Origin of the sequence: Streptomyces sp. Y20, assembly GCF_043195475.1 — a bacterium.
Lineage (GTDB): Bacteria > Actinomycetota > Actinomycetes > Streptomycetales > Streptomycetaceae > Streptomyces.
Genome location: NZ_JBIDDP010000017.1, coordinates 111,283 through 164,803 on the forward strand (window position 1 = coordinate 111,283; position 53,521 = coordinate 164,803).

Consider the following 53,521-nt stretch of genomic DNA (forward strand, 5'->3'; position numbering starts at 1 on the left):
GCGGCGCCCAGTACCCCGTACGGGACCGGGAGTCGCGGTCCATGTTCCGCAAGTGACAGACGCCGGTGCGGGCCGGGTTCGAAGCCGGCCGCGCGGAGGGCGGCGACCGGCTCGCGGGCCAGATGGCAGCCGCCCGTCAGCGCGGGCCACACGGTGCGGTCCAGGGCCTGCTGGGTCAGCGTCATCACCCGGCCGCCACCCCGCCCGTGCTCCAGGAACCGCACCTCGCCGCCGGGCCGCAGCACCCGCCGTACCTCGCGGAGCGCCCGCGCGACATCCCGCACGCTGCACAGCACCAGCGACAGCACCGCCGCGTCGAAGCCCTCGCTCCCCGGCCGGCAGGTCCTCCGCCACGCCCGGCACCACGTCCACCGGCACCCGGGCGCGCAGCGCGGCCTCCAGGGCCAACCGCCTCAGCACCGGCTCCGGTTCCACCGCCACGACCTCATCGACCGTCCCGGGACAGTGCCGGAAGTTCAGTCCGTTGCCCGCGCCGACCTCGATGACCCGCCCGGACAGCCCGGCGAGCAGCCCCGGCCGGCCCGGGCCGGGCCTCGGCAGCCGCACTGACCAGGGCGTAGCAGCGGGCGAACAACGGATGGCGGACGCCACCCCGGACCACCTGGCCGGAGCGGGTGGACAGCAACCGCATGGCAACCTCCCGGACAGGACGGACCCGGGAGAAGTGTCCCCCGGCACCCCCCGCGTGTCCCGCCGAGTCAGGTCACGGGGCCTCGCGGATCCGGAACGCCTCCGCGTCCCACGTGCCGTCGAGCCGGGGGGCCAGCCAGGCCGGTGCCGCCGTGCGGAACTCGGTGGGCGGCAGGGATCCGGCCCCGGCGGGCAGGGCGCCCAGGAGCGGGGCGTCGGCGACCTCCGGCAGGTCGGCCACGTTGCAGCGGGTGGCCAGGTCGGGGGAGCCGGGCCAGCTGCCGATCACGACCCCGGCGAGGTCCAGTTCCCGTCGCCGCAGTTCGCGGGCCGTCAGCTCCGTCGCGTTGAGCGTGCCGAGCCCGGCCCGCGCCACGACCAGCACCGGCGCGCCCAGCAGCCGGGCCGCGTCGGCCAGCGTGCCGCCGGCCGCGTCGAACCGGACGAGCAGCCCGCCCGCCCCCTCGACCAGCACCAGATCGTGCTCGGTGGCCAGCTTGGCGGCCCGCTCGGCGACCTCGTGCGGATGCACCGGCGCCCTCCCGGCCCGCCGGGCCGCCGTGCCCGGCGCCAATGGGTCCGGGTAACGGGCTAGTTCGGCGGTCGTGACGGGACCGGCGAGCCGCGCGACCTCGTCGGCGTCACCGCGCTCATCCGGCCGTACGCCCGTCTGTGCGGCCTTCAGCACGGCCACCGAGCGCCCGGCCGCGAGCGCCGCGGCGGCGACGGCGGCGGTGGTGACGGTCTTGCCGACCTCCGTGCCCGTCCCCGTGATCACCAGTACCGGCATCTCAACCCTCCCGTGCCGCGGCGCACACCGCGCGCGCGATCCGTGCCACGTCCTCGTCCGAGGTGACGTACGGCGGCATCGTGTAGACCAGGTCGCGGAACGGACGCAGCCACACGCCCTCCCGCACGGCGGCGTCGGTGGCGGCCCGCATGTCGACCGGGTGGTCGAGCTGGACGACGCCGATGGCCCCGAGGACACGGACGTCCCGCACTCCGGGCAGCTCGCGCGCCGGGGCGAGGCCCGCCCGCAGGCCCGCCTCGATCCGCCCGACCTCCGACGGCCAGTCCTGCCCCAGCAGCAGCTCGACGGAGGCGCAGGCCACGGCCGCCGCCAGCGGGTTGCCCATGAACGTCGGGCCGTGCGCGAGCACCGGCACCTCGCCGCGCGAGATGCCGTCGGCGACCCGCGCGGTGCACAGGGTGGCCGCCATCGTCAGATAACCGCCGGTCAGTGCCTTGCCGACGCACATCACGTCCGGGCTGACGGCCGCGTGGCCGGCCGCGAACAGCGCGCCGGTGCGCCCGAATCCGGTGGCGATCTCGTCGAAGACGAGCAGCACGTCGTGCGCGTCGCACGCCTCGCGCAGCACCCGCAGGTAGTCGGGGGAGTGGAAGCGCATGCCGCCCGCGCCCTGCACCACCGGCTCCACGATCACCGCGGCCAGCTCGTCCGCGTGCCGGGCGACCAGCTCGCGCAGCTGCTCCGCGTAGGACTCGTCGTACTCCGCGGGCGGCGCGTCCGCGAACACCTGGCGCGGGAGCACACCGGTCCACAAGTCGTGCATGCCGCCCTCGGGGTCGCACACCGACATCGGCTGCCAGGTGTCCCCGTGGTAGCCGCCCCGCCAGGTCATCAGGCGCTGTTTGCCCGGCCGGCCGAGCGAACGCCAGTACTGGAGGCACATCTTCACGGCGACCTCGACCGACACGGACCCCGAGTCGGCCAGGAACACGTGCTCCAGGCCGTCCGGTGAGATGTCGGCAAGGAGTTTCGCGAGCCGGACGGCGGGCTCGTGGGTGAGCCCGCCGAACATGACGTGGCTCATCCGGCCGAGCTGCACGCGCGCGGCCTCGTTGAGCACCGGGTGGTTGTAGCCGTGGATGGCCGACCACCACGAGGACATGCCGTCGACCAGCTCGCCCGCGCCGTCGGCCAGCCGCAGCCGGACCCCGCTCGCGGCCTCGACCACGAGCGGCTCGGCACGTCCGGGCATCGGTCCGTACGGATGCCACACATGCCGCCGGTCCAGCTCCAGCAGTTCCGCCACGCCGAGGTCAGGCATTGGGCGCGAGGTCCGTCCCGGCGCCCCGGCGGCGGACGGCGACGAGGTCGGTCCGCGGCTCCCCCGCCGCCGGAGCGGCGGCGGACGTCGCCGACCCGCAACCGCCGCCCTCATGGCAGCCCCCGGCGTCCTCGCGGCAGCCCCCGGCGTTCGTCCGGTGCTCGGGCAGCGTCACCTCGCCGGCGCCCTCCACCTCGAACCCGGCGTCCGCGATCATCTCCAGGTCGGCCTTGCCGGCCTGGCCCTCGCTGGTCAGGTAGTCGCCGAGGAAGACCGAGTTGGCCAGGTGCAGCGCGAGCGGCTGCATCGTGCGCAGGTGCACCTCGCGGCCGCCCGCGATGCGGACCTCCACGTCCGGGCAGACGAACCGGACCATCGCGAGGATGCGCAGGCAGCGCTGCGGGGTGAGGTTCCACTCCTTGGCCAGCGGGGTGCCCTCGAACGGGATGAGGAAGTTCACCGGAACGGAGTCGGGGTCCAGCTCGCGCAGCGAGAAGACGACGTCGACGAGGTCCTCGTCCCTCTCGCCCATGCCGGCGATGAGACCCGAACAGGCGGACAGTCCGGCGGCGTGCGCCTTCTGCACCGTGTCCACCCGATCGGCGTACGTGTGGGTGGTGGTGATGTCCTCGTAGGTCGACTCCGAGGTGTTGAGGTTGTGGTTGTAGGCATCCGCGCCGGCTTCGCGCAGCCGCTCGGCCTGACCGTCGGAGAGCAGGCCCAGGCAGGCGCACACCTCGACGCCCTGGTTCTGCTCCTTGATCGCCTTGATGGTGTCCGAGACGCGGTCCACGTCCCGGTCGGTCGGGCCCCGCCCGCTGGCCACCAGGCAGACCCGCTTGGCGCCGCCCGCGAGCCCCGCGGCGGCGGCCTGCGAGGCCTCGTCCGGCTTGAGCCAGGTGTACTTCAGGATGCCGGCCTCGGAGCCGAGCCGCTGGGAGCAGTAGGAGCAGTCCTCCGGGCACAGGCCCGACTTGAGGTTCACCAGATAGTTGAGTTTCACCCGTCGCCCGAACCAGTGCCGGCGCACCTTGCCGGCCGCGGCCACCACATCGAGCAGGTCGTCGTCGGAGGTGGCCAGCACGGCGAGTGCTTCCTCGCGGGTCGGCAGCTCGCGCCGAAGCCCCTTGTCCACCAGCGTGTTCAGCAGGTCCATGAGGCCCGATCCTGTCCTACGGGACCGCTCGGGGCCAAGGAGAGTTTGCACAACGGAGACGGTTCACCGTGTGGGTATTGCCACACACTGGGCGGCTGGTCGTGCCGCTAAGGTCTGTCCGCTACCTACAAAAGCACCGGAGGACCCATGGCGTTCGGCTGGATCGACGAGCAGGCCGAGGCGCGCCGCCGCGCCGGACTCGTCCGCACCCTGCGCCCGCGCCCCGCCGACTCCCCGTTGCTGGACCTGGCGAGCAACGACTACCTGGGTCTGGCCCACCATCCGGAGGTCACCGAAGGAGCGGCCCGGGCGGCCCGGACGTGGGGCGGCGGCTCCACCGGGTCCCGGCTGGTGACCGGCACCACCGAGTTGCACACCGAGCTGGAGCGCGCGCTGGCCGCGTTCTGCGGGTTCGAGGCGGCCCTGGTCTTCTCCTCGGGCTATGCCGCGAACCTGGCCGCGGTCACCGTCCTCGGCCCGCACGGCTCGCTCATCGTCTCCGACGCGGGCAACCACGCCTCCCTCATCGACGGCTGCCGGCTGGCGCGGGGCGGCACGCAGGTCTTCGGGCACGCCGACCCGGAGGCCGTGCGCAAGGCGCTCGGCACGCACGGGGGCGCGGCGATCGTCGTCTCCGACACGGTGTTCTCGGTCGACGGGGACCGGGCGCCGCTGGCCGCGCTGGCCGCGGCGTGCCGGGAGTACGGCGCCGGGCTGGTCGTGGACGACGCCCACGGGCTCGGCGTGCTGGGCGACGGCGGCCGGGGCGCGCCGTACGCGGCCGGCCTCGCGGGAGCCGACGACGTGGTCGCCACGGCGACCCTGTCCAAGTCGCTGGGCAGCCAGGGCGGGGTGGTGCTCGGCCCGGCCCGGGTGATCGACCATCTGGTCAACGCGGCGCGCACGTTCATCTTCGACACGGGACTGGCGCCGGCGGCGGCCGGTGCCGCGCTGGCCGCGCTGCGGCTGCTGGAGCGCGAGCCGGGGCGGGCGGCGCGCGCCCGTGAGGTGGCCGGGGAACTGCACGCACGGCTGACCGCCACGGGTCTGGAGGCGGTGCGTCCGGACGCCGCGGTGGTCTCCGTGCGGGCTCCGTCCCCGGAGCAGGCGGTGCGCTGGGCGGCCGACTGCCGTACGGCGGGCCTGTCCGTGGGCTGTTTCCGTCCTCCCTCCGTGCCCGACGGCATCTCCAGGCTGAGACTGACCGCCCGTGCGGACCTGTCCGGGGCCGAGATCGAACACGCTGTACGCGTCATCGGCGAGACGCGACCATGAGTCGGCGTGACACGGTCGTGTGTGACCGGATAACGATGAAGAAGTGACCGATTCCGATCAGAGTGCGGTGATGAATCCCGACCAGCTGTCGGCGGAGAAGAACAGCGCCGGTCCGGCCGGAATCTTGGAGTCACGCACGGCGAGCAGCCCGGCTCCGGGGCCGGAGCGCGGCCGGGCCGTCTCCACGCAGTTGTTGGCGCCCGTGCTGTAGCTGCTGCGCAGCCAGCGCACGTCGTGCAGGTCGGTGCTGGCAGGGACGTTCCCAGGCGGTGCGGACATGGTGCCTCCTTACGCGCCGTCACCTATTGCGGCGATGTAGTCCAACGAGTCCTCGGGGGAAAGGGCGTGGAACTGAAGGGTCTGGAAGGCCTCGGCGTAGGCCACCAGGTCTTCTTTCCGTTCCAGGTAGAGGCTACTCGTCAACTGGTCGAGAACGACTACATCCAGATCAGAAGTGCTCGGAAATGAGAAGATAACGAAAGGTCCGGTGAGGCCGATATGCGCTCCGGCGCTGAAGGGCAGGATCTGGAGCCGTACCTGGGGCAGCGACGCGGCCTCCATCAGCCGCTCCAGCTGACGGGACATCACCCGGGGACCGCCGACCTCGCGGCGCAGCACCGCCTCGTCCAGCACGGCGCTCAGCGCCGGCGGCGGGTCCGCGCGTAACACGTCCTGCCTGGCCAGACGCACCTCCACCAGCGTGTCCAGCCGGTCCTCGTCCAGGTCCTTCACGGCCGCCCGGGTGACCGCGCGGGCGTAGTCGGCCGTCTGGAGCAGGCCGGGGACGACCGTGGTCTCCAGGGTGCGCATGGCGCTCGCCTGCGACTCCAGGCTGATGAAATCGCGATAGGTCGGCGGCAGTTCCCCGCGATAGGCGTGCCACCAGCGGTTCCGGCCGCCCGCGTCCTGCGACCCCGCCAGCATCAGCAGCAACTCGCGCAGGTGTCCGTCGTGGACGCCGTAGGCGTCCAGCAGTAACCGCAGATCGGCCGGTTTCACACCGCTGGCGCCGGTCTCGATTCGGCTCACTTTCGACTGGTGCCAGCCGACGAGCCCGGCCGCCTCACCGCTGGTGAATCCGGCACCGGTACGCAGCCTGCGCAGTTCGGCGCCCAGTTTCCGACGGCGCACTGCCGGACCGTTCTGCATGGGCTCCTCCTTACTCCTTCCGGGCCGCCCACATACGGTTTCGCAGCGCAGAGTTCACCGCTTCGAGCGACAGATATATGCATATCCCGGTGGATCGCTCCCCCTGACCGACCCGTTGATGGCAGTCTGGCGAACAAGCACCAGTTCCGGGACCGTACTCGAAGCATTCGCTGTATGTCGGACCGCGGTCCCGCGGGAAAGGGACGACGTCGCCATGGCAGACCATCTGGAAGCATCCGTCACTCTGCCGAGCGATCCCGCCTCGGTCTCCGCCGCCCGCTCCTACGTCGTGGGCACCCTCGCGGAGTGGGGCCTGCCGCCGGACACCGAAACGGCCGACACCGTGCGGCTGATCGTCTCGGAGCTGGCCACCAACGCCGTGCAGCACACCTTCGGCCAGTCACCCACCTTCACGGTCGACATCGCACTGGACCGTGACGAACACCTGCGCATCGGCGTGACGGACAGTCATCCCCGCTTCCCGAAGAGACTGCCCGCCGCCGTGCAGCAGGACAACGGCCGCGGCATGGTCATCATCCGCTGGCTCACCGCGGAGCACGGCGGCAGGCTCCGCGTCCGTCCCACCCGTGAGGGTGGCAAAACGGTGTGTATCGAACTCCCCTGGACGCTCCCGGCCGCCGCGTTACCGGCAGGCGTGCCGCAGGAGCCCTGAGCGGCACGCCCGCCCGGCCGGTTGCGCCGGAGGACGTGCCGGCCCCGGGCCGCCCGTGCCGGCGGGCGGGCACCGGGGCGGCGCTATGGCGCTCGAAGCGGGCCCGGTGCCCGGAGCCGGCCGTTCAGCGGGCCGGGGCCGGGCGCTCCCGTTCCGCGGCCGGTCAGCTGACCCGGCCGTACCAGACGCTCCTGGTCCAGATCTTCTGGAGCCTCACCACGTCACCGGTCCTCGGGGCGTGCCAGATCTTCCCGTGGCCCGCGTAGATACCCACGTGGTAGACGCTGGAACCCGAGTGGAAGAACACCAGGTCACCGGCCCTGCGGCTGCGGGCGGAGATGTGGTGGGTCTTGTTGTACTGCTGCGCGGCGGTGCGCGGCAGCTTCTTGCCCACCTTCTTGAAGGAGTAGAAGGTCAGCCCCGAGCAGTCGAACCTGCGCGGACCTGTGGCACCCCACTGGTACGGCGCACCCTTCTTGGAGGCCGCGACGTTGAGTGCCTTCGTCGCCATCGTCGCGGCGGACGCGCCGGTGGCGAGGCCGGGCACGGCGATCGAGCCGCCGACGGCGGCGAGGGTGAGGGCAGAGGCCGTGCCGGCCCTGGCCATCAGTGACGGGACACGATTGAGCGCAGTCATGCGCAACCCTTCGTCAGCCGCCTGTGAAGGATGACCTGTCGGATTCGGGCTGGCGAAGTTGCCCGGCCGTGTCGCCACGGCTTCACCCCAAGGGAGGCTCGGAACCCCGCCCGTCCGCGTCCAGCGGACGAACATGTGTTCCGGCGACCCGTCTTGCCTGGGTCCTCCACTCCTGCCGATCCACTCCTGTCGACCGGTCATCCAGGCGGCGGCAGGACTCGGCGTCCGCCCGGATCGCCCCGCCGCGGTGGCGGGGTCTTGTCGTCAGTCAGGGATCTTGACCTACAACTGTCGTAAAATCCCAACGGAATCGGGGCTTTGTGGTGTTACTCACCACTCGCCCGTTCGGGTGGACATGGCTGTGTTCGAGACATCGTCAGGACCCGTGCGTAGCCCCGGACCTGGGGCTAAACACTCGCGGACGCATACCCGACCCATATGCCGCACAAGTCGGGAAGCCTGAAAATCATTCCGGATATCCATCGGACGGGCGTACCTCGTTCGGGCCGTTTCGAGTCCGGTGCGAACGGCAGGCGTCGATACGGGGCCCGCAGCCGGCCGGCCGGGTGTCCGCCTCAGTCGACGGTGTCGGGCGGAAGCGCGACCCGAGCGGTACGGCGCTCGCCGTCCAAGACGCGCAACGCCCGTGCCAGCGTGCCCCCGTGCAGCTCCGTCTCGCCCCGCCGGTGCATCACCTCGAGCGCGTCCCGCAGCTCTGCCGCCTTGCGTACCAGGGCCTGCGCCGCGCGCAGCCCGCGGTACGTGTCCCCGTCCCGGGCCGGATTGACGCGACCCAGCAGGTCGGCCGCCTCCAGATAGCGGTCGATCAGGTCGCCCTCGGCGCGGGTCAGCGCGGGCAGCGGCGGCACTTCCGGCGGCATCGGGGGGCTCACCTCGGGTCCGGTGCGCCGGGCGCGTCCCGGCGGCTGGGCACGATGTGGTCCACCAGGCCGTAGGCGAGGGCCCCGGGGGCGTCCAGGAACAGGTCCCGCGCCAGATCCTCGCGCACCTGCCCGGACGTGCGCCCCGTGTGCCGGACGAGCATCCGCGCCAGCAGCGCGCGGACCCGGGCCAGCTCCTCGGCCTCGATGAGCAGGTCGCTGGGACGGCCGCGCACCGGCTCGGGCAGTCCGGGCTGTTCGATCAGCATCCGCGCGCCGGGCAGCGCGGACCGCTTGCCCGGGGCGCCGGCCGCGAGCAGCACCGCGGCGGTGGAGGAGGCCTGTCCCAGGCAGTACGTCGCCACGTCGCAGCTGATGTAGCGCATGGTGTCGTAGATCGTGGTCATGGCGTGGAAGGGGCCGCCAGGCGAGTTGATGTACAGCGTGATGTCCCGGTCCGGGGCCGCGTGTTCGAGGTACATGAGCTGCGCCGTCACGTCGCTCGCGGCGGCGTCGTCGACCGGGGTGCCGAGGAGGACGATCCGGGACTCGAAGAGCTTGCCGTACGGGTCGAGGGTGCGGGCGCCGCTGCCCGTGCGCTCGGTGAACTGGGGCAGGACATGGCGGGCGAACGGTCGGGACATGGGCACACCCCTCTCACGCGGACCGACTCCGGTCCGCTCTCTGTAAAAAATGTACAGGACGTACAGAGCGGAGAAGGTGTGCGAGGTGGACACGCCACCCGTCGCTCGGCGGGTCCGGGCGCCGGGCCGCGGCTGCCGGACCGGCCGGCCTCGCGGGGATGCCCCGTAAGCTGGTGGTATGGCCTACGAGATTCCGGTGACGCAAGCCAGGGCTGAACTCGCCGATCTGATCAACCGGGTCGTGTACGGCGGTGAGCGTGTCGTCGTGACGCGGCACGGCAAGCCCCTGGTCGCCCTGGTCTCGGCTGCCGACCTGGAACGCCTCGACGCCCTCGACGAGCCGGACGGGGAGCGGATCGTCAGCTCGGTGTCCCGGGTGGGCGAGAGCGGACCGGGCGGGCGCGAGCAGCGGCGTTTCGGGATAGCGGCCGAGCACCGGGGGCCGGGCGTGTCCTGAGGCGTCGCCGGTCGGGCCCGGTATGGCGGAGCCCATCTCGCGGTCATGCACCCATCAAGGCCTGGTTAACGTCGTTGAAACTCCGGCGTTCTAGCCTGCCGCTCCACGCCATCAGGGGTTTTCCTACCCGGGATCGACGACGATCCGGGGATTTGTCTGTGTGTTACACCTATCCCTGTCGTGGTGGCTGCGGCAACCGGACCCCGCACGGTCCGGAGCAAGGACTGTGAGGTGGGACGTGCAACTGACCCCGCACGAGCAAGAGAGGCTGCTGATCCATGTGGCGGCCGACGTGGCCGAGAAGCGCAGGGCCCGCGGGCTCCGGCTCAACCACCCCGAAGCGGTCGCCCTCATCACGTCGCACATCCTGGAGGGCGCTCGGGACGGCCGTACCGTCGCCGAGCTGATGTCCTCCGGTCGCAAGCTCTTGACCAGGGACGACGTCATGGACGGGGTGGCGGAGATGATCCACGACGTGCAGGTCGAGGCCACCTTCCCGGACGGCACCAAACTCGTCACCGTGCACGAGCCGATCTTCTGAGGGGCGCCGCGATGATTCCCGGAGAGATCCTGTTCGCGGACGGCCCCGTCGTCGTCAACGAGGGCCGCGAGATCACCCGCCTGACCGTCCTCAACGCCGCCGACCGGCCGGTCCAGGTCGGCTCGCACTACCACTTCGCCGAGGCCAACCCCGGCCTGGAGTTCGACCGTGCCGCCGCGCGCGGCAGGCGGCTGAACGTCGCCGCCGGCACCGCCGTGCGCTTCGAGCCCGGCATCCCCGTCGAGGTCGAACTCGTCCCCCTCACCGGCGCCCGGATCGTGCCGGGCCTGCGCGGCGAGACCGGAGGTGCCCTCGATGCCTGAGATCTCCCGCGGCGCCTACGCCGACCTGTTCGGTCCCACCACCGGCGACCGGATCCGGCTCGCCGACACCGACCTGCTGATCGAGATCGAGGAGGACCGCTCCCGCGGCCCCGGCGGCTCCGGGGACGAGGCGGTCTTCGGCGGCGGCAAGGTCATCCGCGAGTCCATGGGCCAGTCCCGCGCCACCCGGGCCGAGGGCACCCCCGACACCGTGATCACCGGCGCCGTCGTCGTCGACCACTGGGGCGTCGTGAAGGCCGACGTCGGCATCCGCGACGGCCGGATCACCGCCCTCGGCAAGGCCGGCAACCCGGACACCATGGACGGCGTCCACCCCGGCCTCGTCATCGGCCCCGAGACCGAGATCATCGCGGGCAACGGACGCATCCTCACCGCCGGCGCCATCGACGCCCACGTCCACTTCATCTGCCCCCAGGTCGCCGACGAGGCGCTGGCCTCCGGCATCACCACCCTGGTCGGCGGCGGCACCGGCCCCGCCGAGGGCTCCAAGGCGACCACCGTGACGCCCGGACCCTGGCACCTGGCCCGCATGCTGGAGGCGATGGAGGCCTACCCGGTCAACGTCGGTCTCCTCGGCAAGGGGAACACCGTCAGCCACGAGGCGATGCTCTCCCAGATCCGCGGCGGCGCCGTCGGCCTGAAGCTGCACGAGGACTGGGGATCCACCCCGGCGGTCATCGACGCCGCGCTCACCGTGGCCGACCGCACCGGGATCCAGGTCGCCATCCACACGGACACCCTGAACGAGGCCGGGTTCGTCGGCGACACCCTCGCCGCGATCGCGGGCCGGGGCATCCACTCGTACCACACCGAGGGCGCCGGCGGCGGCCACGCACCCGACATCATGACGGTCGTCTCCCAGCCCAATGTGCTGCCCAGCTCCACGAACCCGACCCGGCCCTTCACCATCAACACGACCGAGGAACACCTCGACATGCTGATGGTGTGCCACCACCTGAACCCGGCCGTCCCCGAGGACCTGGCGTTCGCCGAGTCCCGGATCCGCCCTTCCACCATCGGCGCGGAGGACATCCTCCACGACCTCGGCGCGATCTCCGTCATCTCCTCCGACTCCCAGGCCATGGGGCGGGTGGGCGAGGTCGTCCTGCGCACCTGGCAGACCGCCCATGTCATGAAGCGGCGGCGGGGCGCACTGCCCGGCGACGGACGCGCCGACAACCACCGCGTCCGGCGCTATGTCGCCAAGTACACGATCAACCCGGCGCTGGCCCAGGGCCTCGGCAGCCGGATCGGCTCCGTGGAGACGGGCAAGCTCGCCGACCTGGTGCTGTGGGAGCCCGCGTTCTTCGGGGTCAAGCCACTCCTCGTGCTCAAGGGCGGGCAGATCGCCTACGCGCAGATGGGCGACGCCAATGCCTCCATCCCGACCCCTCAGCCGATCCTGCCCCGGCCGATGTACGGCGCGATCGGCAGGGCCCCGGCCGCCAACTCCGTCAACTTCGTCTCAGACCTCGCGATCGAGGACGGGCTGCCGGAACGGCTGGGGCTGGGCAAGCGGTTCGTGGCGATCGACTCCACGCGTGCGGTCACCAAGGCCGACATGCGGGAGAACGACGCCCTGCCCGACGTCCGCATCGACCCCGACAGCTTCGCCGTGCGCATCGACGGGGAACTGGTCGAGGCCGTCCCGGCCGCCGAACTGCCCATGGCCCAGCGTTACTTCCTCTTCTGATGTCCAGGGCAGCACTGCTCGTCCTGGCCGACGGCCGCTTCCCCGCCGGAGGCCACGCGCACTCCGGCGGGGCGGAGGCCGCCGTCAGGGCCGGCCGCATCACCGGCGCCGCGAGCCTGGAGGCCTTCTGCCGGGGCCGGCTGCACACCGCCGGGCTGGTCGCGGGAGCGCTCGCGGCGGCCGCCGTACTCGGCGCGGAGCCGGAGGAACTGGACGCCGCGGCGGACGCCCGAACGCCGTCGCCCGCCCTGCGCAGCGCCGCCCGCCGGCTCGGACGCCAGCTGCTGCGGGCCACGCGGGCGAGCTGGCCGTGCGGCGAACTCGACGCACTGGCACGAAGGTTCCCGAAGGGGGCGCACCAGCCGGTGGTCCTCGGTGTCGCCGCGCGGGCGGCCGGACTGGGCCCGGACGACGCGGCGTACTGCGCGGCGTACGAGAGCGTGAGCGGGCCGGCGACGGCCACCGTGCGTCTGCTCGGTCTCGACCCGTTCGACGCGACCGGTGTGCTGGCCCGGCTGGCGCCGGAGCTCGACCGCGTCGCGGACCGGGCCGTGACGGCGGCCCGGCGGGTGGCCGACGACGGCCTCGACGCCCTGCCGGCCGCCTCCGGACCGGTGCTGGAGATCGCCGCCGAATGGCACGCGGCGTGGCCGGTACGGCTGTTCGCGTCCTGAAGCCCCCAGTTCTCGTTGTCCTGCCGCCCCGGACGGGCCGGGCTGCGGACCACCCCTTGCCCCACAGGAGCCGCACATGCACCTCGACCACACCCACGACGGCCCGGCCGCCCTCGGCGCCGACGCACACCGCCCCGACGGACGGCGCCGCGCCCTGCGCATCGGACTCGGCGGCCCCGTCGGCTCGGGCAAGACCGCCACCGTCGCCGCGCTCTGCAGGGAGCTGCGCGACGAACTGTCCCTGGCCGTCGTCACCAACGACATCTACACCCGCGAGGACGCCGAGTTCCTGCTCAGGGAGGCCGTGCTGCCGCCCGAGCGGATCACCGCCGTGGAGACGGGCGCCTGTCCGCACACCGCGATCCGCGACGACATCTCCGCCAACCTGGAGGCGGTGGAGGACCTGGAGGACGCCATCGGTCCGCTGGACCTGATCCTCGTCGAGTCCGGTGGCGACAACCTCACCGCGACCTTCTCCAAAGGGCTCGTGGACGCCCAGGTGTTCGTCATCGACGTCGCCGGCGGCGACGACATCCCGCGCAAGGGCGGCCCCGGCGTCACCACCGCCGACCTCCTCGTCGTCAACAAGACGGACCTCGCCCCGTACGTCGGCTCCGACCTCACCCGCATGGCCGCCGATGCCGAGGCGCAGCGGGCCGGACTGCCGGTCGTGTTCCAGTCGCTGCGCGGCGGGAGCGGCGTCGCCGACGTGGCCGCGTGGGTCCGCGAGCGGCTGGCCGCGTGGACGGCGTGAGGCTCGCCGGCGTTCGGGCGAGCGCCCGTGTCGTCGCTCGCGCCGACGGCCGCGGCGGTACGGCCCTGCCTGTCCTGGACGGCGAGGGCCCGCTCGCGCTGCGCCGGACCCGGGCGGCCGGCCCCGGGGCGCGGGTCATGGTCGTCGGTGCGATGAGCGGTCCGCTCGGCGGCGACCGCTTCACGCTGGCCGCCCGGGTGGAGCAGGGCGCCCGGCTGCACGTCGGCTCGGCCGCCGCCACGATCGCGCTGCCCGGACAGACCGGGGACGAAGCCCGCTACGACGTACGGCTCGACGTGGCCGACGGCGCGGAACTGCACTGGATGCCCGAGCAGTTGATATCGGCCGAGGGCAGCGATCTGTACGTCACCACCCGGGCCGAGGTCGGCGCCGGCGCCCGGCTCGTGCTGCGCGAGGAGCAGGTGCTCGGGCGGGCCGGGGAGCAGCCCGGGCGGCTCACCAGCCGGCTGACCGTGCGGGTGGCGGGCCGTACGGTGCTGGATCAGGAGCTGGCCTGCGGGCCCGGCGCGCCCGGCGGCTGGGACGGGCCGGCCGTGCTCGCCGGACACCGGGCGGTCGGCCAACTCGTGGTGGTCCGACCGGAGTTCGCCGACGAGCCGCCGGCCGCGCGGATGCTGGGGGAGTGCGCCGCACTGGTGCCGCTCGCCGGGCCCGCCGTGCTCGTCAGCGCGGTCGCCCCCGACGCGCTGCGGCTGCGGCGGCTGCTGGACGCGGAGTTGGACCGACTGGACGCGCTGGACCGGCCGGGCCGGCTTGGCGGGCTGGATGAACTCGGCCGGTGAACAGGGCCCCGCTCAGCGAGACTTGATCGTCCGGTTATCGGATTGGTAAAGATGGGCGGCAAACCCTGTTCTCAGCGGGCTCACAACCGAGAGGATCCCCGCCTGACCATTCTCAGCGAGGTACGGGGAGGGGCCCCCTTGAGGGAGAACAGACCGAAGAGCCGCCTGATGGCGTTCGGTTCCGCCGGAGTACTCGTCACCGCCACCCTGATCGCCGGGGCGGTGTCGGCCCCCACGGCCGGAGCCGCCTCCCGGCCCGGCCCGGACCGCGAGGCCAGGGGCGCCGCGACGGCCGCGACCCGCGCCGCCCGGGCCGGCATCGACTGGCAGGACTGCCCCACCGGCTGGGGGCTGGCCAAGCCCATCCAGTGCGGCTGGGTCAGCGTGCCGCTCGACTACGCCCACCCCTACGGCAAGCAGATCAAGCTCGCCGTGGACCGCATCGGCAACACCGGCACCCCGCAGGAGCGTCAGGGCGCCCTCGTCTACAACCCGGGCGGCCCCGGCGGCTCCGGCATGCGCTTCCCGACCCGGGTCACCAACAAGAACGCCGTCTGGGCGAACGTCGCCAAGGCCTACGACTTCGTCGGCTTCGACCCGCGCGGCGTCGGCCACTCGGCGCCCATCTCCTGCGTGGACCCGCAGGAGTTCGTCAAGGCCCCCAAGGCCGACCCGGTGCCGGACAGCGAGGCTGACAAGAGCGCGCAGCGCAAGCTGGCCCGTGAGTACGCGGAGGGCTGCGGCGAACGCAGCGCCGCGATGCTGCCGCACATGACCACGCCGAACACCGCCCGCGACCTCGACGTCATCCGGGCCGCACTGGGCGAGAGGAAGATCAACTACCTCGGCGTCTCCTACGGCACCTACCTCGGCGCCGTCTACGGCACCCTCTTCCCGGGCCACCTGCGCCGGATGATCGTGGACAGCGTCGTCGACCCCTCCCGCGAGAACATCTGGTACCAGGCCAACCTGAACCAGGACATCGCCTTCGAGGGCCGCTGGAAGGACTGGGAGGACTGGGTCGCCGCGAACGACGCCGCCTTCCACCTCGGCACCACTCGCGCGGCAGTCCAGGACAAGTGGCTCCAGCTGCGCGCCACCGCGAAGAAGAACCCCATCGGCGGGCTCGTCGGCCCGGCCGAGCTGATCTCCTTCTTCCAGAATGCGCCGTACTACGACTCCTCGTGGGTGCCGGTCGCCACGGTGTTCGGCAAGTACGTCGCCGGTGACACCCAGGCGCTGGTCGACGCCGCCGCCCCGGACCTGTCGGACACCGCGGGCAACATCGCCTCGGAGAACTCCAACGCCGTCTACACGGCCGTCGAGTGCGCCGACGCCAAGTGGCCCACCAGCTGGCACACCTGGGACCGGGACAACACCCGGCTCAACAAGGACTACCCGTTCATGACCTGGGCGAACGCCTGGATGAACCTGCCGTGCGCCACCTGGCCGGCCAAGCAGCACCACCCGCTGGAGGTCAGGACCCACCAGGGCCTGCCGAAGGTCCTGATCGTGCAGTCCACCCGGGACGCGGCCACCCCCTACCAGGGCGCCGTCGACCTGCACCACCGCTTCAAGGGCTCCCGCCTGATCACCGAGAGGGACGCGGGCTCGCACGGCGTGACCGGACTGGTCAACCCGTGCATCAACCAGCGCGTCGACGCCTACCTGATCGACGGCACGCTGGACGGCTCGGACGTGACCTGCGCCCCGCACGCCACGCCCAAGCCGTAACCGCACCGGCACGGTGACGAGGGGCGGCCGGACCACCGGCCGCCCCTCCGTCATCCCCGGGACCGGAGGGGCGGCTCAGCGGCGCCCGCCCGGACCGCGCTCCCGCCCGCGCCTCCCGGCCGCCTCCCGCTCCTTGACGACGGCCGCGTATTCGTCGACGTACTCCTGCCCGGACAGTGCCAGGACCGCGGACATGATCTCGTCGGTGATCGCCCGCAGCACCGCCTTCTCCCGCTCCATTCCGGCATAGCGGGAGAAGTCCAGTGGCCGGCCGAAGCGGATGGTGACCGGGCGGATCCGGGGGACGACCCGACCCGGCGGCTGCGCCTCGAACGTGCCGATCATCGCGCAGGGCACGACCGGGACCCCGGCCCTGAGCGCCATCACGGCCACGCCCACCTTGCCCTTGTACAGCCGGCCGTCGTGCGAGCGCGTGCCCTCCGGGTAGACGCCGAGCAACTCACCCCTGCCCAGCACCCTCAGGCCCTCCCGGATCGCCGCCCGGCCCGCCTCCTTGCCGGAACGGTCCACCGGGATCTGCCCGGCGCCGCGGAAGAAGAACGCGGTGAGGCGGCCCTTCACGCCGGGCCCGGTGAAGTACTCCGCCTTGGCGAGGAAGGTGATGCGGCGCTTGAGGATCGCCGGCATCAGGAAATGGTCGGAGAAGGACAGATGGTTGCCGGCGATGATCGCCGCCCCCGACGCGGGCACGTGTTCCAGGCCCTCGATCCGGGGACGGAAGACCAGTCTGAGCCAGGGCCCCAGCAGCACGTACTTGAGCAGGTAGTAGAACACGGCTCACTCCCAGGTCGGGTCGGGCAGCACGGACGGACGTGGGCTCACGCGTACCTGTCGTCAGGCTGCCCGTTCGCCGGGATGTGAAGCCGCCGCGTGCACGGGCCGGACGTCGGTGCGGCGCCCGGGTAGGGGCCGGCGTGCGATGTCCGGCCGGCGGGCCAGCCGCTGCTCGGAGCGGGTCCGGGGCACGGCCGCCACCAGTGCCCGCCGGGCGGGGAAGTGCCGGTGCAGCGTGCCGGGGCCGGTGCCCGCCTCCTCGGCCGACCGGGTGAGGCGCCGGGCGCTCAGCGCTTGGTGGTGCTGTTGAACAGGGAGCGCGACCAGGCGTAGCCGAACAGGGCGATGCCGGCGCACCAGCCGAGCGAGATCCAGCCGTTCGCGCCGATCTCCGAGCCGGAGAGCAGGCCGCGCAGCGTCTCGGTCATCGGCGTGAACGGCTGGTACTCGGCGAACCAGCGCAAGCCCGGGGACATCGAGCCGGCCGGCACGAACGCGGAGCCGAGGAACGGCAGGAACTGCACCAGCAGCGGCTTGTTGCTCGCGGACTCGACGGTCTTGGAGATCAGGCCGAACGCCGCCGCCAGCCAGGTCACCGCGAACGCGACGGCCGTGAGGAGACCGGCGGCGGCGAGCCACTCCAGGGGAGTGGCGTCCGGCCGGAAACCCAGGGTGAGCGCCACCGCCACGACCAGGACGACGCTCACCATCGTCTGGATGACGCTGCCGACGACATGGCCCGTCATGAACGACGAACGCGTGATGTTCATGGTGCGGAAGCGGTTGATGATGCCCTCGGTCATGTCGGAGCAGACCGCGATCGAGGTGGACATCGCCCCGGACGCCACGCCCATGATGACGATGCCGGGCGTCAGGTACTCCAGGTAGGCGTCCCGGCCGCCGCCCATTCCCGCTCCGATCGAGTCCCCGAAGGCGTACACGAACAGCAGCAGCATCAGGATCGGCATCATGGAGGCGCCGAGCGACACGGCCGGATAGCGGAGCGCGTGCCTGAGGTTGCGCCGCAGCATCGTCATCGAGTCGTGCACGGCGTAGGTGAGGGTGCTCATCGCGGGGTCTCCTTCAGGTGCGGCGGGGTGCCGGTTCCGGTGGTGCCGTCACCGGTCAGGGCGAGGAACACGTCGTCGAGGTCGGGGGTGTGCACGGAGAGGCCGGCGGCCCGGACACCGGCGGCGTCCAGCTGGTCCAGCAGGGCGCGCAGCGTGTCGGGGCCGCCGTCGCCGGCCACGCGCAGGACGAGGTTCTCGTCGTCGCGGGCCGCGCCGGGGAAGGCGGTGGCCGCGCGGTCGTACTCGGCCGAACCGGTGAACCGCAGCCGTACGTGGCTGCCGGGTATCTGCGCCTTGAGTTCGTCGGCGGTGCCCTCGGCGACGATCCGGCCGCCGTCGAGCACGGCGATCCGGTCGGCCAGCTGGTCGGCCTCCTCCAGGTACTGGGTGGTGAGGAAGACGGTGGTGCCGCCCGCGACCAGGGAACGCACCGTGTCCCACATGGTGCGCCGGCTGCGGGGATCGAGCCCGGTCGTCGGCTCGTCGAGGAAGATCACCCGGGGGTCGCCGACCAGTGTCATGGCGAGGTCGAGCCGGCGCCGCATACCGCCGGAGAAGGTCGCGGCCCGTTTCCCCGCGACGTCGGCGATGTCGAACCGCCGGAGCAATTCCGCGGTCCGGGACCGTCCCTCCCGCTTGCCCAGACGCAGCAGGTCGGCCATGAGGTGCAGGTTCTCCTCGGCGGTGAGCAGGTCGTCGAGCGCGGCGAACTGCCCGGTGACGCCGATCGCGGCGCGCACCCCGTCCGGCGACGTGGCGATGTCGTGGCCCGCGACCTGGGCCCGGCCGCCGTCGGCGGCGATCAGCGTGGACAGGATCTGCACGGTGGTGGTCTTGCCGGCGCCGTTGGGTCCGAGCAGCGCGAACACGGACCCGGCCGGGATGTGCAGATCGATGCCGTCGAGCACGGTCTTGCCGCCGTAGGACTTGCGCAGACCGAGGGCGGAGACGGCGGGAGGCGACTGGGGACCGTCGCCCGGCTTGGTCGTGGGCATGACAGATAAGGGCATGGGGCGCTCCCGTTCGGAGGCTGACGTGACGATGGGGGAGTGGGCGGGTGGGCGAGTGTACGGAGCCGGTGCTCAGGGGCGGGCGCGGCGCACGTCGATGTTCCCGTAACGGGTACGGGCGCGGACCTCGACGGTGCCCTCCGACTTCTCGGGGGTCTCGGAGGCGGTGAGCGTGTTGCGCACCTGCCCGTGGCCGGAGCTGACGTCGAGCCAGGCGGCGGTGCCCTCGCGGACACCGACCTCGATGGCGCCGTAGGACGTCTCCAACTGCACGGTGCCGCGCGCGACCTCGACGACGCGCAGGGTGCCGTGGGCGGTGGTGGCGGTGACCGAGCCCTCGGCGCGCGCGATGTCGATGTCACCATTGGCGCCGCTCACCCGCAGCTCACCGGTCGCGGCGCCCACGGTCGTGGTGCCGTGCGAGTTCTTCAGGACGGCGGGGCCGTCGACCGTGCCGACACGCAGGCTGCCGGAGCTGGTGGCGATCTCGGCCATGCCCTCGATCCGGTCGACGGTGATCGAGCCGTGGGAGGCGGTCAGGTGGAGCGGCCCGGTGGTGTCCAGGCGGACGTCACCGGACGAGGTCTTCACGCGCACCTCGCCGAGCCGGCCCTCGCCGAGCACCTGCACCCACGAGCCGGTCATGTCGACGTGCGAGCCCGTGGGCAGTTCGACCGTCACGTCGACGGTGCCGGCGCGCCCGACGAGACTGCGGCTCTTGGGCGTCCTGACCGTCAGGACTCCGCTCGCGTACGTCACCTCGGTCTGGGCCGCGGCCCGCACGTCCTGGTCCCGCTTCGGGTCACGGGGCAGCACCTCGACGACCGTGTCGGGGCGGTCGCCCGCGGCGAACCGGATGGAACCCGCGTACACGTGGGCGGTGGCCGAAACCGGTTCGGGAGTGTCGAAAGAAGGCATGACTGTTCCGTCCTCTTGGGTCTTCGGTTCGTCCCCGCTGGTGGGACGTGGTGTGGGTGAAGTGGGGCGGTGTGACGGGCGGGTACGGTCAGCGCACCCAGCCCGTGAAGCTCTGGCCGATGGTCTGGGTCTTCTCCGGCGTGCGCGGCCGCGTGCCGCTGTCGACCGCGGCCGACACGGCCCGGACCAGCCACGCGTTGACCGACAGGCCCTCGCGGCTCGCGGCCTCCTCGGCGCGGGTCTTCAGCTGGGCCGGCAGACGCAGGTTGACGCGGGCGGTGCCGCCCTCGTCGGTGTCGGCGGGCGCCTGGGCCCTGGGCGGTTCGACGGGCGCGGTGACCGCCTCCGTCGCACCGGCGTCGGTGGGGGGCGGTGTCACCACGAAGTCGGGGTCCAGCCCGCGCAGCCGTACGTCGACCGAGCCGGGGGCGAGGTCGCGGGTGACCTCGTCCATCGCGGCGGAGAGCACGTGGAGCATGGTCAGCCGGGTCGCCGACTCCAGGGGTGCGGTGAGCCGCTCGGCCAGCTCGCGGGCTTCCTTCCCGCCGGCTTCGGCGGCCACCGCGAGTTCCCGGCGCAGGGCTTCGACATAGGGAGTGAGGTCCATGACGCCATCATGGCGCCAAAGTGGTGCCATGCGCAAGCCTTGGTGATGCCTCACTGGGGGCAGATTTTCGAGCGTGGCGCGGAGACATCACTTGGCGGTGGGTGGCGCCAAGCGGTGCCACGTGGTGTCACTGGGGATCGAGAGAAGCTGCCGGCCGTACGTGTGACAGAACTGCGGGCGTGCGGCATGGAGAAAATCTGTCACGGCGGCAGTAGACATTGCCCTGCCGCTGGGCTACTGTTGTCCACATAGCCAAGAAGTCCAGACGGGCACGGCAGAGACGAACTGCCGTGCATGCAGCTCAAGCACGATGTGACCCGAAAGGTCACCAGCAGTACGAGCAGTACAGAACCAGGTAACGAAAGTAAGGAGCGGACGCCATCAGGATCGCCCGGGCGAGGAAGAAGTCCGCCCGGGTACCGCAGGCCCCGGAATGGAAGGTGGTCCCCGGTCACGCATCCGCGATCCCCGCAGCCCCGCCCTCCCAGGCGGAGTCTGTGGACAGAGAACGCCGGCGAAGTCTGCCGGTAGATGGTGTTGAAAGCTCGGGGCCCGGGTGCCGCAAGGCGCCCGGGCCCCCCGATGCGTCCCCGGGAAGAAGAGGTCTATGCCCCCTCGCAGTACCCGCGCCGTCGACACTCTCGACGATGACGACTACCCCGCCTACACGATGGGCCGGGCCGCCGAGATGCTCGGCACCACCCCCGCCTTCCTCCGCGCACTGGGCGAACACCGCCTGATCACCCCCCTGCGCTCCGAGGGCGGCCACCGCCGCTACTCCCGTTACCAGCTGCGCGTCGCCGCCCGCGCGCGCGAACTCGTCGACCAGGGCACCCCGATCGAGGCCGCCTGCCGCATCGTCATCCTCGAGGACCAGCTCGAGGAAGCTCAGCGCATCAACGAGCAACTGCGCGCCCGGGGCGGCGGGGCGCAGTCCAAGATTCCGGTCTGACCCGGCCTCCGAGGCCCGGACCCCGGCCGCCGGCAGGCGCACGCCCCCTGCCGGCGGCCGGGGCCGTTCACAGGGGTGTCCGTACGGCCAGCAAGGCGACGTCGTCCAGGCCGGGCGGGTGGACGCGGCGCAGCAGCTCGTCGGTGAAGGACTCCAGGGAACGGTGGGCGAGGGCGGCGGCGTGCTGGCGCAGCCGGTCCAGGCCGTCGTCCAGGGTCTGCCCGGGCGCTTCGATCATGCCGTCGGTGTACAGCAGCAGGGTCGACCCGGGCGGCAGCAGGACCGTGGCGTCGGGGCGGGAGGCGTTGACTCCCGTACCCAGGAGGAGTCCGTGGCCGTCGGTGAGGTAGGACGCCAGGCCGTCGCGGGTGACGAGCAGGGGCGGCGGGTGGCCGGCGTTGGTCCAGGACAGCACCCAGTCGCCGCCGCCGTCCCGGGCCACCCGGGCCATGACGAGGGTGGCCATGGTGACGTCGGTGATGGGCATCATCGCCTGGTCCAGCCGTTCGACGATGCGGCTGGGGGCTTCCTCGTGCGACCAGGCGTAGGCGCGCAGCATGTTGCGCAGCTGGGCCATGCCGGCCGCGGCCTCCAGGTCGTGGCCCACGACGTCCCCGATGACCAGGGCCGTGGCCCCGTCGGACAGGGTGAAGGCGTCGTACCAGTCGCCGCCGACGTGCGAGCCGTCGGGGGCGGGCAGGTAGCGGACCGTCATCTGGAGCCCGGGCACGCGCGGCATCTGCGGCAGCAGGTGGTTCTGCATGGTCTCGGCGACCTTGCGCTGGCGCTGGTAGAGGCGGGCGTTGTCCAGGGCCAGGCCGGCCCGGCGGGCGATGTCCTCGACCAGGGGAAGGTCGGTGCCGGTGAAGTTCCCGGGCTTCTCGGCCCGGCCCAGGGTGAGCGCGCCCAGGACCTCACGGGCCGTGCGTATCGGGGCGATGGCCGCGGAGTGGATGCCGGTGACATCGAACAGGCGGCGCTGTTCCACCGCGATGCCCGAGTCCGGCGGCCCGTGGTACGTCTCGGGGCCGGCCAGGGTGGAGGCGACGCCGCGCAGGGCCCGGGACAGGGGCATCGGGGACTGCTCCGGCACGGGCGGCATCGGCCCCTGGAGATCCTCGTGATGCGTCAGGCGGTCGCCGTCGGCCTGGACCACGGCGGTGCGCCACACCTCGTCGCGTTCGGTGATCAGATCGATGACGACCCAGTCCGCCAGCCGGGGCAGGACCAGGGCCACCAGCCTGCGCAGGGTCTCGTCGACCTCCAGGGTGGAGGTCAGCTGGGTGGTGGTCTCGGCCAGCAGAGCCAGTCGTTCGAGTTCGGTCAGCGGCTCCGCGGCCGGCTGCGGGAGCGCATCCGGATTCGGCACCGGCTCGGGAGGATGGAAGACGACGAGCGTGCCGCTCCTACCCGGACCCAGCGTGTACGGGCTGATCAGCCAGGAGATGGTCAGCACGGAGCCGTCGGCGTGGGCGAAGTAGTCCTTGTCGGCCTGCGCCGGACGTCCGGCGTGGAAGGCCTGCCGCATGCTGCACCGAGTGGCGGGCAGCAGCTGCCCCTCCGGCCCGCGGTGCAGCAGCTCATGGGCGTCATGGCCGACGAGTTCCCCGGCGGAGCGGCCCAGCAGGCGTTCGGCGCCGCTGTTGACGACGAGGATGCGGCCCTGCTCGTCCACGACGTACGCGCCCGCCCCGATGGCCTCCAGCGCGCAGGCCGATCCGGCGGAAGGCACTGCCCGGGTCTCCCGCTGACCGGTCTGCGTCTTCTCCGGTTCCGCCATCTCCTCGCCTCCTGGACCCTCGAGGTGCCACCCCGCTCGTCGCTTCGCACTCGCGGCGCGCCGAGATGCGCCGCACGCCTGGTTGCCGTATGCCCCGTCCTGACGGGGACCTCTCCCATCATGCCGTGCCCGCGGATGTCGGCATCGCCACAGCGTGACCCGGCGCACGCTCCGTCGCGCGCACGCCCGGCCGTACCGAGGCTCACACCCACCGGCCGGAACGCTCGCGTGCACGGCTCCGCCGAGGTGTGTCCGCACGGTGATCGTCCCCGGACCCGTACGATATGGCCGATGTCCCCGACGACCGGTGCCCGATCGCACGCCTCGCCACCGCCCCAGCCGCGGCGGCGTGCGCTGCTCGTGCTGGCGGTGCTGGCCGGGCTGCTCGGTATGCACGCCCTGGCGCCCGGCGGGGGCATGGGGCACGAGGCACACGGGGGGCAGGTCCGGGCCGCGCACGGCACGATCGCCGCCACCGCGCCGGACGACTGCCCGGACGGCGACGGCCACTGCGGTGGCCACCGGCCGCATCACGCCGACCCCGCGTGCGCCTCCGGCGCGGTCGACGGCGGCCCGCAGCTTCCTCCACCGGTCCCCGGTCCGGCGCACGCCGCCGCACCGGTCACCTGCCCGCGTCCCGGCCCGGCCACCGCGCCGGAGGGCGCCCGTGCGCCGCCCGACCTGGCCGAACTCCAACTCCTGCGCATCTAGAGGCCGCTCCGGCCGCCCCCGCCAGGCGCGGGTGCCGCGGCCGTGTCCACGCGTGCCCGAAACCCTCCGGAACAGCAGGAGTTCCCGTATGAACCCCCGTACGCAGACCCCCCGCGCCCTGACGCGCCGTGCCGCCGTCACCGTGGCCGCCGCGACGGCCGCCCTCCTCCTCGCCGCCTGCGGCGGGAGCGGCGGCACCGCGGGCGCCGGCGGCTCCACGCCCTCGGCCACCCCGAGTGCCTCCGCCACCGCGCACAACGCCCAGGACGTCGCCTTCGCGCAGGGCATGATCCCGCACCACCGGCAGGCCCTGGAGATGGCGGAACTCGCCGACGGCCGGGCCTCCTCGGCGCGGGTGAAGGACCTCGCCGCCCGGATCGAGAAGGCCCAGGGGCCGGAGATCCGCACCATGACCGGCTGGCTGACGTCCTGGGGCGAGCAGGTGCCCAAGACCGGCATGGACCACTCCAGTCACTCCGGCATGAGCGGAATGAGTGGCATGCCGGCAATGCCAGGGATGATGGGCGACGACGACATGGCGGCGCTGAGGAAGACCACCGGCAAGGAGTTCGACAGCCGGTTCCTGTCGCTGATGGTCGCGCACCACCAGGGCGCCGTCGAGATGGCCAGGACCGAGCGGAACGAGGGCCGCTACGGTCCCGCCCTGACCATGGCGGACGCCGTCGTGACCGCGCAGACCGCCGAGATCGAGGAGATGAGGCAGCTCCTCGGCGCCGGCTGACCGCACGGCGGGCGGGCGGCGGTGTCCTCACCGCCGCCCGCCCGTCCCTCAGGCCAGTACCTTCGCCAGGGCGGCCAGCGCGCCGCGCAGCTCCTCCGCCGTGATCGTCAGCGGCGGCGCCAGCCGGATCGTGGAGCCGTGGGTGTCCTTGACCAGGATTCCCTCGCGCATGAGGCGCTCGCTGATCTCGCGGCCGGTGCCGAGGGCCGGGTCGACATCCACGCCCGCCCACAGCCCGCGCGCCCGGAACCCGGCCACACCGTTGCCGACCAGCCCGGTCAGCCCGTCCCGCAGGATGACGCCCAGCTCGGCCGCCCGGCGCTGGAACTCGCCGGTCTCCAGCAGCTCGACCACGGCCGTGCCGACCGCCGCCGCGAGCGGGTTGCCGCCGAACGTCGAGCCGTGCTCGCCGGGGTGCAGCACGCTGAGCACCTCGCGCCGGGCCACGACCGCCGACACCGGCACGATGCCGCCGCCCAGCGCCTTGCCCAGCAGCAGCACGTCCGGGACGACGTCCTCGTGGTCGACGGCGAGGGTGCGGCCCGTGCGGCCGAGGCCGGACTGGATCTCGTCGGCGATGAACAGGCAGCCTTCGCGGCGGGTCAGCTCGCGCACCCCGGTGAGGTAGCCGTCGTCCGGGACGACCACACCCGCCTCGCCCTGGACGGGCTCGATCAGCACCGCCGCCGTGGTGTCGTCGACGGCCGACTCCAGCGCGGCCAGGTCGTTGTACGGCACGATCCGGAAGCCGGGCGTGAAGGGACCGAAGCCCGCGCGGGCCGTCTCGTCGGTGGAGAAGCTGACGATCGTCGTCGTCCGGCCGTGGAAGTTGTCCGCGACGACCACGATCGTCGCCTGCCCGTCCGGCACCCCCTTCACGTCGTACGCCCACTTGCGCGCCACCTTCACGCCGCTCTCCACCGCCTCCGCGCCGGTGTTCATCGGCAGCACCATGTCCAGGCCGGTCAGCTCGGCGAGCCGTTCGGCGAACCCGGCCAGCCGGTCGTTGTGGAAGGCGCGGGAGGTGAGGGTGAGCCGGTCGAGCTGGCGGTGGGCGGCCTCGATCAGCGCGGGATGCCGGTGGCCGAAGTTGAGGGCCGAGTAGCCGGCCAGCATGTCGAGGTAGCGGTTGCCCTCCACGTCCTCCACCCAGCTGCCCTCGGCGCGGGCCACCACCACGGGCAGCGGGTGGTAGTTGTGCGCGAGGACCGGCTCCTCGGCGCGGATCAGGTCGTCGGACGTACGGGCGCGCGCGGGTGCGGTCATCAGCGGATCTCCTGGGTGCAGCACTTGATGCCTCCGCCGGCCTTGTGGAACTCCGACAGGTCGACGGGGACGGGGACGTAACCGTGGCCGGACAGGCGCTCGGCCAGCGCCTCGGCCCGGGGTGCGATGAAGACGTGGCGGCCGTCGGAGACGGAGTTCAGCCCGAACGCCATCGCGTCGTCTCGGGAGGCGAGCACCGCGTCCGGGTACAGCCGCCGCAGGACCTCCTGGCTGCCCGGCGAGAACGCCTGCGGGTAGTAGCAGATGTTGTCGTCGTCCAGGACGAAAAGCGCCGTGTCCAGGTGGTAGAAGTACGGGTCCACCAGGGTCAGGCCGATCACCGGGTGGCCGAGGAACTCCTGCACCTCCCGGTGCGCCTCCCGGGTGGTGCGGAACCCGGTGCCGGCGAGCACGTACCGGCCGGTCCACACCAGGTCGCCCTCGCCCTCGGCCACGGATCCGGGCCGGTGGACGTCGTAGCCCGCCGTCTTGAACCAGGTGTCGTAGTGCACCGACTCCGGGCGCCGCTGCGGGGCGTGGAAGAGGGAGCCGAAGACCCGGCCGCCGACGACGAACGCCGCGTTCGCCGCGAACACCATGTCGGGCAGGCCCGGGACCGGCGGGACGGTGTCGATCGTGTGGCCGTGGGTGCGGTAGGCGTGGATCAATGCCTGCCACTGTTCCCGGGCGAGATCCACGTCGACGGGCCGGTCGGGAGACATCCAGGGGTTGATCGCGTACTCGACGGTGAAGTGCCTGGGTTCGCAGACCAGGAACCGCCGGGAGCGCTGCACACGCACGTCGGACACAGAGGGTTTCCTCCGCTCTCCTGTGTGTCACGGGGGGTGCCACCACGGTAGGAAGAGAGGGAGACGGACGACAAGCGACATGAGCTGCGCGGACACGCAGGAACGCTGCGTTGTTCCCCGCGGCGGCGCACGAACGCTGCGCGTCCCGGCGCTCACTCGGGTGCCGCGTGGGTGGCGCCCGCCTCCGGGCTCTCCGGCAGCAGGTGGGACAGCACCATCACGCTGATCGTCTTCCGGATGAACGGCTCGGCGCGGATCCGTTCCAGCACCTCCTCGAAGTGCTCCACGTCCCGGGCGCGTACGTGCAGCAGCGCGTCGGCGCCCCCGGTGACCGTCATGGCCGCCGCTATCTCCGGATGGTTGCGGACGACCTCCGCCAGGCGCCGGGGCGGGGCTGCGCCCTCGCAGTAGACCTCGACGTACGCCTCCGTGCGCCAGCCCAGCGCCGAGGGCCGAACCGTCGCCGTGAACCCGGTGATCACCCCCGTCTCGCGCAGCCGGTCCACGCGCCGCTTGACCGCCGTGGCGGAGAGCCCGATCACCGCGCCGATCTCGGCGAAGCTGGTCCGGGCGTTGCCCATCAGCGCGGTGATGATCCGGCGGTCCAGCTCGTCGAAGGAGGGCGTCCTGCTGTTCATGCGGGCACTGTAGTGAACGGGCGCGCCAGGGACGGGCTCACGACCGGGTGACGACCATGGCGAGGGTCAGCAGCCCCAGCACCACCCAGCCGAACCACAGCCAGCCGTTGCCGCCGAGGGCGACCGTGTAGGCGGTCACGACGACGAGCCCGCCGACCGTGAGCACCCCCATCGTCCTGGTGGAACCGTTCATGGAACCGTTCGTGGATCCGCTCATCGCGACACCCTCCTCATGGTCCGTCCACGACCATGGTGCCCCGATTCCCGTCCGGAGGGGATACCCCCACCGCTGCCGGGGGCGACGGGACCGCCCCGCGGGGAGCGGGCGGGTCAGCCCTTGCGGGCGTCGAGGGATGCCAGATAGGCGTTGTACGCGGCCAGCTCCTTGTCGCCGTCCCGGTCGGCGGCCCGGTCCGTGCGCCTGGCCTGCCGCTGCTCGGAGCGGTACCACTGGAACAGCAGCGCTATCAGCACCAGCACCGACGGGATCTCGCTGAACGCCCACGCGATGCCACCCGCCGCGCTCTGGTCGGACAGCGCGTCGACGGCGAGCGAGGCCGACGGGTGCCGGAAGGTGTCCACCATCGGCGTCGACGCCATCATCAGCGCGATGCCGAAGAAGGCGTGGAACGGCATGCCCGCGAACAGCTCCAGCATCCGCATCAGATGACCCGGCCGGTGCGGGCCCGGGTCGACGCCGATGATCGGCCAGAAGAACACCACCCCGACGGCGAGGAAGTGCACCATCATCGCGATGTGCCCGGTCCGGGAGCCCATCAGGAAGTCGAACAGCGGGGAGAAGTACAGGGCGTACAGGCTCGCGATGAACAGCGGGATCGTGAACGCCGGATGCGTGATGATCCGCATGTACCGGCTGTGCAGGAGCATCAGCAGCAGCTCGCGCGGGCCCGTGCGGCCCCGGCCGGCGGCCGGCAGTGCGCGCAGCGCCAGTGTCACCGGGGCACCCAGCAGGATGAGGATCGGCGACAGCATGCTGATCACCATGTGCTGCACCATGTGCACGCTGAACATGACCATGCCGTAGTCGTTCAGCCTGGTGCACATCACCAGCACGATGGTGAGCACGCCGACGACGTACGACACGGTCCGCGAGACCGGCCAGGCGTCCCCGCGCCGCCGCAGCCGCACGACACCCCAGCCGTACAGGGCCAGCCCGGCCAGACAGGCGACGAGGAAGAAGGGGTCCGCCGACCATCCGAGCCCTCGTCCCAGCGTGAACGGCGGCAGATCCATGGTCATGCCGTGCCCGCTGTGATCCATCCGCCGGCTCCTGATTCGTGGGGGTTGTGCGAGTTGTCCGCCCCAAGAGTAGAACCGCCCCCGGTCACGACCGTGACCGGGGGCGGCATGTCAGGCTCCGGGCCACCGCGCTACAGGACGCACTCCGCCTCGACGTACCGCGCCGGCGGCACCGTCTTCAGCGTCTCCACGGCCTCCGCCAGCGACACCATCACGATGTCGGTCCCGCGCAGCGCCGTCATCCTGCCGAACTCGCCCCGGTGCACGGCCTCCACCGCGTGCCAGCCGAACCGCGTCGCCAGCACCCGGTCGTACGCCGTCGGTGTGCCGCCCCGCTGCACATGCCCGAGGATGACCGGCCGGGCCTCCTTGCCGAGCCGCCGCTCCAGCTCGACCGACAGCTGCCGGGCGATCCCCGCGAAGCGCTCGTGGCCGTAGACGTCCTTGCCGCCCTCGTCGAAGTCCATGGACCCCGGGCGCGGCTTGGCGCCCTCCGCGGCGACGACGATCGCGAACCGCTTGCCCGCCTCGAACCGCTCGCCGACCTTCCGCGTCAACTCGTCGATGTCGAAGGGCCGCTCGGGTACGACGATGGCGTGGGCGCCGGCCGCCATGCCCGAGTGCAGCGCTATCCAGCCGGTGTGCCGGCCCATGACCTCCACGATCAGGACCCGCTGGTGGGACTCGGCGGTGGTCTTCAGCCGGTCCAGCGCCTCGGTGGCGACACCCACCGCCGTGTCGAACCCGAAGGTGACGTCCGTGACGGCGATGTCGTTGTCGATGGTCTTGGGCACGCCCACGATGGGCAGCCCGTTGTCCGACAGCAGCCGGGCCGCCTTCAGCGTGCCCTCACCGCCGATGGGGATGATCGCGTCAAGGCCGAGTTCCGCGACGTGGCCCCGGGCCCGCTCGACCCCGTCCCGCAGATGCTCGGGCCGGACCCGGGAGGAGCCGAGGATGGTGCCGCCGCGCGCCAGGATGCCGCCCACGGCGTCCAGGTCGAGCTTCATGTAGTCGCATTCCAGGAGACCCTTCCAGCCGTCCCGGAAGCCGATGACCTCGTCGCCGTGGTCGGCGACGGCGCGGTGCACGACGGACCGGATGACGGCGTTCAGGCCGGGGCAGTCGCCGCCGGACGTGAGGACACCAATGCGCATAGCCCGAAATACCTTCTCAACGTGGGCCGGGAAACCGGACCACGTTGTCCGGCGGATTCCCGGTCACCCTACCGGCGTGAGGGGGTGGCTCCGTAGCGGGCGTCCGCCTGCTGGACTCGCCCGCACATGTGAGCGGACAGGCCGTCAGGCGGGCCCTCCACGAGCCTGCCCCACCGCGCTGACATCCCGCTGAACACCGGGTTACGCGGGCCGCTGCGCAGCGGTGCTCACGCGGGCTGCTGCGCCGCAGCGATGCGCTCGTCCCGGAGGGCCTCGTACCAGCGGTCGTCGATCGGCGGCAGCGCGTTGACGTCCAGCGCCAGCTTCAGCAGCAGGTCGGCGATCTGCGGGTTGCGGGCGAGCACCGGGCCGTGCATGTACGTGCCGAAGACCGTCCCGTTGTACGCGCCCTCCGTGCCGTCCCCGGTGCCGTTGCCCTTGCCGATCCGCGTCCGGGCGAAGGCGCGGGCGGTGGGGCCGAGGTGGGTGACGCCCTGGTGGTTCTCGAAGCCCGTCAGCGGGGGCAGCCCCAGCTGCGGGTCGATGTCGCCGAGCACGTCACCGACGCACCGCTCGCCCTCGCCGCGCACGGACACCACGTCGAGCAGGCCGAGGCCCGGCTCGCGCTGACCGAGGTCGTTGATGAACTCGTGGCCGAGGATCTGGTAGCCCGCGCAGACGGAGAAGACGATCGCGCCGTTCTCCACCGCCCGCTGGAGATGGCCGTCGCGGCGCAGCCGCTCGGCGGCGAGCCGCTGCGGACGGTCCTCACCGCCGCCGATCAGGTAGATGTCACCGGAGGTGGGGATCGGCTGGTCGCTGCGCACGTCCAGGCGCGCCACGTCCAGGCCGCGCTGCCGGGCCCGGCGCTCCACGACGAGCGCGTTGCCCTGGTCGCCGTAGGTGCTCAGCAGGTCCGGGTAGATCCACACCAGCCGCAGTTGGTTGTCGCTCATGAGGTGATCGCCCTTCGATGATCAGTTGCCGACGCGGCGGCGCAGGTCCTGGAACGCGGTGTAGTTGGCGATGACCTCGATACGGCCCGGCGGGCACATCTGCACGGCCTGGTCGAGGTTCTCGCAGACCTGGAAGTGCTGGTTCGCGACCTCCAGGCGGACGGCGAGGTCCAGCTTCCGGTCGCCGATCACGAAGATCGGGTGGCCGGTCAGCCGCGTGTAGTCGACGTCCCACAGCCAGGAGGTGTCGGTGCCGTCGGCGCCGCGCGCGTTCACGGACAGGATCACGGGGGTGGGCGGCGGGTCGATCAGGGAGAACGTCTCCAGCCAGCCGGCCGGGTTCTTGGCCAGCAGCAGCCGCAGGTCACGCTCCTGGAACCGGACGACGTCGTACCGTCCGGCCACCGCCTGCACCTGGTACATCCGCTCCAGGGCGACCTGCGGCGGCACGCCGAACACGGCGGCGACGGCCGCGGAGCTGGCCGCGTTCGCCTTGTTGGCGCGGCCGGGCAGCTGGAGGTGGATCGGCCAGGCGGAGCCGTGCGGGTCCAGCACGTGGTCCCCGGACAGCGCCCAGGACGCGGTGGGCCGCCGGAAGCCGCACTCGCCGCAGAACCAGTCGTCGCCCGGGCGCTGCATGACGCCACCGCACGACGGGCAGGACCAGGCGTCGTCCTTCCACATCTGCCCGGCTGCGACCCAGATCACATTCGGCGAGGAGGACGCGGCCCACACCACCAGCGGGTCGTCGCAGTTGGCGACGATGACCGCCTTGGAACCGGCCAGGCCCTCACGCCAGTTCTCGGCGAGCATCCGGGTCTCGGCGGCGCGGTCCAGCTGGTCGCGCGAGAGGTTGAGCAGCGCGATGCACTTGGGGCTGGTGTCCCGGGCCACCCCGGCCAGGTACTTCTCGTCGACCTCGATGACGCCGAACTTCGCGTCCGAACCACCCGCCAGCGCCGACGTGATGCCGGCCGGCATGTTGGCGCCCAGCGCGTTCGACACGACCGGGCCCGCGGCGCCCAGCGCCTCCGCGATGAGCCGGGTGGTCGTCGTCTTGCCGTTGGTGGCGGACACCAGGACGACGTCCAGGTTCTGGGCGAGCCGCCCGAGCAGGTCGGGATCGAGTTTCAGCGCGACCTTGCCGCCGATCACCGATCCGCTGCCGCGTCCCGCTGCTCGCGATGCCGCAGCGACCGCCTTGCCCGCGGTCACGGCCAGCTTGGCCCGCGGCGAGAGCGGGTCCGAGGTGCCTGCCATCAGTTCTCGATCCTCCTTGCGTACGCGCCGCGCCTGTGGCCATCCGGCAACGTGGTGTGAACGTCAGCCTATCGAGATCCGTTCGTACACCCGAATCCCGGTCCACGCCTTCCGCGGCGGGGCATGAGCTGAACGAACCGTACCCTTGCCGCCATGCGACACGGTTCCATTCCGGGCGTCCACGGGCGCGTCCGGCCACTCACCCTGCTCGGCGACGCGTCCCTGCGCGAGCCGAGCCGGGACGTCACCGACTTCGGCGCCGGCCTGGCCGCCCTCGTGGAGGACCTCTTCGCCACGATGTACGCGGCGCGCGGGGTGGGCCTGGCCGCGAACCAGATCGGGGTCGGTCTGCGGGTGTTCGTGTACGACTGTCCCGACGACGAGGACGTCCGTCACCTCGGTCACGTGGTCAATCCGCGCCTGGTGGCGGCGGACGGCCTGGTGCTCCGCGGCCCGGAGGGCTGTCTGTCCCTGCCGGGGCTGGAGGCGGGCACGGAACGGTACGACCACGCGGTGGTCGAGGGGTTCACCGTGACCGGTGAGCCCGTCTCGGTCCACGGCACGGGCTTCTTCGCCCGGTGCCTCCAGCACGAGTGCGACCACCTGGACGGGCGCGTGTACGCCGACCACCTCACGGGCCTGCGCAGGCGCAGGCTGCTGCGCCGGATCTCCCGGGCGCCGTGGTACCGGTGAGGTGAGCCGCGCGGGAGGGGGCGGTCAGAACCCGGGACCGCCCAGCCGGTCCCCGGCCGCCGCGAGCCGCCCCCACAGCAGGTCCGCCAGAGAGCGCACCAACTCGGCCCGGGTGCAGGGGCGTTCGCCCAGCCACCAGTCGCCGGCCGCGTGCATCATCCCGACGATGCCGTGCCCCCACACCCGGGCCAGCCGCTGGCTCTCCGGCCCGAGGTCCACCCGCTCCTCGATGACCCGGGCCAGTTCCTCGCCCATCCGCCGCAGCAGCGGGGCGGAGTGCTTGCCCACGTCGAAGCCCTGGTCGTGACCGGTGCTGCCCTCCGCGGGGTGCATCAGGAACCGGTACACCTGGGGCCGGGCCTCGATCGCGGCGAGGTAGGTGTCCAGCGTGGACTCCACCCGCTCCCGTCGGTCCGCCGGGGCGTCCAGCGCGGCCCGCAGCGAGTCGAGCAGCGCGTCGGTGTGCCGCTTGGCGAGAGCGGCGTACAGTCCGCCCTTGTCGCCGAAGTGCCGGTAGAGGATGGGCTTGGTGATGCCGGCCTCCGCCGCGATGGCGTTCATCGACGCCTGCGGGCCGTCGCGCAGCACCACCCGGTCGGCGGCCTCCAGCAGCTCGCGCCGTCGACGGTCGGCGGACCGCTGCTGATCGGTCCGCTGCGTGGTGTCCATGTGCTCTCCCCACCCGTGCTGATTCGGTGACGCCAGCGCAAACTAACACTGACCGGGCCCCTGACATCGAACGGGATGCCGATGACCCGCACCGGTTGACTTTTACTACCGGTCAGTAACAGACTCGCGTTACCGCTAGTAACATCGCACTGCCGCCGCTGGAGGGGACATGGCCGAGTTCACCATGGAGCTGAACGACGAACAGAGGGAAGTCCGGGACTGGCTCCATGGCTTCGCCGCGGACGTGATCCGGCCCGCCGCCGCCGAGTGGGACGAGCGCGAGGAGACGCCCTGGCCGGTCATCCAGGAGGCGGCGAAGGTCGGCATCTACTCCCTCGATTTCTACGCGCAGCAGTACTTCGACCCCACCGGTCTCGGCATCCCGATGGCGATGGAGGAGCTGTTCTGGGGCGACGCGGGCATCGCCCTGTCCATTGTGGGCACGGGCCTGGCCGCCGTGGGCGTTCTCGCCAACGGAACCGAGGAACAGATCGGCACCTGGATCCCGCAGATGTACGGCGACGCCGGTGACGTCAAGGTCGCCGCGTTCTGCTCCTCCGAGCCCGACGCCGGCTCCGACGTCGCCTCGATGCGCACGCGGGCCGTGTACGACGAGGCCAAGGACGAGTGGGTGATCAACGGCACGAAGACCTGGGCGACCAACGGCGGAATCGCCAACGTCCACGTCGTCGTCGCCGTCGTCGACCCGGAGCTGGGCTCCAAGGGCCACGCGTCCTTCATCGTCCCGCCGGGCACGCCGGGCCTCGCGCAGGGCCAGAAGTTCAAGAAGCACGGCATCCGCGCCTCGCACACCGCCGAGGTCATCCTCGACAACGTGCGCGTCCCCGGCTCCTGCCTGCTCGGCGGCAAGCAGAAGCTGGACGAGCGGCTCGCCCGGGCCCGGGAGCGGGCGAAGGCCGCCGGTGGGGAGAGGGTGAAGAACGCGGCGATGGCCACCTTCGAGGCCTCGCGGCCGGCCGTGGGCGCGATGGCGGTCGGCACCGCCCGGGCCGCTTACGAGGTCGCCCTCGACTACGCGAAGACGCGCGAGCAGTTCGGGCGGCCCATCATCGACAACCAGGGCGTGGCCTTCCAGCTCGCGGACATGCGGACGCAGATCGACGCGGCGCGGCTGCTGGTGTGGCGGGCCTCGTGGATGGCGGTCAACGGCAAGCCGTTCACGGCGGCCGAGGGATCGATGTCCAAGCTGTTCGCCAGCGAGACCGCGAAGAAGGTCACCGGGCAGGCCATCCAGATCCTCGGCGGCAACGGGTACACCCGCGAGTACCCGGTGGAGCGGATGCACCGGGACGCGGCCATCTACACGATCTTCGAAGGGACGAGCGAGATCCAGCGGCTCGTCATCGCGCGGACGCTGGCCGGGATGCCGATCCGCTAGCGCCGCGGGGGCGGGTGCGCCGCGGAACGCCGCGCGCGTCACCCGTGCCCCCGCCGGCGGGGACGCTCACCGGTGTCTCAGCGGGGTGAGCTGCTCGATGTCGTACTTGGCCCGCAGCGCCTCGATGGCCTCCTGGTCCGGCGGGCCGCCGTTGCCGAGGATCTCCAGCAGCTCCTCGAAATAGCGCTCGTGATCCGGTGGCGGGCTCGCCTGGAAGAACATCTTCGCGGGCGCGTCCGTCGGGTTCGCGAACGCGTGCGGGCAGCCGGGCGGTACGACGACGACCGTGCCCGGCGTCGCCCGCACCACCGTGCTGCCCGAACCCGACACCCACTTCCGCCAGTTGTCGGGGGTGCGGACGCGGGGCTCGAAGGCGAGGACGTCCAGTTCGCCCTCCAGGACGTAGAACAGCTCCTCGCTGCGCGTGTGCACATGGGCGCCGACGTCGAAGCCCGGCGGGACCTCCACCTCGAAGGTGGAGGCCATCCGCGAGTGGGTTCCGGTGACCTTGAACGTCACCCGCTGGGCCGGCGTCTCCACGACGCGGCCGTGGCCCGGCGGCACGTACAGTCCCTCCGTCTCCGTCATGGGCCGGTCACCAGGTCACCGGCAGGGCCTCGGGGCCCCGGATCAGTGCGCCCTTCCGGAACGGCACCCGGTCCGGCGGCACGGCCAGTCTCAGGTCCGGTATCCGGTCCAGCAGGGCGTCCATCAGCAGTTCCTCCTCCAGTCGGGCCAGCATGCCGCCGGGGCAGTAGTGCGGGCCGAAACCGAACGACACATGCGGGTTGGGACTGCGGGCGAAGTCGATGGTCTCCGGTTCGGGGAAGACGTCCGGGTCGCGGTTGGCGGCCAGGTAGGAGACGTAGACCGCGTCGCCGGCGCGGATGCGGACGCCTTGTATCTCCACATCCTCCAGGGCGATCCGGGACAGGCCGACCGCGTTGCGGTGCGGGATGTAGCGCAGGAGTTCGTCGATCGCCCGGGGGCGGATCTCCGGCTCCGCGCGCAGCCGCTCCACGAGGTCGGGGCGGGTCAGCAGCAGGTAGAACAGCTGCCCGCTGTTGTTGGTGACCGCCTCGCCGCCGATCTGGAGCAGGACGGCGAGGCCGACGGCCTCCTCCTGTGCCACCTCGCCCCGGCCCACGGCGGCACCGAGGAGCGAGGTGACGTCCTCGCCCGTGCTGTTCGCGCGCCCGCCGATCAGGTCCGAGAAGCAGGCGCTCATCTCGCGCTTCGCCTTCTCGCTGACCTCCTTGCCGTGCGCGGAGGACAGGATCAGCTGGGTCCGGTTGTGCATCTCGTCCCGGTCACCCGGCGGCACGCCCATCAGCTCGCAGATCACCGCGATCGGGAACGGGCTGAGCACCGCGCTGGTGAGATCGGCGGGCGGATCGCCCTGGAGCAGCCCGTCCACCAGCTCGTCCAGCATGCCGCGCGCCTTGTCCCGCAGCCGCTCCACGCCCTTCGCCGTGAAGGCGGCGGCGACCGAGCGGCGCAGCCGCGTGTGGTCGGGCGGGTCGAGGAAGCCGACCGCGCCCCGGTCGGGGATGAAGTGCGGGGCGAGCCGGGTCACGGGCTTGTCCATCACCGCCTCCCGGCTGAAGCGGGGGTCGTTGGCCACCGCGCGCACGTCGTCGTACCGGGTGACCAGCCACGCCCAGCCCTCGCCGTTGGGCAGCCGGACGCGGGTGACCGGGCCCTCCCGCATCAGCTCGGCCAGCACCGGGTCGAAGTCCGTCCCGCTCAGGTCGAGCGCCGGCCAGTGCCGGACCGGGGGCGCGAGCCCGGTGAGGGTTTCCTCGGTCATCGCCCGTCCCCGTTCGAGGCGGCCCAGCGGCCCACGGTCATCTCGGCGGTGATGCCGGGGCCGAACCCGGCGAGCAGTCCGCGCGCCCCGTCCTCGGCGCCGCCCTCGTCGAACAGCCGGCGCAGCGCGTCCAGGACGACGGCGCTGGCGATGTTGCCGTAGTCGGTGAGCGTGGCCCGGCTGAACCGGAACGCGTGCGGCTCGACCTTCAGGAACTTGCTGAGGTCGTCGAGTATTCGGGGGCCGCCCGCGTGGATGATGTAGAAGTCCAGGTCGGACGCGTCCCAACCGTGCAGGCCCGCCAGGTCCTTCAGCGCCGGAGCGAGCGGCTCCATCGTCGTGGGGACCCGCTTGTCCAGCAGGAAGTGGAACCCGGTGGCCCGGACGTCGTACGCGATCCAGTCCTCCGTCTTCGGGATGAGGTACGAGCCGTTGCGCTCCAGCCGGACGCCCGTGCCACCCTGCCCGCGCACCACGGCGGCGGCGATGCCGTCACCGAACAGGCCGTTGGAGAGCAGCGAGCCGATGCCGAGGTCGGTGGGCTGGTAGCACAGCGAGCAGAACTCGCAGGCCACGATCAGCGCGTTGGCGTTCGGGTAGGCCGAGCAGAAGTCGTGGGCCCGGTTGATCGCCGCACCGCCGGCGGCGCAACCCAGCTGGGCGATGGGGAGCTGCCGGGTGGTGCTGTCGAAGTCCATCTCGTTGATCAGCCACGCCGTGAGCGAGGGCATCATGAAGCCCGTGCACGAGACGTAGATGATCACGTCGATGTCGCTGGTGAGCAGCTCGGCGTCGTCGAGCGCGCGCTGGATCACCGCGGGGACCCGGGCCTTGGCCTCGGCCTCGTAGAGTTTGTTGCGGTCCTCGAAGCCCGGGTGCTCGAGGGTTTCCTCGATGGGCTGCACGAGGTGCCGGGTCTTCACGCCCGTGTTCTCGATGAGCCGCAGTGCGAGGGGAAGTTGAGGGTGGTCCTCGTGGCGGGAGCGCGCCAGCTCCAGCGTCTCCTCCATCGTGATCACGTGCTCCGGGACCGATACCGAGGGTCTGCACAAAGTCGCCATGAACCGTCCCTGCTTTCCGCGTGCCGGCGGGCCTTCGCCCACCGGTCCGTAGGTGGTTCACCTCTGTGGGTGCTCCACCCACCGTCACCCGGGAGGCCCACGATCTCTCGTTGGACTACTCCGAATCGGTGACTCCGAATACGGCGACCAGGGGAAATTCCGCCGCCGGACGAGGGAAAACACCGGGCCGTCCGTTACGGCGACCGGGCAGGGCGGCCGGAGGGCGGTGGGGGCGGCCGGGGCCGCGGTGGGCGCGGGAACGGCTCACGCCCCCGCGTCCGGCGACACGCGGGCGGCCCTACGGCGCCCCGCTGCTGTGCGCGATGCAGGCCACGTCGATCCGGTCCGCCAGCTTCGCGAGTTCGATGGTCAGGGCGGCGACCGTGTCCTCGTCCAGCCGCTGCTCCCCGGCGTCGACGAGGTGCAGCCACCGCGCGCCCACGGTCCGCAACAACTTACTCACGTCGGCCGCGGCCACCTGCAAGGTACCGCGGTCGTCGACGATCAGAGGCAGGGTCACTTCGCGGTTCACAGAACGGGATGTTAGCCGCGTGGCGCTCACGCACCCTGCCAAACCGTGGTGATGTTGCAGAACTCCCGGATTCCGTGCCCGGACAGCTCACGCCCGTACCCCGACCGCTTGACCCCGCCGAACGGGAACGCCGGATGCGAGGCGGTCATCCCGTTGACGTACACGGCACCGGCCTCCAGGTCCCGCGCGAACCGGTCGACCTCGCTCTCGTCCCGCGTCCACACGTTGGAACTCAGGCCGAACATCGAGTCGTTGGCGATGAGGACGGCCTCGTCCAGGTCGCCGGCCCGGTACAGCGTGGCGACCGGTCCGAACGTCTCCTCGCGGTGGACGCGCATCTCGCGGGTGATGCCGGCCAGCACGGTCGGCGGGTAGTACCAGCCCGGCCCGTCGGGCCGCTGCCCGCCGCACAGCACCTCGGCGCCGCCCCGCCGCGCGTCGTCGACCAGCTCCTCCAGATCGGTCCGCCCCCGCTCGCTGGCGAGCGGCCCCACCTCGGTGTCCTCCTCCAGCGGGTCGCCGACCCGCAGGGACCGCATACCGGCGGCGAACTTCTGCGCGAAGGCGTCGTAGACGTCGGTGTGCACGATGAACCGCTTGGCGGCGATGCAGGACTGCCCGTTGTTCTGCACCCGCGCGGTCACCGCGACCTCGGCCGCGCGGTCCAGGTCGGCGGAGGGCATGACGACGAAGGGGTCGCTGCCGCCCAGCTCCAGCACCGTCTTCTTGATCATCTCCCCGGCGGTGGAGGCGACCGCCCGGCCCGCCGGCTCGCTGCCGGTCAGGGTGGCGGCCTTCACGCGCTCGTCGCGCAGGATGTCGTCCACCGCCGCGGAGCCGATCAGCAGCGTCTGGAAGCAGCCCTCCGAGAAGCCCGCCCGGTGGAACAGGTCCTCCAGGTACAGGGCCGTCTGAGGCACATTGGAGGCGTGCTTGAGCAGGCCCACGTTGCCGGCCATCAGCGCGGGCGCGGCGAACCGGATCACCTGCCAGAGCGGGAAGTTCCAGGGCATCACGGCGAGGACCGGGCCGAGCGGGCGGTAGCGCACCCGCACCCGCGAGGCGCCGGAGTCCCGCACGTCCTGCTCGGGCGGCTCCTCGTCGGCGAGCAGTCCCTCGGCGCGCTCCGCGTACCAGCGCATGGCCTTGGCGCACTTCGCGGCCTCCGCCCGCGCCTGCCCGACCGGCTTGCCCATCTCGGTGGTCATCACCCGGCCGATCTCCTGCCGGTCCTCGTCCAGCAGGTCGGCGGCCCTGCTCAGCAGCCGGGCACGCTCGGCGAACGTGGTCGTGCGGTAGGTGCGGAACGTGGCCTCGGCGAGCTGGAGCCGGCGTTCCAGCTCCTCCTCGCCCATGGGTTCGTACGTCTTGAGCGTCTCGCCGTTCGCCGGGTTCACCGTCGCGATGGGCATGGCCGACCTCCCTGGGAGCGGGCTTCCTTTGACCTTCGCGCGCGGCAGGGCCGACCGCAACGCGTGGCCGCCCGTGTCAGCCCGAGTGCTCCGCCAGCCGGTCGAGAAACGCGGCCTGCGCCGCGACGATCACCGCACGGGCCCGGTCCGGAGCGAACCACGCCACCCGGTCCAGCTCCGGGAACTCCTGACTGCGGCCGGACCTCGGCGGCCACTCCATGGTGAAGGTTCCGGGGACGATCGCTCCCGGGTCCAGGTCCCCCTCCACGGCCCACGCGGTGACGATCTTCCCGTTGCGCTGCACGACCTCACCCAGCGCTACGGCCTCGCCGTCGGGCGGCGCGATCCCCAGCTCCTCCCGGAACTCCCGCCGGGCCGCCTCCCAGGCCGGTTCGTCCGGCTCGTACTCACCCTTGGGCACGGTCCACGCGCCCACGTCCTTCTTCGCCCACAGCGGACCGCCCATATGGCCGAGCAGCACCTCCAGCCCGTCCTCGGTGTGCCGGAACACCAGCAGTCCCGCACTGCGCTTCGTCGCACGCACCGTCACGGTGTGACCTCCGGGTGGGCCGCCAGCAGGGCCTCCACGGTATCGGCCTCCTCCGGGCGCTTGTCCTCCCGGTAGCGGACCACGCGGGCGAAGCGGAGGGTCACACCGGCCGGGTAGCGGGAGGAGCGCTGCAGGCCGTCGTAGGCGATCTCCACGACGAGTTCGGGGCGGACCCGGATCACCCAGCCCTCGTCCTCGACGGCCAGCTCCTGGAGCCGTTCCGTCTGCCAGGCGAGCATCGCGTCGGTCATGCCCTTGAAGGTCTTGCCGAGCATCGTGAAGGTGCCGTCCGGGTTGCGGGCGCCCAGGTGGAGGTTGGAGAGCCTGCCGGTGCGGCGGCCGTGGCCCCACTCGGCGCCCAGGACCACCAGGTCCAGCGTGTGGACGGGCTTGACCTTGAGCCAGGAGGCACCGCGCCGGCCCGCGCTGTACGGCGCGTCCAGTGCCTTGACCACCACGCCCTCGTGGCCGCGGGCCAGGGTGTCGGCGAGGAACCGTTCCGCCTCCGGGATGTCCGGCGGCCCGGAGGCGACCGTCCGGCGCACCCGCATGGGCTCGGGCACCAGCCGGGCCAGTTCCGCGTGCCGCTCGGCGAAGGGCAGGTCGAGCAGGTCGCGGCCGTCGACCGAGAGGGCGTCGAAGAAGACGGGGGAGACCGGGGTCCCCTCGGCGGCCCTGGTCACGTCCGTACGCGAACCCACCCGGCCCGCCGTCTCCTGGAAGGAGCGGGGCCGCCCGCCGGCGCCGAAGGAGATCACCTCACCGTCCAGGATGAACCGCTCGCCCCGCAACTCCAGCGCGGCGGCGACCACTTCGGGCAGCCGTCCGGTGATCTCGTCCAGGGTGCGGGTGTGGATCCGTACCGCGTCGCCGTCCCGGTGGACCTGGACCCGGATGCCGTCCAGCTTCTCCTCCACCGCGCAGGTGCCCAGCTTCTCCACCGCCTCCGCGACCGAGGAGGCGCTGTGCGCCAGCATGGGCAGCACCGGGCGGCCGACGGTGAGCCGGAACGCCTCCAGCGCCCGGGGACCCTCGCCGAGCAGTGCCCGGGCCACCGCCTGGAGCGAACCCGCGAGCATCACGGCCCGCCGTACGTCTGCCGGGTCCGCGCCGGTCGCGCGGGCCAGCCCCTCCACCGCGACCGCGTCCAGCGCGCCCTGCCGGACCTCGCCGGTGAGCAGGCCGAGCAGGAAGCGCTGTTCCGCCTCCGTGGCCGCGCCCATCAGCTCGCCGACGATCCGGACCCGCTCCGCCTGGGAGCCGGGCCCGGAGACCTTGCCCAGCTCGGTGAGCCGGGCGTCGACCTCCTGGACGGTGAGCGTGGGCTCGGCCGCCGGCGGGACCGGCGGGCTCAGCACCTTCCAGCCGACCCCGAGCCGGCCCTGCGGCAGGCGCCCGGCCAGGTAGGGGATGACGATCGGCACGTCGTCCGCCTCCGCGTCGCGGAACAGCTCCGCGAGCAGCGCGGTCTTGCGGGACCGGGCGGCCGTCGCGGCGACGTCCCGGGACACCTCGGCCAATCGGGTCAGCAGCATGCAGTCATGGTGCACCGCGGGTGCGCGGCCCACACCCGGACGGCCGCACCGGATGCGGCGAGCAGCGGAAGTCACCTGATCACTGCCCGTCGGCCGCCCGATGCCCACCGTGCCGTATTGACAAACACCCTTGCCGAATCTGCAATACGGGCATGAGTACCGACGACGTCCTCGCCGAGGTGGGCCCGCGGCTGCGGCGTGTCCGCAAGGAGCGGGAGGTGACCCTGGCGGCGCTGTCCGAGGCCACCGGCATCTCCGTCAGCACCCTCTCCCGGCTGGAGTCCGGCCTGCGCCGGCCCAGCCTGGAGCTGCTGCTTCCCATCGCCGAGGCCCACCAGGTCCCGCTGGACGAGCTGGTCGGCGCCCCGCCGGCCGGCGACCCCCGGGTGCGGGCGAAGCCCGTCCGGCGCAACGGCCGCGTGTTCTGGCCGCTGACCCGCCAGCCCGGCGGTCTCCAGGCCTACAAGGTGCGCGAACCGGAGCGCAGGCAGGCGCCGGAGCCGCGCACCCACGAGGGATACGAGTGGCTGTACGTGCTGTCCGGGCGGTTGCGGCTGGTGCTCGGCGAGCACGACGTCGTGCTGGCGGCGGGGGAGGCGGCGGAGTTCGACACGCGCGTGCCGCACTGGTTCGGGTCGACGGGGGAGGGGCCCGTGGAGTTCCTCAGCCTCTTCGGGCCGCAGGGGGAGCGGATGCACGTCCGGGCACGGCCGGCCCGTACGTGACGCACCCGACTGTTCCCTGATCGGCAAGCGACCGCTTAGTATGCGATCGGACCCGGTCAGACGAAGCAGTCCCGTGGAGGCCCCGCATGCAGGCATGGCAAGTGCACGACAACGGCGAGCCCGGCGAGGTGATGCGCCTCACCGACGTGGAGCCGCCCACGCCGGCCGACGGCCAGGTGCTGCTGCGGGTGCGCGCCGCCAACATCAACTTCCCGGACGCGCTGCTGTGCCGGGGCCAGTACCAGGTACGCCCGCCGCTGCCCTTCACCCCGGGCGTGGAGATCTGCGGCGAGACCGAGGACGGCCGGCGCGTGCTCGCCAACCCCGTGCTGCCCCACGGCGGTTTCGCCGAGTACGCCCTCGCCGACGCCCGCGCCCTGCTCCCCGCGCCCGACTCCTTGGACGACGCCGAGGCCGCCGCGCTGCACATCGGCTACCAGACGGGCTGGTTCGGCCTCCACCGCCGCGCACGCCTGGAGGCGGGGGAGACCCTGCTGGTGCACGCCGCCGCCGGCGGCGTGGGCAGCGCCGCCGTACAGCTCGGCAAGGCCGCCGGCGCCACCGTGATCGGTGTCGCGGGCGGCGCGGACAAGGCCGCCGTCGCCCGCGAGCTGGGCTGCGACGTGGTGGTCGACCGGCGTGCCGAGGACGTCGTCGCCGCCGTCAAGGAGGCGACCGGCGGCCGGGGCGCCGACGTGATCTACGACCCGGTCGGCGGCGCGGCCTACGCGCAGTCCGCGAAGCTGATCGCCTTCGAGGGCCGGATCGTCGTCGTCGGCTTCGCCAGCGGCACCATCCCGAGCCCGGCCCTCAACCACGCCCTGGTGAAGAACTACGCCATCCTCGGCCTGCACTGGGGCCTGTACAACACCAAGAACCCCGAGCTGGTCCGGCGCTGCCACGAGGAACTGACCGAGCTGGCCGCCCGCGGCGCGATCAAGCCGCTGGTGAGCGAGCGCGTGCCGCTCACCGAGGCGGCGCACGCCGTGCAGCGGGTCGCCGACGGAAGTACCACCGGCCGGGTGGCCGTCGTCCTGGAGAAGGGAGCCGCCGCATGACCGGTACCGAGGAACTGCGCCGCCGCACACGGGAGTTGCTCGCCCAGTATCCGCCCGCGACCACCGGCCGCCTGGACTTCCTCCGGGCCCGATTCGACGCCGGCCTGGCCTGGGTGCACTACCCCGAGGGCCTCGGCGGGCTCGGCGCCCCGCGGTCCCTCCAGGGCGTCGTCGACGCCGAACTGGAGGCCGCCGGCGCCCCCGACAACGACCCCCGGCGCATCGGCATCGGCCTGGGCATGGCCGCGCCGACGATCCTCGAGTACGGCACCGAGGAACAGAAGCGGCGCTACCTGCGGCCCCTGTGGACCGGGGAGGAGGTCTGGTGCCAGCTGTTCAGTGAACCCGGCGCCGGTTCCGATCTGGCCGCGCTGGGCACCCGGGCGGTGCGCGAGGGCGACGAGTGGATCGTCAACGGGCAGAAGGTGTGGACGTCGAGCGCGCACGTGGCCCGCTGGGCCATCCTCATCGCCCGCACCGACCCGGACGTGCCCAAGCACCAGGGCATCACCTACTTCGTCTGCGACATGACCGACCCGGGCGTCGAGGTCCGGCCCCTGCGCCAGATCACCGGCGAGGCCGAGTTCAACGAGGTCTTCCTCACCGACGTCCGCATCCCCGACACCCGCCGCCTCGGCAGGACCGGTGACGGCTGGCGGGTCGCGCAGACCACCCTCATGAACGAGCGTGTCTCCATCGGCGGCATGGCCGTGCCCCGCGAGGGCGGCATGATCGGCCCCGTCGCCCGGACCTGGCGCGAACGCCCCGCACTGCGCACCCACGACCTGCACCAGCGGCTGCTGCGGCTGTGGGTCGAGGCCGAGGTCACCCGGTTCACCGGTGAACGCCTGCGCCAGCAGCTCGTCGCCGGCCAGCCCGGCTACGAGGGCTCCGGCATGAAGCTGGCCTTCGCCCGCCTCAACCAGGAGATCAGCGGACTCGAAGTGGAACTCCGCGGCGAAGAGGGCCTGTTGTACGACGACTGGACCATGCGCCGCCCCGAACTCGTCGACTTCACCGGCCGGGACGCCGGATACCGCTACCTGCGTTCCAAGGGCAACAGCATCGAGGGCGGGACCAGCGAGGTCCTGCTGAACATCGTCGCCGAGCGCGTCCTGGGCCTGCCCGCCGAGCCGCGCACCGACAAGGACGTCGCCTGGAAGGACCTGGCCCGATGAGTACACAGCCGGATCTCCTCTACTCCGAGGAGGAAGAGGCGCTGCGTGCCGCCGTCCGCGACCTCCTCACGGACCACTGCGCCGCGGCCGACGTGATCACCCGCACCGAGTCGGACACCCCGCACGATCTCGCCCTGTGGAAGCTGCTCGCCGACGGCATGGGCCTGGCCGGCCTGCTGGTCCCCGAGGCACAGGGCGGCCAGGGAGCCTCCGCCCGCGAAGCCGCGGTCGTGCTGGAGGAACTGGGGCGGGCGGTCGCCCCCGTGCCGTACCTCACGAGCGCCGTCGTGGCCACCGAGGCCCTGCTCGCCTGCGCCGACGAGGAGCTGCTCGGCCGGCTGGCCTCCGGGCGGACCATCGGCGCCCTCGCGGTCGGACTGCACCTCGCCCCGGACGCCGACTTCGCGACCGTACGCGCCGATGACGGCACCCTGCACGGCGAGCTGACCGGCATCGCGGACGCGGCCGTCGCCGACGTGCTGCTCGTCCCGGCCGACGACGGCGGCCTGTACGCCGTGACCGCCGACGCCGTCACGGTCACCCCGCAGGTCGCCCTGGACCTCACCCGCCCGCTCGCCACCGTCACCCTGGCCGGCGCGGCCGGCCGCCGGATCGGCGACGCCGGACCCGCCGTACGCCGGGCCGTGCGTGCCGCCGCCGGGCTGCTCGCCTCGGAGCAGCTCGGTGTGGCCGACTGGGCGCTGACCGAGACGGTCCGCTACCTCAAGGAGCGCAAGCAGTTCAACCGGCCGGTGGGCGGGTTCCAGGCGCTCAAGCACCGGCTCGCCCAGCTGTGGCTGGAGGTCGTCCACCTCCGGGCCGCCGCCCGCGCCGCGGCGGACGCACTCGCCACCGGCGAGGACACCGACGTGACCGTGGCCGTCGCCCAGGCCTACGCCGCCCCCGTCGCCGTCCGCGCCACCGAGGAGGCGGTGCAACTCCACGGCGGCATCGGCATGACCTGGGAACACCCGGCCCACCTGCACCTGAAGCGGGCCAAGGCCGACTCCCTCGCCTACGGCACCGCGGGCGCGCACCGCTCGGCGCTCGCGGAACTGGTCGATCTCCAGGCGCCCTGACCGGCGGACACCGGGCGCGCAGCTCCCCGGCGGGATACGTGAACAGAGGGCGAACCCTACGGATGGGGCCTGTGGTGAGATGCCGACCGCATACTCCCTTCGGGCCCCATCCGGCATCCCAGGGAGGCGGCACATGGCCCTCACCACCCGCCGCGGAGCCCTCACCACCCACGGCGCCGCCCTCACGGGCACGTTCGCCCCGCCCGCGCATCCCGCGTCGGCCGGCGCGCGCCGGCACCGCCCGCGCCCGCTGCGGCACGCCCACGCCCCCAACGACTGCGCCCACCCGCGGCCCCTGTTCGGACCGAGGGTGCCTCCACCTGCCTCGAACCCGACCGCCGCCTGCGCCGCTACCGCACCTGTGCTCGACCAGCTCGACACCGACGACCCCGCCGGCCCGAAGGCCTTGCTCGACGTCCGCCCCTCCGGGTGACACCACACGAACGGCGGACACGTCAGCGACCCGGACAGACCCTGCGCTACGCCACACTTGCCGCCGAACGCCGCACACGGGGCGTGGCGGAGGAGGTTCTGATGGCCATTTCCATCTCTGTGGTGCTGCTGCTCCTGATCCTGGCCGTGATCTTCATGCGCAACGGCGCGCTGAAGGTGTCGCACGCCCTGGTCTGCATGATGCTCGGCTTCTACCTGGCCAGCACCAGCATGGCACCCACCATCCACAGCGGGCTCACCGCGACCGCCGACCTGGTGAGCAGCCTGCGGCCCTGAGTCACCCGGTGGAGAAGACACCGATGCCGTTCGGCACCGGACGCTCGGCGCCACCGCTCGGGTGGTTGCGGACCGACACGGCGCCGGCACCCGTGGCGCGGGTGACCAGCTCCGTCGAGCCGCCGCCGTCGAGGTTGAAGGCGGCCGAGGCGCCCAGCGACCGCATGGTGTCCGCCTCCTCCGCGACGGTCTGGCCGCGGTAGTCCGCGGCACCGTCCAGCGCCAGGAGCAGCAGCTGCCGTCCGCCGCCCCTGTACCCCACGGCCGTGCGCACCGCCGAGGTCACGTCGTCCAGCCCGGACAGCGGCACGCCGCCGCGCAGCACCGGGAAGCCGCCGATCGCGAACGTGTACGGCACCCGGGACGAGGCCGCCACCAGGCCGTGCGTGACCTTCACCGGGTCCCCGACCGAGAGCGTGCGCAGCTCCCGCGCGCCCTCCTCCCGGCCCACCAGGACCGTGGTGTCCGCCGGGATCGCGCCGCCGCCCGGCGAGCCGGAGACGGAGGCCACCCGGCCGGCGCGCACCTGCACCTCGTAGGTGTCGTCGCTGCACGGCGCCGACCGCTGGGTGTCGGTGCCGCAGACGGCCCGCGCCCGGGAGGCACTGCCCCACTTCGCGGTGAAGGCGCCGACGGAGTTCACCGGCAGGGCGTACTGGTTCAGGCCCCCGAGGGCCAGCCGGCCGTCCGGCATGCTGACGGTGCCGGCCAGGGAGAGCCGGTCCAGGCGGGCCCGCCGGTCCATGCCCACGCCGAAGACGTCCCGCGTGGTCGTCCCGGCAGGCAGCGCCGGACCGAACCGCTGGCCCTCGGGCACGGCCGCCTTGAGTACCCGCCCGTCCGCGACGGCCGGTCCGACGGACGCGCCGGTGGCCTGCACGCCCGGATGCTGCGTCTCGGTGATGTGGAAGAAGTCGCCGTTGACGCCCCCGACCGCCCCGGCCGAGTCCGCCAGCCGGGATACGGTGGCACGGGCTGCCACCGCGCCCGGATGGAGCAGGTCGACCCGGACGTGCGGGTTGGCCAGGTCGACCGTGAGCAGGTGAGCGCGGGCGGTTCCCGCGCGGGCGTCGATGTCGAACTGCCGGTAGATCACGCCCGGCGCGATCCACCGGCCCGCCGGGGCAGCGGCCGCCGGGGCCGCCACCGCCGACGCCGTACCGGCCAGCACGCCGAACGCCGTGACCGTCGTGAGAACCACTCTGCGCACTGCCGAACGCCTGCGACGTCTCGCCACCGTGCCCCCTGATGTCTCGTCAACTGTCCTCCGGGCAAGGGCAGTGCACCAGACTCCGGCGGCCGACAGGCCGACTAGGTGTCTACTACGCGAGAACGGGTGAGAAAACGCACCCCCTCGGGCGCCTCCAGCGAGAAGCCGCTGCCCCGCCCCGGTACGACGTCCACGATCAGGCGGGTGTGGCTCCACACCTCGTACTGACTGCGCGACATCCAGAAGGTGACCGGATCCTGGACGCCCTCCACGGACAGCTCCGCCAGCAGCACGTCCGAGCCGCCGGTGCGGAACTCGCCGTCCGGATAGCACATGGGGGCGCTGCCGTCGCAGCAGCCGCCGGACTGGTGGAACATCAGCGGACCGTGCTCGGCGCGCAGCCGGCGCACCAGCTCCGCGGCCCGCGGGGTCAGTTCGACGCGGGGTGCCGCGACGCGGGGGACGTCGTCTTCCATGTCACCGTCCTGGACAGCGGGGGCGTCGTGACCGGACCAGTCTCACGCCCGGTCAGGGAACCGTCCAGAGAGCGTCCTTGTCCGCCAGGGCGGATCAGCGTCCGGCACGTCGAGCATCGTGCGGTTCGGGTCCGGACGGCCGGGCGTCGGGCACGACCCCGTGCCCTGTACCCGCGTGACACGGCTCCCCGGGCGGCCGGCGGCGCCGGTCGGGCCGCCGGCGCGGTCCCGGTGGCAGGCCGGCAGGATGGGGTCATGCACGCTCCGTTCCTCCGCCCGCCGCAGCCGCGGTTCGTCCCGACGGGCGACTACCCGCTCTGGGACGAGGCCCTGGCGGCCGTCAACCGGGACCTGGCAGTGACCCTGCCCGACCAGCGTCCGCTGTGCCTCGTCGCCTACCCGGGTGAGCCGGAGGAGGAGGCGGAGCGCGTGTACGTGGCCATGGCGGACGGCGCCCTGCACGGCAACTCCCTGCAGCCGTCGTCGACCGCCGCCGGAGCCCTCCTCGACGTCGCCGGGGCCGCCCAGGACACCGTCATGGGGTTGCGGTGGCTGGCGTGGCCGGTGTGCACCCTCCACGAGCTCGGGACGCACGTGGCCGACGAGGCCGGACGCCCCTCCTGGTGGTGCCGGGGGACCGAGGGACCGGACGGCCCGGGGCACGTCCGCGCGGCAGTCGGTGAGATGGACACGGTCCACCGCCCGCGCCGCCCGGACCGCAAGCGCCGCACGGAACGCACGCCGCGCGACCCCCACTGACACCGGCCCGGGCCCGGACCCGGCCCGGGGCGGCTCCGGGGCGGCCCTGTGAACCGCGTCAGTCGGTGGGCCCGTGCTGCCCGCGCCGTCCGTGCTGCCCGCGCCGTCCGTGCTGCCCGCGCCGTCCGCGCTGCCCGCGCTGCCCGCGCCGTTCGCGGCGGGCCCCGGCCAGCAGCGGCAGCAGCGACAGCACCACCACCAGGGCGACCAGCGGCAGCAGGTAGTCGTCGACGTGCGGTACGGACGCACCGAGGACGTAGCCGGCGAGGACCAGCGTCTGCGACCACAGCACGCCGCCCACGGTCTGCCACAGGGTGAAGGTCCGCGCGGGCACGCCCAGGGCACCCGCCACCGGGTGTACGACCGTGCGCAGCACCGGCACGAACCGGCCGATCACCAGCGCCTTGCCGTGGCCGTAGCGCGCCAGCAGCTTCTCCGCCCGCGCCGCCGCGTCCTTCACGCGCCTGCTGGAGGTGCGCGCCAGCAGCGCCCGCCCGCCGTGCCGCCCGATCAGGTATCCCACCTGGCCGCCCGCCACCGCCCCCACCGCCGCGCACACCAGCACCTGCCACAGCTCCAGGCGCGCCGGCTGTTCGGCGCTGCCCGCGCACAGCACCCCGGCCGGGAACAGCAGGGTGTCACCGGGCAGGAAGAAGCCGACGACGAGCAGGCCGGACTCGGCGAAGACCACCGCCAGGACGCCCAGCGCGCCGAAGGCGGCCAGTACCGAGGCGCTGTTCGTCGGGTTGACGGCGATCACCGGCCGAGCCTCCTGGCCTCGCTGGGATGCGTTCCGTCCACCAGCATCGCCTGCCCGGCACGGCCGTGCGCGTCAGCCGGCCCGGCGCAGGCGCGCCCGGCCGGTGGCGTAGAACGCGGATCCGAAAGCAGGACAATGTGTCAAACGCCTCGACGGAAAGGACATCGGCAGGGAAACTGTCCTCAACGGACGTTCCTCCGCGCTCCGTTGCCCGACCGACACAGGCGTGGAGGACGGCCGTGTCGCGCGCCCCGGGGAGGGGGAGGGCCCGACAGGGCGACTGACGCGCGAGATCACCCACCAGGCCACGGCCGGTCCACACCGGCCGGCCCGGTGCGGCCTGCCGAACCCAGACCTGACTGTTCATGACAGACGGAGGACGTCTTGAGGAAAGCTGTCCGTCAATGGCTGGCGCGTTCCACCGGTGCGACGGCCGCGGCGCTGATGCTGGCCGGGTACACGGCGGGTGCCACGCACGCCGCCGACCAGCACGGTCACGACATGAACATCACCGCGCACTTCGCGGCGACCGTCGCCGCGGACCCGGACACCGTGACCTGCGGGGGTTTCGACGTGACCGCGCAGGGGCGCGCCGCCGGCACCCCGATCGGCGGCAACGGCACATGGCAGGACCAGGAGAAGGCCTGCACGCTGAGCCTTCCCGGCCAGTACGACATCAACGGGACGGCGGTCATCGGCGCCGGTGACGGCGACCGGATCGCCCTCGGCTACCACCTCACCGCGCCGCTCACGGAGGACCCCGTCGTCCACCCGTCCGGCACCTACTGGATCATCAGCGGCACCGGCGCGTACGCGTCCGCCACCGGCGGCGGACGGATGAACTCCGTGGTCGACCTCCACGACACCTCGCACGTCTCCACGAGCCTGCACGGCACCCTCTACTAGCGACGGACGAAGGCGGCGGGCGGCGGGTGACGCCGCCGCCCGCCGCCAGGGTTCCCGGCGCCGGCCCCGGCCTGTCGTCCGGGCCTCCCGGACGACAGCCGTGGTACGACGCCGGAGCACCTCCTGACCGCGCACCCCGAGGGGCCGCCATGAAGAGCACGATGCAGGACCGTCCACTGCTCGTCCGCGACATCCTCGCCCACGGGCAGCGCGTCTACGCGGACAGCCAGGTCGTGCGCTGCGCCGACGGACCGGCCGCCCGTTCCGCGCAGTCCTTCGCCGCCATCGCCGGCCAGGCCGAACGGCTCGCCGCGGCGCTGCACCGACTGGGCGTGCGCCCCGGTGAGCGCGTGGCCACGCTGGCCTGGAACACCCCCGAGCACCTCGTGGCGTACTTCGCCGTACCGGGCATGGGCGCGGTGCTGCACACCCTCAACCTGCGCCTGCACCCCGACCAGGCGGGCTACATCGTCGAGCACGCCGAGGACGCCGTCCTCCTGGTCGACGCGACCCTGCTGGAGACACTCGCCCCGCTGCGGGACCGGCTGGGCGCCGTCCGCGACGTCGTCGTCATCGGCGACGCGCCGAAGCCGGACCTGCCCCGGCACATCGCCGTGCACCGCTGGGACGAGCTGCTGGCGGCCGAGCGGCCCGGCTTCGCCTGGCCCGACCTGGACGAGCGGGAGGCGGCGGCGCTCTGCTACACGACCGGCACCACCGGCCATCCCAAGGGCGTCGCCTACAGCCACCGGTCGATCTTCCTGCACACGCTCGGTGTGTCGTCCGGCGCCGGTTTCGCGATGCACGACGGCGACCGGATCCTGCCGATCGTGCCCATGTTCCACGCCAACGCCTGGGGCTGGCCGTACGCGGCCTGGCTGGCGGGCGCCGACCTGATCATGAACGGGCGGCTGCTGCACCCCCAGGAGCTGGCCCGGATCATCGACGAGGAACGGCCCACCGGGGTAGCGGCGATCTGCACGATCTGGAACAGCCTGGTGCGCCATGGTGAGCACCACCCATTGGACCTGAGCGGTGTACGGCTCGCCGGCTGCGGCGGTGCCACCCCGCCGCGCGCCCTCCTCCAGCAGCTGAAGGACCGCTACGGCGTCCGGCTGAAGCAGGGCTGGGGCCTGACCGAGACCAGCCCGCTGGCCACGTTCGCCGTCCCACCGCACGGCACCTCCGACGAGGAGGAGGTCGACTGGCTCGCCAAGAGCGGCCGGCTGATGCCCTGCGTCGAGGTGCGGCTGATCGCGGAGGACGGCACCGAACAGCCGTGGGACGGCACGTCGGTGGGCGAACTGGAACTGCGCGGGCCCTGGGTGGCCGGCTCCTACTACAACACCCCCGACTCCGCCGAGAAGTTCCACGACGGCTGGCTGCGCACCGGCGACCTGGGAGTGATCGAGCCGGGTGGCTGGGTGGTGGTCAGTGACCGGCTCAAGGACGGCATCAAGAGCGGCGGCGAGTGGATCTCCACCATCGAGCTGGAGAACGCGATCATCGAGCATCCCGCGGTACTGGAGGCCGTCGTCGTCGGTGTCCCCGACCCGCGCTGGGAGGAACGCCCGCTGGCCTGTGTGTCGTTGCTGCCGGGCGCCGATGTCGGCGTCGATGAGCTGCGGGAGTTCCTGACCGGGCGGGTGGCCCGCTGGTGGGTCCCGGAGCGGTGGTCGTTCGTGGACTCGGTGCCCAAGACCAGCGTCGGAAAGTACGACAAGCGGTCGGTGCGTGCCATGTACGCGGACGGCACCCTGCGGGTCTCGGCCGCACCGCGGGTTCCCGGTCCGCCGTCCGCGAGGTGAGCGCCGCTGTGGTGCCCCGGCCGTCCGGGGCACCACAGCGGCCAGGGCTCGGGAGGAGATCCGGCCGCCCGGCCGCTCACCCCGGCACGCCTCAGGCGGACACCCGTCGGGCCGCCTCGGCCAGCAACTCCCGCTGTTCTTCCGCCTCCAGACCCAGTTCCCGTACCAGCCGGAAGGTCAGCAGCAGCCGGGCCTGGAGCACCGTCTCGGGGTCCATGTGCCCCCCGCCGGACGCCTCCCCGCCGTACAGCCCCTCGGTGACCAGGCCTTCGAGGAACGCCGGCGGGAAGTCCTCCGCGCCGGCCTCCAGCGAGCCGAGCACACCGGCGACGTAGCCGCTGATCTCCTCCGGCGCCGCACCCTGCGGGAACCGGCGGCGGACCGCCAGCGCGAACGCGGCGCCGACCGCCTGCCCGTAGTGCGGCTCGCCGGGATCCAGAGCGGTGGACCTCTGCGCGAACCCGATGAAGTCGAACGCCAGCAGTGCTCCCAGGACGTCGAGTTCGGTGACGGTTGCCTCGGTCATGCGGGCTCGCCTTTCGCAGCGGGGGAAGTGACCGGAGTGCCGCGGGCGGCGGTCACCGCCGCGGCCGCGATGCGTTCGGCGTCCCGGCCGACGAAGCCGAGCAACGCCGAACCACGGGTGCGCATCCGGTACAGGCCCAGGTAGTAGCTGCCGGGCAGCGCGCCCACGCCCTCCGTGTGCCGGGGCTGTCCGGCCTCGTCGAGCATCGCCGGGTCGAGCCAGCTCCAGTCGGTGCGGTAACCGGTCGCCCAGATCACCGCGGACGGCCTGAGGCGCTCGCCGTCCGCCACCAGCAGCTCGGCGCCCCGGGCCGCGGTGATCCTGCCCACCGTCCGGATACGGCCGTCCGCCACCAGCGCGGGCACCCGGTCGCCGACGACCGGATCCGGTGCCCGCATGCTCACCGGCATGCTCATCACGCCGAGGACGCTCATCCACCAGAACATGTCCCGCCCGACGACCGTCTGCGGCAGCGCCGGTGAGACGGTGTCCCCGCAGCTGAGCACCACCCGGTGGGTGCCGGCCAGCTCCACGGCTATCTGCCGCCCGGAGTTGCCGTCCCCGACGATCACCACCG

Annotated in this window: 59 protein-coding genes, 1 pseudogene and 1 riboswitch (2 of these 61 running past the window's edge); of the genes and pseudogenes, 24 read left to right on the forward strand and 36 right to left on the reverse strand. The window is 72.6% G+C overall.

The window, feature by feature from the left end; genetic code table 11:
* The 4 genes and pseudogenes from ACGFT1_RS32020 to bioB form a co-directional block, all read right to left on the reverse strand.
* A pseudogene (locus tag ACGFT1_RS32020) lies at window positions 1-652 on the reverse strand (class I SAM-dependent methyltransferase); it reaches 31 nt to the left of the window's first position.
* Window positions 653-724: 72 nt separating this feature from the next.
* On the reverse strand, window positions 725-1,441 hold the full coding sequence (bioD, locus tag ACGFT1_RS32025; protein ID WP_373912477.1) for a dethiobiotin synthase: 717 nt from the start codon (window positions 1,439-1,441) through the stop codon (window positions 725-727).
* A gap of 1 nt (window position 1,442) precedes the next feature.
* The gene (locus ACGFT1_RS32030; protein WP_373912478.1) at window positions 1,443-2,723 is read right to left on the reverse strand and encodes an adenosylmethionine--8-amino-7-oxononanoate transaminase; all 1,281 of its coding nucleotides are present in this window, start codon (window positions 2,721-2,723) and stop codon (window positions 1,443-1,445) included.
* Complete coding sequence (gene bioB / locus ACGFT1_RS32035; protein ID WP_373912479.1) at window positions 2,716-3,879, reverse strand: biotin synthase BioB; 1,164 nt, start codon at window positions 3,877-3,879, stop codon at window positions 2,716-2,718. Before bioB ends, ACGFT1_RS32030 begins: the two co-directional genes overlap by 8 nt.
* Window positions 3,880-4,026: 147 nt before the next feature.
* Here bioB and ACGFT1_RS32040 point away from each other — a divergent pair, with 147 nt between their 5' ends.
* Entirely contained in the window at window positions 4,027-5,154 is a 1,128-nt protein-coding gene (locus ACGFT1_RS32040; RefSeq protein WP_373912480.1) for an 8-amino-7-oxononanoate synthase, read from the forward strand.
* 57 nt (window positions 5,155-5,211) lie between these two features.
* On the opposite strand, the gene ACGFT1_RS32045 is transcribed toward ACGFT1_RS32040, so the two are convergent.
* Window positions 5,212-5,433 carry a DUF397 domain-containing protein gene (locus ACGFT1_RS32045; protein ID WP_373912481.1) on the reverse strand — a complete coding sequence of 74 codons (222 nt, stop codon included), beginning with the start codon at window positions 5,431-5,433 and terminating at the stop codon, window positions 5,212-5,214.
* Window positions 5,434-5,442: 9 nt separating this feature from the next.
* The gene (locus ACGFT1_RS32050) at window positions 5,443-6,303 is read right to left on the reverse strand and encodes a helix-turn-helix domain-containing protein (protein ID WP_373912482.1); all 861 of its coding nucleotides are present in this window, start codon (window positions 6,301-6,303) and stop codon (window positions 5,443-5,445) included.
* Window positions 6,304-6,517: 214 nt separating this feature from the next.
* Here ACGFT1_RS32050 and ACGFT1_RS32055 point away from each other — a divergent pair, with 214 nt between their 5' ends.
* Complete coding sequence (locus tag ACGFT1_RS32055; RefSeq protein WP_373912483.1) at window positions 6,518-6,976, forward strand: ATP-binding protein; 459 nt, start codon at window positions 6,518-6,520, stop codon at window positions 6,974-6,976.
* Window positions 6,977-7,139: 163 nt separating this feature from the next.
* Here ACGFT1_RS32055 and ACGFT1_RS32060 read toward each other — a convergent pair whose 3' ends face one another.
* The 3 genes from ACGFT1_RS32060 to ACGFT1_RS32070 all read right to left on the reverse strand — a co-directional run bounded on the left by ACGFT1_RS32060 (window position 7,140) and on the right by ACGFT1_RS32070 (window position 9,138).
* Window positions 7,140-7,613, reverse strand: coding sequence for a C40 family peptidase (locus ACGFT1_RS32060; RefSeq protein ID WP_373912484.1), 474 nt, complete (start codon window positions 7,611-7,613; stop codon window positions 7,140-7,142).
* A 2-nt stretch (window positions 7,614-7,615) separates the two neighbouring features.
* Window positions 7,616-7,749, reverse strand: a riboswitch (cyclic di-AMP (ydaO/yuaA leader).
* 439 nt (window positions 7,750-8,188) lie between these two features.
* A complete protein-coding gene (locus ACGFT1_RS32065; protein WP_373912485.1) occupies window positions 8,189-8,494 on the reverse strand; it encodes a hypothetical protein in 306 nt (101 codons plus the stop codon).
* An 8-nt stretch (window positions 8,495-8,502) separates the two neighbouring features.
* A complete protein-coding gene (locus tag ACGFT1_RS32070; protein WP_373912486.1) occupies window positions 8,503-9,138 on the reverse strand; it encodes an ATP-dependent Clp protease proteolytic subunit in 636 nt (211 codons plus the stop codon).
* Window positions 9,139-9,316: 178 nt separating this feature from the next.
* Between ACGFT1_RS32070 and ACGFT1_RS32075 the strand changes: the two genes are divergently transcribed.
* The 8 genes from ACGFT1_RS32075 to ACGFT1_RS32110 all read left to right on the forward strand — a co-directional run bounded on the left by ACGFT1_RS32075 (window position 9,317) and on the right by ACGFT1_RS32110 (window position 16,138).
* Window positions 9,317-9,595 (forward strand): type II toxin-antitoxin system Phd/YefM family antitoxin, encoded by a 279-nt coding sequence (locus ACGFT1_RS32075; protein WP_373912487.1) that lies wholly within the window; start codon window positions 9,317-9,319, stop codon window positions 9,593-9,595.
* A gap of 238 nt (window positions 9,596-9,833) precedes the next feature.
* A complete protein-coding gene (locus ACGFT1_RS32080; RefSeq protein WP_121789960.1) occupies window positions 9,834-10,136 on the forward strand; it encodes an urease subunit gamma in 303 nt (100 codons plus the stop codon).
* An 11-nt stretch (window positions 10,137-10,147) separates the two neighbouring features.
* Window positions 10,148-10,459, forward strand: a complete 312-nt coding sequence (locus ACGFT1_RS32085; protein WP_373912488.1) for an urease subunit beta — start codon at window positions 10,148-10,150, stop codon at window positions 10,457-10,459.
* Complete coding sequence (locus ACGFT1_RS32090; protein ID WP_373912489.1) at window positions 10,452-12,173, forward strand: urease subunit alpha; 1,722 nt, start codon at window positions 10,452-10,454, stop codon at window positions 12,171-12,173. Before ACGFT1_RS32085 ends, ACGFT1_RS32090 begins: the two co-directional genes overlap by 8 nt.
* Window positions 12,173-12,847, forward strand: a complete 675-nt coding sequence (locus ACGFT1_RS32095) for an urease accessory protein UreF (RefSeq protein ID WP_373912490.1) — start codon at window positions 12,173-12,175, stop codon at window positions 12,845-12,847. Before ACGFT1_RS32090 ends, ACGFT1_RS32095 begins: the two co-directional genes overlap by 1 nt.
* A 76-nt stretch (window positions 12,848-12,923) precedes the next feature.
* Window positions 12,924-13,601, forward strand: coding sequence for an urease accessory protein UreG (gene ureG, locus ACGFT1_RS32100; protein ID WP_373912491.1), 678 nt, complete (start codon window positions 12,924-12,926; stop codon window positions 13,599-13,601).
* Window positions 13,589-14,404 carry an urease accessory protein UreD gene (locus ACGFT1_RS32105; protein ID WP_373912492.1) on the forward strand — a complete coding sequence of 272 codons (816 nt, stop codon included), beginning with the start codon at window positions 13,589-13,591 and terminating at the stop codon, window positions 14,402-14,404. The genes ureG and ACGFT1_RS32105 overlap by 13 nt, the downstream gene beginning before the upstream one ends.
* Window positions 14,405-14,572: 168 nt before the next feature.
* Window positions 14,573-16,138: an alpha/beta hydrolase gene (locus tag ACGFT1_RS32110; RefSeq protein WP_373912534.1), complete on the forward strand. Its 1,566-nt coding sequence runs from the start codon at window positions 14,573-14,575 to the stop codon at window positions 16,136-16,138.
* Window positions 16,139-16,213: 75 nt separating this feature from the next.
* On the opposite strand, the gene ACGFT1_RS32115 is transcribed toward ACGFT1_RS32110, so the two are convergent.
* The 5 genes from ACGFT1_RS32115 to ACGFT1_RS32135 all read right to left on the reverse strand — a co-directional run bounded on the left by ACGFT1_RS32115 (window position 16,214) and on the right by ACGFT1_RS32135 (window position 20,538).
* Window positions 16,214-16,933: a lysophospholipid acyltransferase family protein gene (locus tag ACGFT1_RS32115; RefSeq protein ID WP_373912493.1), complete on the reverse strand. Its 720-nt coding sequence runs from the start codon at window positions 16,931-16,933 to the stop codon at window positions 16,214-16,216.
* Between the two features lie 287 nt (window positions 16,934-17,220).
* The gene (locus tag ACGFT1_RS32120) at window positions 17,221-18,003 is read right to left on the reverse strand and encodes an ABC transporter permease (protein WP_373912494.1); all 783 of its coding nucleotides are present in this window, start codon (window positions 18,001-18,003) and stop codon (window positions 17,221-17,223) included.
* The gene (locus ACGFT1_RS32125) at window positions 18,000-18,998 is read right to left on the reverse strand and encodes an ATP-binding cassette domain-containing protein (protein ID WP_373912495.1); all 999 of its coding nucleotides are present in this window, start codon (window positions 18,996-18,998) and stop codon (window positions 18,000-18,002) included. The genes ACGFT1_RS32120 and ACGFT1_RS32125 overlap by 4 nt, the downstream gene beginning before the upstream one ends.
* Window positions 18,999-19,085: 87 nt before the next feature.
* Window positions 19,086-19,931 (reverse strand): DUF4097 domain-containing protein, encoded by an 846-nt coding sequence (locus ACGFT1_RS32130; protein WP_373912496.1) that lies wholly within the window; start codon window positions 19,929-19,931, stop codon window positions 19,086-19,088.
* 88 nt (window positions 19,932-20,019) lie between these two features.
* A complete protein-coding gene (locus tag ACGFT1_RS32135) occupies window positions 20,020-20,538 on the reverse strand; it encodes a hypothetical protein (RefSeq protein WP_373912497.1) in 519 nt (172 codons plus the stop codon).
* A gap of 607 nt (window positions 20,539-21,145) precedes the next feature.
* Between ACGFT1_RS32135 and ACGFT1_RS32140 the strand changes: the two genes are divergently transcribed.
* Window positions 21,146-21,490: a MerR family transcriptional regulator gene (locus ACGFT1_RS32140; RefSeq protein ID WP_373912498.1), complete on the forward strand. Its 345-nt coding sequence runs from the start codon at window positions 21,146-21,148 to the stop codon at window positions 21,488-21,490.
* A gap of 67 nt (window positions 21,491-21,557) precedes the next feature.
* Here ACGFT1_RS32140 and ACGFT1_RS32145 read toward each other — a convergent pair whose 3' ends face one another.
* Entirely contained in the window at window positions 21,558-23,270 is a 1,713-nt protein-coding gene (locus ACGFT1_RS32145; RefSeq protein WP_373912499.1) for a SpoIIE family protein phosphatase, read from the reverse strand.
* A gap of 291 nt (window positions 23,271-23,561) precedes the next feature.
* Between ACGFT1_RS32145 and ACGFT1_RS32150 the strand changes: the two genes are divergently transcribed.
* Both ACGFT1_RS32150 and ACGFT1_RS32155 read left to right on the forward strand, forming a co-directional pair.
* Window positions 23,562-23,981, forward strand: a complete 420-nt coding sequence (locus ACGFT1_RS32150) for a DUF6153 family protein (RefSeq protein ID WP_373912500.1) — start codon at window positions 23,562-23,564, stop codon at window positions 23,979-23,981.
* 88 nt (window positions 23,982-24,069) lie between these two features.
* Window positions 24,070-24,723, forward strand: a complete 654-nt coding sequence (locus ACGFT1_RS32155) for a DUF305 domain-containing protein (protein WP_373912501.1) — start codon at window positions 24,070-24,072, stop codon at window positions 24,721-24,723.
* Between the two features lie 48 nt (window positions 24,724-24,771).
* On the opposite strand, the gene rocD is transcribed toward ACGFT1_RS32155, so the two are convergent.
* The 8 genes from rocD to ACGFT1_RS32195 all read right to left on the reverse strand — a co-directional run bounded on the left by rocD (window position 24,772) and on the right by ACGFT1_RS32195 (window position 32,069).
* Window positions 24,772-25,989 (reverse strand): ornithine--oxo-acid transaminase, encoded by a 1,218-nt coding sequence (gene rocD, locus ACGFT1_RS32160; protein ID WP_373912502.1) that lies wholly within the window; start codon window positions 25,987-25,989, stop codon window positions 24,772-24,774.
* Entirely contained in the window at window positions 25,989-26,798 is an 810-nt protein-coding gene (gene ddaH, locus ACGFT1_RS32165; protein WP_373912503.1) for a dimethylargininase, read from the reverse strand. Before ddaH ends, rocD begins: the two co-directional genes overlap by 1 nt.
* A gap of 152 nt (window positions 26,799-26,950) precedes the next feature.
* On the reverse strand, window positions 26,951-27,436 hold the full coding sequence (locus tag ACGFT1_RS32170; RefSeq protein ID WP_356826279.1) for an Lrp/AsnC family transcriptional regulator: 486 nt from the start codon (window positions 27,434-27,436) through the stop codon (window positions 26,951-26,953).
* A 37-nt stretch (window positions 27,437-27,473) separates the two neighbouring features.
* Entirely contained in the window at window positions 27,474-27,653 is a 180-nt protein-coding gene (locus tag ACGFT1_RS32175; RefSeq protein WP_373912504.1) for a hypothetical protein, read from the reverse strand.
* Between the two features lie 113 nt (window positions 27,654-27,766).
* On the reverse strand, window positions 27,767-28,717 hold the full coding sequence (locus ACGFT1_RS32180; RefSeq protein ID WP_373912505.1) for a cytochrome c oxidase assembly protein: 951 nt from the start codon (window positions 28,715-28,717) through the stop codon (window positions 27,767-27,769).
* A gap of 110 nt (window positions 28,718-28,827) precedes the next feature.
* The gene (locus ACGFT1_RS32185) at window positions 28,828-29,853 is read right to left on the reverse strand and encodes a 6-phosphofructokinase (protein ID WP_373912506.1); all 1,026 of its coding nucleotides are present in this window, start codon (window positions 29,851-29,853) and stop codon (window positions 28,828-28,830) included.
* Between the two features lie 227 nt (window positions 29,854-30,080).
* On the reverse strand, window positions 30,081-30,809 hold the full coding sequence (locus tag ACGFT1_RS32190; protein ID WP_356826287.1) for a glutamine amidotransferase: 729 nt from the start codon (window positions 30,807-30,809) through the stop codon (window positions 30,081-30,083).
* A gap of 21 nt (window positions 30,810-30,830) precedes the next feature.
* Window positions 30,831-32,069 (reverse strand): MurT ligase domain-containing protein, encoded by a 1,239-nt coding sequence (locus ACGFT1_RS32195; RefSeq protein ID WP_373912507.1) that lies wholly within the window; start codon window positions 32,067-32,069, stop codon window positions 30,831-30,833.
* A 153-nt stretch (window positions 32,070-32,222) separates the two neighbouring features.
* Between ACGFT1_RS32195 and def the strand changes: the two genes are divergently transcribed.
* Entirely contained in the window at window positions 32,223-32,762 is a 540-nt protein-coding gene (def, locus tag ACGFT1_RS32200) for a peptide deformylase (protein ID WP_373912508.1), read from the forward strand.
* Window positions 32,763-32,786: 24 nt separating this feature from the next.
* Here the strand turns inward: def and ACGFT1_RS32205 are convergent, their stop codons facing one another.
* Window positions 32,787-33,431 carry a TetR family transcriptional regulator gene (locus tag ACGFT1_RS32205; protein ID WP_356826293.1) on the reverse strand — a complete coding sequence of 215 codons (645 nt, stop codon included), beginning with the start codon at window positions 33,429-33,431 and terminating at the stop codon, window positions 32,787-32,789.
* Between the two features lie 169 nt (window positions 33,432-33,600).
* On the opposite strand from ACGFT1_RS32205, the gene ACGFT1_RS32210 reads away from it, so the two are divergent.
* A complete protein-coding gene (locus ACGFT1_RS32210; protein ID WP_373912509.1) occupies window positions 33,601-34,830 on the forward strand; it encodes an acyl-CoA dehydrogenase family protein in 1,230 nt (409 codons plus the stop codon).
* Between the two features lie 66 nt (window positions 34,831-34,896).
* On the opposite strand, the gene ACGFT1_RS32215 is transcribed toward ACGFT1_RS32210, so the two are convergent.
* From ACGFT1_RS32215 to ACGFT1_RS32245, 7 genes are all read right to left on the reverse strand, one after another.
* The gene (locus tag ACGFT1_RS32215; RefSeq protein ID WP_373912510.1) at window positions 34,897-35,418 is read right to left on the reverse strand and encodes a cupin domain-containing protein; all 522 of its coding nucleotides are present in this window, start codon (window positions 35,416-35,418) and stop codon (window positions 34,897-34,899) included.
* A gap of 7 nt (window positions 35,419-35,425) precedes the next feature.
* Window positions 35,426-36,640, reverse strand: coding sequence for a cytochrome P450 (locus ACGFT1_RS32220; RefSeq protein ID WP_373912511.1), 1,215 nt, complete (start codon window positions 36,638-36,640; stop codon window positions 35,426-35,428).
* The gene (locus ACGFT1_RS32225; protein WP_373912512.1) at window positions 36,637-37,701 is read right to left on the reverse strand and encodes a type III polyketide synthase; all 1,065 of its coding nucleotides are present in this window, start codon (window positions 37,699-37,701) and stop codon (window positions 36,637-36,639) included. Before ACGFT1_RS32225 ends, ACGFT1_RS32220 begins: the two co-directional genes overlap by 4 nt.
* 298 nt (window positions 37,702-37,999) lie before the next feature.
* Window positions 38,000-38,233, reverse strand: a complete 234-nt coding sequence (locus ACGFT1_RS32230) for a DUF6213 family protein (RefSeq protein WP_361995957.1) — start codon at window positions 38,231-38,233, stop codon at window positions 38,000-38,002.
* A 26-nt stretch (window positions 38,234-38,259) separates the two neighbouring features.
* Window positions 38,260-39,645 carry an NADP-dependent succinic semialdehyde dehydrogenase gene (locus ACGFT1_RS32235; protein WP_373912513.1) on the reverse strand — a complete coding sequence of 462 codons (1,386 nt, stop codon included), beginning with the start codon at window positions 39,643-39,645 and terminating at the stop codon, window positions 38,260-38,262.
* A 76-nt stretch (window positions 39,646-39,721) separates the two neighbouring features.
* The gene (locus tag ACGFT1_RS32240) at window positions 39,722-40,195 is read right to left on the reverse strand and encodes an NUDIX domain-containing protein (RefSeq protein WP_373912514.1); all 474 of its coding nucleotides are present in this window, start codon (window positions 40,193-40,195) and stop codon (window positions 39,722-39,724) included.
* Window positions 40,192-41,730 (reverse strand): ATP-dependent DNA ligase, encoded by a 1,539-nt coding sequence (locus ACGFT1_RS32245; RefSeq protein ID WP_373912515.1) that lies wholly within the window; start codon window positions 41,728-41,730, stop codon window positions 40,192-40,194. The genes ACGFT1_RS32240 and ACGFT1_RS32245 overlap by 4 nt, the downstream gene beginning before the upstream one ends.
* Window positions 41,731-41,882: 152 nt before the next feature.
* Here ACGFT1_RS32245 and ACGFT1_RS32250 point away from each other — a divergent pair, with 152 nt between their 5' ends.
* The 6 genes from ACGFT1_RS32250 (at window position 41,883) to ACGFT1_RS32275 (ending at window position 46,499) form a co-directional block, all read left to right on the forward strand.
* Window positions 41,883-42,455, forward strand: coding sequence for a helix-turn-helix domain-containing protein (locus ACGFT1_RS32250; RefSeq protein WP_373912516.1), 573 nt, complete (start codon window positions 41,883-41,885; stop codon window positions 42,453-42,455).
* A gap of 86 nt (window positions 42,456-42,541) precedes the next feature.
* Window positions 42,542-43,513, forward strand: a complete 972-nt coding sequence (locus tag ACGFT1_RS32255) for an NADPH:quinone oxidoreductase family protein (protein WP_373912517.1) — start codon at window positions 42,542-42,544, stop codon at window positions 43,511-43,513.
* Window positions 43,510-44,691 carry an acyl-CoA dehydrogenase family protein gene (locus ACGFT1_RS32260; protein WP_373912518.1) on the forward strand — a complete coding sequence of 394 codons (1,182 nt, stop codon included), beginning with the start codon at window positions 43,510-43,512 and terminating at the stop codon, window positions 44,689-44,691. Before ACGFT1_RS32255 ends, ACGFT1_RS32260 begins: the two co-directional genes overlap by 4 nt.
* On the forward strand, window positions 44,688-45,770 hold the full coding sequence (locus ACGFT1_RS32265; protein ID WP_373912519.1) for an acyl-CoA dehydrogenase family protein: 1,083 nt from the start codon (window positions 44,688-44,690) through the stop codon (window positions 45,768-45,770). The genes ACGFT1_RS32260 and ACGFT1_RS32265 overlap by 4 nt, the downstream gene beginning before the upstream one ends.
* 133 nt (window positions 45,771-45,903) lie before the next feature.
* A complete protein-coding gene (locus tag ACGFT1_RS32270; protein ID WP_373912520.1) occupies window positions 45,904-46,203 on the forward strand; it encodes a hypothetical protein in 300 nt (99 codons plus the stop codon).
* Between the two features lie 101 nt (window positions 46,204-46,304).
* Window positions 46,305-46,499, forward strand: coding sequence for a hypothetical protein (locus ACGFT1_RS32275; RefSeq protein ID WP_121790007.1), 195 nt, complete (start codon window positions 46,305-46,307; stop codon window positions 46,497-46,499).
* Window position 46,500: 1 nt separating this feature from the next.
* Here the strand turns inward: ACGFT1_RS32275 and ACGFT1_RS32280 are convergent, their stop codons facing one another.
* Window positions 46,501-47,700: a phosphodiester glycosidase family protein gene (locus ACGFT1_RS32280; RefSeq protein WP_373912521.1), complete on the reverse strand. Its 1,200-nt coding sequence runs from the start codon at window positions 47,698-47,700 to the stop codon at window positions 46,501-46,503.
* A 110-nt stretch (window positions 47,701-47,810) separates the two neighbouring features.
* A complete protein-coding gene (locus tag ACGFT1_RS32285) occupies window positions 47,811-48,185 on the reverse strand; it encodes a DUF779 domain-containing protein (RefSeq protein ID WP_373912522.1) in 375 nt (124 codons plus the stop codon).
* Window positions 48,186-48,440: 255 nt separating this feature from the next.
* Here ACGFT1_RS32285 and ACGFT1_RS32290 point away from each other — a divergent pair, with 255 nt between their 5' ends.
* On the forward strand, window positions 48,441-48,944 hold the full coding sequence (locus ACGFT1_RS32290) for a hypothetical protein (RefSeq protein ID WP_373912523.1): 504 nt from the start codon (window positions 48,441-48,443) through the stop codon (window positions 48,942-48,944).
* 58 nt (window positions 48,945-49,002) lie between these two features.
* Here ACGFT1_RS32290 and ACGFT1_RS32295 read toward each other — a convergent pair whose 3' ends face one another.
* Entirely contained in the window at window positions 49,003-49,704 is a 702-nt protein-coding gene (locus ACGFT1_RS32295; protein ID WP_373912524.1) for a DedA family protein, read from the reverse strand.
* Window positions 49,705-50,088: 384 nt separating this feature from the next.
* Between ACGFT1_RS32295 and ACGFT1_RS32300 the strand changes: the two genes are divergently transcribed.
* Together ACGFT1_RS32300 and ACGFT1_RS32305 are read left to right on the forward strand one after the other, a co-directional pair.
* Window positions 50,089-50,610, forward strand: coding sequence for a hypothetical protein (locus tag ACGFT1_RS32300; RefSeq protein WP_373912525.1), 522 nt, complete (start codon window positions 50,089-50,091; stop codon window positions 50,608-50,610).
* Window positions 50,611-50,759: 149 nt separating this feature from the next.
* On the forward strand, window positions 50,760-52,418 hold the full coding sequence (locus ACGFT1_RS32305; RefSeq protein ID WP_373912526.1) for a long-chain fatty acid--CoA ligase: 1,659 nt from the start codon (window positions 50,760-50,762) through the stop codon (window positions 52,416-52,418).
* Between the two features lie 91 nt (window positions 52,419-52,509).
* Here the strand turns inward: ACGFT1_RS32305 and ACGFT1_RS32310 are convergent, their stop codons facing one another.
* Together ACGFT1_RS32310 and ACGFT1_RS32315 are read right to left on the reverse strand one after the other, a co-directional pair.
* Window positions 52,510-52,944, reverse strand: coding sequence for a hypothetical protein (locus ACGFT1_RS32310; RefSeq protein WP_373912527.1), 435 nt, complete (start codon window positions 52,942-52,944; stop codon window positions 52,510-52,512).
* Window positions 52,941-53,521, reverse strand: the 3' portion of a protein-coding gene (locus ACGFT1_RS32315) for a flavin-containing monooxygenase (protein WP_373912528.1). The gene runs 502 nt beyond the window's last position; the window shows 581 of its 1,083 coding nt (coding positions 503-1,083); the start codon falls outside the window, past its right edge; the stop codon is at window positions 52,941-52,943. The genes ACGFT1_RS32310 and ACGFT1_RS32315 overlap by 4 nt, the downstream gene beginning before the upstream one ends.

Excerpts from the sequence above, each read along its gene's own strand:
- bioD (WP_373912477.1), bottom strand. The coding sequence starts at position 1,441 with ATGCCGGTACTGGTGATCACGGGGACGGGCACGGAGGTCGGCAAGACC.
- ACGFT1_RS32030 (WP_373912478.1), bottom strand. The coding sequence starts at position 2,723 with ATGCCTGACCTCGGCGTGGCGGAACTGCTGGAGCTGGACCGGCGGCAT.
- bioB (WP_373912479.1), bottom strand. The coding sequence starts at position 3,879 with ATGGACCTGCTGAACACGCTGGTGGACAAGGGGCTTCGGCGCGAGCTG.
- ACGFT1_RS32040 (WP_373912480.1), top strand. The coding sequence starts at position 4,027 with ATGGCGTTCGGCTGGATCGACGAGCAGGCCGAGGCGCGCCGCCGCGCC.
- ACGFT1_RS32045 (WP_373912481.1), bottom strand. The coding sequence starts at position 5,433 with ATGTCCGCACCGCCTGGGAACGTCCCTGCCAGCACCGACCTGCACGAC.
- ACGFT1_RS32050 (WP_373912482.1), bottom strand. The coding sequence starts at position 6,303 with ATGCAGAACGGTCCGGCAGTGCGCCGTCGGAAACTGGGCGCCGAACTG.
- ACGFT1_RS32055 (WP_373912483.1), top strand. The coding sequence starts at position 6,518 with ATGGCAGACCATCTGGAAGCATCCGTCACTCTGCCGAGCGATCCCGCC.
- ACGFT1_RS32060 (WP_373912484.1), bottom strand. The coding sequence starts at position 7,613 with ATGACTGCGCTCAATCGTGTCCCGTCACTGATGGCCAGGGCCGGCACG.
- ACGFT1_RS32065 (WP_373912485.1), bottom strand. The coding sequence starts at position 8,494 with ATGCCGCCGGAAGTGCCGCCGCTGCCCGCGCTGACCCGCGCCGAGGGC.
- ACGFT1_RS32070 (WP_373912486.1), bottom strand. The coding sequence starts at position 9,138 with ATGTCCCGACCGTTCGCCCGCCATGTCCTGCCCCAGTTCACCGAGCGC.
- ACGFT1_RS32075 (WP_373912487.1), top strand. The coding sequence starts at position 9,317 with ATGGCCTACGAGATTCCGGTGACGCAAGCCAGGGCTGAACTCGCCGAT.
- ACGFT1_RS32085 (WP_373912488.1), top strand. The coding sequence starts at position 10,148 with ATGATTCCCGGAGAGATCCTGTTCGCGGACGGCCCCGTCGTCGTCAAC.
- ACGFT1_RS32090 (WP_373912489.1), top strand. The coding sequence starts at position 10,452 with ATGCCTGAGATCTCCCGCGGCGCCTACGCCGACCTGTTCGGTCCCACC.
- ACGFT1_RS32095 (WP_373912490.1), top strand. The coding sequence starts at position 12,173 with ATGTCCAGGGCAGCACTGCTCGTCCTGGCCGACGGCCGCTTCCCCGCC.
- ureG (WP_373912491.1), top strand. The coding sequence starts at position 12,924 with ATGCACCTCGACCACACCCACGACGGCCCGGCCGCCCTCGGCGCCGAC.
- ACGFT1_RS32110 (WP_373912534.1), top strand. The coding sequence starts at position 14,573 with ATGGCGTTCGGTTCCGCCGGAGTACTCGTCACCGCCACCCTGATCGCC.
- ACGFT1_RS32120 (WP_373912494.1), bottom strand. The coding sequence starts at position 18,003 with ATGAGCACCCTCACCTACGCCGTGCACGACTCGATGACGATGCTGCGG.
- ACGFT1_RS32125 (WP_373912495.1), bottom strand. The coding sequence starts at position 18,998 with ATGCCCACGACCAAGCCGGGCGACGGTCCCCAGTCGCCTCCCGCCGTC.
- ACGFT1_RS32130 (WP_373912496.1), bottom strand. The coding sequence starts at position 19,931 with ATGCCTTCTTTCGACACTCCCGAACCGGTTTCGGCCACCGCCCACGTG.
- ACGFT1_RS32135 (WP_373912497.1), bottom strand. The coding sequence starts at position 20,538 with ATGGACCTCACTCCCTATGTCGAAGCCCTGCGCCGGGAACTCGCGGTG.
- ACGFT1_RS32140 (WP_373912498.1), top strand. The coding sequence starts at position 21,146 with ATGCCCCCTCGCAGTACCCGCGCCGTCGACACTCTCGACGATGACGAC.
- ACGFT1_RS32145 (WP_373912499.1), bottom strand. The coding sequence starts at position 23,270 with ATGGCGGAACCGGAGAAGACGCAGACCGGTCAGCGGGAGACCCGGGCA.
- ACGFT1_RS32150 (WP_373912500.1), top strand. The coding sequence starts at position 23,562 with ATGTCCCCGACGACCGGTGCCCGATCGCACGCCTCGCCACCGCCCCAG.
- ACGFT1_RS32155 (WP_373912501.1), top strand. The coding sequence starts at position 24,070 with ATGAACCCCCGTACGCAGACCCCCCGCGCCCTGACGCGCCGTGCCGCC.
- rocD (WP_373912502.1), bottom strand. The coding sequence starts at position 25,989 with ATGACCGCACCCGCGCGCGCCCGTACGTCCGACGACCTGATCCGCGCC.
- ACGFT1_RS32170 (WP_356826279.1), bottom strand. The coding sequence starts at position 27,436 with ATGAACAGCAGGACGCCCTCCTTCGACGAGCTGGACCGCCGGATCATC.
- ACGFT1_RS32175 (WP_373912504.1), bottom strand. The coding sequence starts at position 27,653 with ATGAGCGGATCCACGAACGGTTCCATGAACGGTTCCACCAGGACGATG.
- ACGFT1_RS32180 (WP_373912505.1), bottom strand. The coding sequence starts at position 28,717 with ATGGATCACAGCGGGCACGGCATGACCATGGATCTGCCGCCGTTCACG.
- ACGFT1_RS32185 (WP_373912506.1), bottom strand. The coding sequence starts at position 29,853 with ATGCGCATTGGTGTCCTCACGTCCGGCGGCGACTGCCCCGGCCTGAAC.
- ACGFT1_RS32190 (WP_356826287.1), bottom strand. The coding sequence starts at position 30,809 with ATGAGCGACAACCAACTGCGGCTGGTGTGGATCTACCCGGACCTGCTG.
- ACGFT1_RS32195 (WP_373912507.1), bottom strand. The coding sequence starts at position 32,069 with ATGGCAGGCACCTCGGACCCGCTCTCGCCGCGGGCCAAGCTGGCCGTG.
- def (WP_373912508.1), top strand. The coding sequence starts at position 32,223 with ATGCGACACGGTTCCATTCCGGGCGTCCACGGGCGCGTCCGGCCACTC.
- ACGFT1_RS32205 (WP_356826293.1), bottom strand. The coding sequence starts at position 33,431 with ATGGACACCACGCAGCGGACCGATCAGCAGCGGTCCGCCGACCGTCGA.
- ACGFT1_RS32210 (WP_373912509.1), top strand. The coding sequence starts at position 33,601 with ATGGCCGAGTTCACCATGGAGCTGAACGACGAACAGAGGGAAGTCCGG.
- ACGFT1_RS32215 (WP_373912510.1), bottom strand. The coding sequence starts at position 35,418 with ATGACGGAGACGGAGGGACTGTACGTGCCGCCGGGCCACGGCCGCGTC.
- ACGFT1_RS32220 (WP_373912511.1), bottom strand. The coding sequence starts at position 36,640 with ATGACCGAGGAAACCCTCACCGGGCTCGCGCCCCCGGTCCGGCACTGG.
- ACGFT1_RS32225 (WP_373912512.1), bottom strand. The coding sequence starts at position 37,701 with ATGGCGACTTTGTGCAGACCCTCGGTATCGGTCCCGGAGCACGTGATC.
- ACGFT1_RS32235 (WP_373912513.1), bottom strand. The coding sequence starts at position 39,645 with ATGCCCATCGCGACGGTGAACCCGGCGAACGGCGAGACGCTCAAGACG.
- ACGFT1_RS32245 (WP_373912515.1), bottom strand. The coding sequence starts at position 41,730 with ATGCTGCTGACCCGATTGGCCGAGGTGTCCCGGGACGTCGCCGCGACG.
- ACGFT1_RS32250 (WP_373912516.1), top strand. The coding sequence starts at position 41,883 with ATGAGTACCGACGACGTCCTCGCCGAGGTGGGCCCGCGGCTGCGGCGT.
- ACGFT1_RS32255 (WP_373912517.1), top strand. The coding sequence starts at position 42,542 with ATGCAGGCATGGCAAGTGCACGACAACGGCGAGCCCGGCGAGGTGATG.
- ACGFT1_RS32260 (WP_373912518.1), top strand. The coding sequence starts at position 43,510 with ATGACCGGTACCGAGGAACTGCGCCGCCGCACACGGGAGTTGCTCGCC.
- ACGFT1_RS32265 (WP_373912519.1), top strand. The coding sequence starts at position 44,688 with ATGAGTACACAGCCGGATCTCCTCTACTCCGAGGAGGAAGAGGCGCTG.
- ACGFT1_RS32270 (WP_373912520.1), top strand. The coding sequence starts at position 45,904 with ATGGCCCTCACCACCCGCCGCGGAGCCCTCACCACCCACGGCGCCGCC.
- ACGFT1_RS32275 (WP_121790007.1), top strand. The coding sequence starts at position 46,305 with ATGGCCATTTCCATCTCTGTGGTGCTGCTGCTCCTGATCCTGGCCGTG.
- ACGFT1_RS32285 (WP_373912522.1), bottom strand. The coding sequence starts at position 48,185 with ATGGAAGACGACGTCCCCCGCGTCGCGGCACCCCGCGTCGAACTGACC.
- ACGFT1_RS32290 (WP_373912523.1), top strand. The coding sequence starts at position 48,441 with ATGCACGCTCCGTTCCTCCGCCCGCCGCAGCCGCGGTTCGTCCCGACG.
- ACGFT1_RS32305 (WP_373912526.1), top strand. The coding sequence starts at position 50,760 with ATGAAGAGCACGATGCAGGACCGTCCACTGCTCGTCCGCGACATCCTC.
- ACGFT1_RS32310 (WP_373912527.1), bottom strand. The coding sequence starts at position 52,944 with ATGACCGAGGCAACCGTCACCGAACTCGACGTCCTGGGAGCACTGCTG.